The organism is Actinoplanes sp. NPDC089786 (assembly GCF_040684855.1).
In the GTDB taxonomy this organism is placed as follows: domain Bacteria; phylum Actinomycetota; class Actinomycetes; order Mycobacteriales; family Micromonosporaceae; genus Actinoplanes.
In genome coordinates this window covers 167,756-222,627 of the sequence record NZ_JBFBGU010000003.1, presented here as the reverse complement: position 1 = coordinate 222,627, position 54,872 = coordinate 167,756, and the positions used below count along the sequence as shown (strand labels likewise).

Sequence of the window (54,872 nt, the reverse complement as noted above, 5' to 3'; positions counted from 1 at the left end):
TCGGTGTACCGTTCGGGTCACCCCCCGTGCCTCCCGGGAGACGACGTGAGCAACGAACCGCCGGACGTTCCCTATCCCACAACCCCGGCCGCCGGTGGCTCGCCATGGGCACGACCCGACTCCACGGGCTACCAGCCCGGTTCGGCGTCCGTCCCGCCCTACCAGCCCCCGACGTCGCAGTTCCAGCCCGACTACGGGCCGCCGCCCGGGCCGCCCCCGCCGCCGCCACGGCCACCGCGCCGGAGCAACCTGCCCATCGTCGCGGTGATCCTCGCGGTCAGCCTGCTGCTCTGTGGCGGCGTGGCCACGGCCGGCGTGCTGATCTACCAGCAGGCGACCGACAAGGCCAAGGAGATCGTCGAGCCGATCACCAAGCCGACGCTGCCGGCCCTGCCGTCCAACCCGGTCGACATCCCCGACCTGCCGACCACCGTCCCGACGCTGCCCGACCTCCCCGGCTGGCCCGACTCGGGCAAGCAGGTCAAGGTGACCTACGAGGTCCGCGGCGACGGGCCGATCGACATCGTCTACTTCGCCAACATCAGCGACGGGCCCAAGACGATCAGCAAGCCGAAGCTGCCGTGGAAGTTCAGCACGACGATGGACGGCGCCGCCTTCGTCTCGGTGGTCGCGGTGCGGGGTTCCGGCGACGAGGGCGACATCAGCTGCCGGGCGCTGGTCGACGGCAAAGAGGTCGTGAAAAGCTCCAAGACCGGCGCGTTCGCCTCGGTCACCTGCACGAAGGCGCTCATCGGCGGGTAGCACCGTAGGCTTCCGGGCGTGACGGCGGATCAGCTGGTCGCGCGCATGCGGCCGTTCGGGACCACCATCTTCAGCGAGATGTCGGCGCTGGCGCTCAGCACCGGGTCGATCAACCTCGGGCAGGGCTTCCCCGACACCGACGGGCCGCCCGAGATGCTGGCGGCGGCGGCCGAGGCGCTGCGCGGCGGAGCGAACCAATACCCGCCGCTGGCCGGCATCCCGGCCCTGCGGCACGCGATCGCCGACCACGACCAGCGGTTCTGGGGGCTCGCGACCGACCCGGACACCGAGGTGGTGGTCACGGCGGGCGCCACCGAGGCGGTCGCGGCGAGCATCCTCGGGCTGTGCGAGACCGGCGACGAGGTGGTGTGCTTCGAGCCCTACTACGACTCGTACGCGGCGTCGATCACGCTCGCCGGAGCCGTGCGGCGGCCGGTCACGCTGCGGCCCGGACCGGACGGGCGGTATGCGTTCGACGAGGGTGAGCTGCGGGCGGCGTTCGGGCCGCGGACCCGCCTGGTGCTGCTGAACTCGCCGCACAACCCGACCGGCAAGGTCTTCACCCGCGACGAGCTCACCCTGATCGCGTCGCTGTGCCAGGAGCACGACGTGTACGCGGTGACCGACGAGGTGTACGAGCACCTGGTCTTCACCGACGCGTCCGGCCCGCACGTCCCGCTGGCCACGCTGCCCGGCATGCGTGAGCGCACGCTGCGCATCTCGTCGGCGGGCAAGACCTTCTCGTGCACCGGCTGGAAGATCGGCTGGGCCACCGGGCCGACCGCCCTGGTGTCCGCCGCGCAGCGGGTCAAGCAGTTCCTGACGTTCGTGAACGCGGCCCCGCTGCAACCCGCGGTGGCCGTGGCCCTGGGCCTGCCGGACGCCTACTTCACCGGCTTCCGGGACAGCCTCCAGTCCCGCCGGGACCGGCTGGTGGCCGGGCTGGCCGACGCCGGCTTCCGGGTGCTGCCGTCCGAGGGCACCTACTTCGTCACCGCCGACATCACGCCGCTGGGCGGGACCGACGGCGCCGACTTCTGCCGGTCGCTGCCCGCCCGGTGCGGCGTGGTGGCCGTGCCCACCCAGGTCTTCTACGACCACCAGGACGCCGGCCGCCACCTGATCCGATTCGCCTTCTGCAAGCGCGAGGACGTGATCGACGAGGCGGCGCGGCGGCTGCGGAAGGTCTAGGCGGGGCTGGCCGCGCGGACGTCCTCGGCGATCCGCTCGGCCACCGAGCGGGCCTGCTCCTCGGTGGCGGCCTCGACCATCACCCGGACGAGCGGCTCGGTGCCGGAGGGGCGCAGCAGCACCCGCCCGGTCTCGCCCAGCTCCTCCTCGGCCAGCGCCACGGCGGCCTGCACGGTCGGGGCGGCGGCGCCCGCGGCCCGGTCGGCGACCTTCACGTTGATCAGCACCTGCGGCAGCGTGTGCAGCACCGACGCCAGGTCGGCCAGCGACTTGCCGGACGAGGCGATCTGGGCCATCAGGTGCATCCCGGTCAGCACGCCGTCGCCGGTGGTGGCGAAGGCCGGCATCACGATGTGACCGCTCTGCTCGCCGCCCAGCGAGAACGAGCCGGCCGCCAGCTCCTCCAGCACGTACCGGTCGCCGACCTTGGCCTCGATCAGCCGGATGTTCTCCCGCTTCATGGCCAGGCGCAGGCCCAGGTTGCTCATCACGGTCGCGACCAGCGTGTTGTCGGCCAGCGTGCCGGCGTCGCGCATGGCCAGGGCCAGGATGGCCATGATCTGGTCGCCGTCGACGACCTCACCCGAGGCGGTCACGGCCAGGCAGCGGTCGGCGTCACCGTCGTGGGCGATGCCCAGGTCGGCGCCGTGCCGCACGACGGCCTCACTGACCGCCTCCAGGTGGGTCGCGCCGCACTCGTCGTTGATGTTCAGGCCGTCCGGCTCGGCGAAGATCTCGATCACCTCGGCGCCCGCCTCCCGGTAGGCGTCCGGGCCGACCTCGCTGGCCGCGCCGTTCGCGCAGTCGACCACGACCTTGATGCCCTCGAGCCGGTGCGGCAGCGACGACACCAGGTGCTTCACGTAGTGCTCGGCGCCGTCCAGCAGGTCGTGCACCCGGCCGATGTCGCCGCCGGTGGGCCGCCCGACCAGGCCGTGCCCGTCGGCGATGGCCGCCTCGATCCGCACCTCCAGGTCGTCCGGCAGCTTCTGCCCGCCGGCCGCGAACAGCTTGATGCCGTTGTCCGGCATCGGGTTGTGCGAGGCCGAGACCATCACACCCAGGTCGGCGTTGGCCTGCCCGACCAGGAAGGCGACCGCCGGCGTCGGCAGCACGCCGACCCGGACCACGTTCGCGCCGACGCTGGTCAGCCCGGCCACCACCGCCGCCTCCAGCATCTCGCCGCTGGCCCGCGGGTCACGGCCGACGATGGCCAGCGGCTGGTGGCTGGCGTCGCTCTCGACCAGCACCGTCCCGGCCGCGATGGCGACCGAGAGGGCGAGTTCGGGGGTGAGGTCGCCGTTCGCGAGTCCGCGTACGCCGTCGGTGCCGAAGAGACGCCCCATGGCGGCTTCCTTTGCGTCAGTGGTCAGGGTCGGAGAAAACACGAAACGGCCGGGCGCGTCCCCTGGCGAGAGGGGCCGCACCCGGCCGTTCGGTCAGCCGAGGCGCAAGATCAGCGCTTCGAGTACTGCGGAGCCTTACGGGCCTTCTTGAGGCCGTACTTCTTGCTCTCCTTGACCCGCGAGTCACGGGTGAGGAAGCCGGCCTTCTTCAGCGCGGGCCGGTCGTCGGGCTCGTTGGTGATCAGGGCCCGGGCGATGCCGAGGCGCAGCGCGCCGGCCTGCCCGGTGATGCCGCCGCCACGCAGGTTGGCGATGACGTCGAAGGTCTCGGCCTTCTCGGTGGTCACGAACGGCTCGCGGATCAGCTGCTGGTGCACCTTGCTCGGGAAGTACGCCTCGATATCACGGCCGTTGCAGGTGATCTTGCCGCTGCCGGGAACGAGTCGGACCCGGACGATGGCCTCCTTGCGGCGGCCGACGGTCTGGATGGGACGGTCACCGGGACGCGGGGCACGGACCGGGGCCGGCGCGGGCGTCTCGACCACGACGACCGTCTCGGCGACCGCCTCAGCGGGCGCCTCGACGGTCTCGACGACCTCGGGCTCGATAACGTCGGACATGCTGCTGCCTTCTCCCGCGCTCACTGCGCGACCTGGATGATTTCGAACGGCTTGGGCTGCTGGGCCGCATGCGGGTGCTCGGCGCCGGGGTAGACCTTCAGCTTCTTGATGATCTGTCGGGCCAGCTTGTTGTGCGGGAGCATGCCCTTCACGGCCAGCTCGATCGCCTTCTCGGGGCGCTTGCTCAGCAGCTCCTCGTAGCCGATCTGCTTGAGGCCGCCCGGGTAACCGGAGTGCCGGTAGGCAACCTTGGTCTGCCGCTTGTTGCCGGTCAGAGCCACCTTGCCCGCGTTGATGATCACCACGAAGTCGCCGGTGTCCATGTGGGGCGCGAAGGTCGGCTTGTGCTTCCCCCGCAAAAGGGTCGCGGTGTGGGTTGCCAGGCGGCCCAGGACGACGTCCGACGCGTCGATGATGTGCCACTGACGCTCGATCTCACCCGGCTTCGGGCTGTACGTACGCACAGAAATACCTTGTCTCGTCGTCGGTTCTGGGAAGCGCGCGCTGGTCGCAGCAAGCTCGACCATCAAGCGTACCCGCGGGTACGCCGGCAGCTGTCGCACAACAGCAGGCAACAATACCCGCCGGTGCGCGCCGCGGTCAAAACGGGCGGCCTTAGGGCGGGTGTGACGATGCCCTCGAACTCCGCCGCTAGGACCGGGAAAACAGACTTCTATAGCATAGCCGCAGGCCCAACACCGTCAGGCAGCGGGTCACCCGGGAGGGCCGGCCAGGGGTCGATGCGTCTTTGCATGCTCGAAACAAATGGGACGCGAAGCCGAAATTGACCGGCGGCACGCTCTCCGCATGGCACGTGATGCGGATGGCTCGACGACGCGGTGCGGCTCCGGCCCCACAGCCGTCGTGGGCAGCGGCATCACCCAGGAACCACCGTCAGGGTTGAGGACGGACCTGACGGTGAAGGCCGGGCTTCGGCCCGGTCTGGAGAAGCCGCGGCGTGTGCCGGTCGGAGGTACGGCGGAGAACGCAGGCGCGACATGGGAGCGGGTCGACGCTGAGGACGGCGATCTCCGAGCGTGCCCTTCGGTGGACCGTTCGGCCACGCCGCGGCTTTTCGAAATGCGTATGGGATGACGGAGCGCACGGGGGGATCCAGACGCGCCGTCATCGCCGCCTCGGCCCTGGCCGAGCCGACGGCGTCACTGTCCGGCTACACCGTCGGGGTGACCGCCGACCGCCGGCGTGACGAGCTGGCCGGGCTGCTGGAGAGTCGCGGCGCCCGGGTCGTGCTGGCCCCCGCGCTGCGCATCGTCCCGATCGCCGACGACGCCGAGCTGCGCGCCGCCACCCGGGCCTGCCTGGAGACCCCACCCGACGTGGTGCTGGTCAACACCGGCATCGGCATGCGCGGCTGGCTGGAGGCGGCCGAGGGCTGGGGCCTGGCCGACCCGCTGCGCGCGGCGCTGTCCCGGGCCTACCTGGTCGCCCGCGGCCCCAAGGCGAGGGCGGCGGTCCGCTCGGCCGGCCTGCAGGACCAGTGGGCCCCCGAGGGCGAGAGCTTCGACGAGATCCTCGACCACCTCGGCGGCCGTGGCCTGGCCGGCCTGACGATCGCCATCCAGCTGCACGGCGAGTCCCAGCCCGAATACACCGAGACCCTCCAGTCGGCCGGCGCCCGGGTGATCGAGGTCCCGGTCTACCGCTGGGCCCCGCCCACCGACCCGGCGCCGCTGCACCGACTGGTCGACCTGGTCTCGGCCCGCCTGGTCGACGCCGTGACCTTCACCTCGGCCCCCGCGGTGGGCGCCCTGCTGCGCGCCGCCGGCCCCGAGTGCGACAACATCCTCGCGGCCTTCCGCACCGACGTGCTGGCCGCCTGCGTGGGCCCGGTCACCGCCGCCCCGCTCCGCAGCCGCGACGTGCCGGTGGTCGCCCCGCCCAGGGCCCGGTTGAGCGCTCTGGTCCGCACCATCGTCGAGGAGCTGCCGAAACGCGCCCGCACGATCAAAATCTCGGGCCACTCGCTGACCCTCCGCGGCCACGCGGCCATCCTCGACGGCGAACTGCGCCCGTTGGCCCCCGCCCCGATGGCCGTCCTCCGGGCGCTGGCCGCCACCCCCGGCAAGGTCCTCTCCCGGGCCGCCCTGCTGCACATGCTCCCGCGAGGCGCCGACGAGCACGCGGTCGAGATGGCCGTGGCCCGCCTCCGTGCCGGCCTCGGCACCGCCGGCATCGTCCAGACGGTCGTCAAGCGCGGCTACCGCCTGGCCCCCTGACGCTCCCTCTTCAGATCAACCCGTCAGGATCAACCCATCAAGATCAACCCCGTAAGAGGGCGCGGGCGGCGAGTGCGCGACAGCGAGCGCAGCGAGCGTGGGGTTCAGTCCGCGCAGCGGACACAGCTCAGCCACTACGCACCTGGCAGGGAGCGCAGCGACCGGTCTCCGGCGGGAGCGACGGTCTGGTCCACGACGAACCCGGGACATCAAGATTGTGACCTTGATGTCCCGGAAGGTGGCGGATGTCAGCCGACCGGCGTGGGGAAGCCTCGGCCCTGTTCCTCGACCAGCGTGGCCATCGCGTGTTCGACGACGCCGACCAGGACCGCCTTGACCGAGTCGCGGTGGCGGGCGTCACACATGATCAGCGGCACGTGCGGCGCGATGGCGAGGGCCTCGCGGACCTCCTCCGGCTCGTACCGCGGCGCGCCGTCGAAGCAGTTCAGGGCGACCAGGTAGGGCAGGTGCCGGTTCTCGAAGTAGTCGAGCGGGGCGAACGCGTCCGAGATGCGGCGCGTGTCGACCAGCACCGCGGCGCCGACGGCACCCCGGATGAGCTCGTCCCACATGAACCAGAACCGGGTCTGGCCGGGCGTGCCGAACAGGTAGAGGATCAGGTCGTCGGCCATCGTGATGCGGCCGAAGTCCATGGCGACCGTGGTCGTCTCCTTGCCGGGCACCTTGGACGCGTCGTCGACGCCCGAGCTGGCCGACGTCATCACCGCCTCGGTGGTGAGCGGTTCGATCTCGGAGACCGCACCGACCAGAGTCGTCTTGCCGACGCCGAAGCCGCCGGCGATCACGATCTTCGCGGAGGTGATCTCCTTGGGTTGCGCCCCCGCCCGCTCAGAGCTTGCGAAGTCCACTCAACACCCTCTCCAGCAGATCCATCCGCTCCGCGAATCCTTGTCTGGGAGCGGCACTGTGCAACGCCAGCAGTCCGTCGGCGACCATGTCGGCGACGAGCACGCGGGCGACCCCCAGCGGTAGCCGGTGGTACGCCGCGATCTCGGCCAGGGATTGGGCCCTCGGCTCACACAGCAGCGCGATGCGATATTTGTCGTGCCCGGCGAACCGGGCTTCCTGCACGTTGGCCTGGCTGGCGACCAGGACAGCCTCGATGGGAATGTCCCGTTGCGGCTCGGTCCGGCCGCGGGTGACCGCGTAGGGACGGACCAAGTTTCCCCGCGGATCGTGCGATTGCCTGGGCTGCCCCATCGGTCACCTCCCTCGTCGATTGTGGGTGCGGGGGTCCGTCAGGCCTGGTGGCCGACGGTCTCGCGGGGCGCGGGCACGAGGGCGGCGCCGACCCGTTCGACCAGGAGGGCCATCTCGTAGCCGACCTGGCCGACGTCACAGCTGCGCGCGGCCAGAACGGCCATCGAGGAACCGTCGCTGATGGACATCAGGAACAGGTATCCGCTGTCCATCTCGATGATGGTCTGCTGGACCTCGCCGGCGCTGAACATGCGCGACGCGCCCTCGGTCAGGCTGACCACGCCGGAGGTGATCGCGGCGAGCTGGTCGGCGCGGTCGGTCGGCAGGTCGCGGGAGGAGGCGAGCAACAGCCCGTCCGCGGAAACGGCGACGACGTGTGCAATGCCGGCGACGCTGTCCGCGAAGTTGCTGAGCAGCCAGCCCATGTCCTGCATGGTGGGGGGCCTGGTCACTTGTCAGTTCTCCTTAGGAGCAGGGGCGCCCGTGCCGGCCTCGGCACCGCCGGCCGTACGCCCTCTTTGCACGCCACGGTGATATGCGGAGAGGAGGCCGCGCACTTCGTCCGGACTACGCCGGTTCTCCATACGTGGACCGCTCTGCACGCCACCAGGGACGAGTTGTGCCTGGGGTACCCGCTTCGGAAGACCGGAGCGGGTCTGGCCACCGTCGGTGGGTGCCGCCGCGGCCATCGCCCGCTGCCATCCTTCATCGGCGGCGGTACGCCACCTTTCCTCGCCCGGTTCATCCGGTCGAGTGTTCGCGGAGGATCCGCCGTGGTCGGTGCCGGCCGGCACCGATCGCGGTCCATTCTGCCCGGAACCGCTTCCGGGCACATCCCTCCGGGGCAGATCCGATCCGGGCATCTGCGCCGGGCGGGAAACCGGAGCGGGCGGCGTCTGCGCCGGGCGAGCAGCCGGGGCGGAAACGGGCGGCGTCTGCGCCGGGCGAGCAGCCGGAACAGGCGGAGTCGACAACGGCCGGGCAGCCGGAGCGGGCGGAGCGGAAGCGGGTGCGGCCGGCGGCGCGGAGATCGCGCCGGCCATCGCCGGGGCCGGCGAGGTGGCGCTGGGCGGTGGGGCGTACCCGGCGGTGGGCATGCCCCAGTCGTTCGGGTCGCCGGTGCCCTCGTGGGTGCGGAACCAGCTGGCCTGCATCTGCAGGAAGATCGGCGCCTCGGCCCGGTCGTCGGCCTCCGGCGGCGCGGGCGGCGGCGGCACGGCCGGCATCGCGGCCAGCGCGGCGCCCCACCCGGACGGGTTCGGGCTGGCCGGCCGGTCGGGCGGCGGGACCTTGCGGCCGTCGGGGGTGACAAAACCGACCGCGACCTGGATGTCCGGCGAGGCCGGCTGGACCGCCGGGAACGCCCGGGTCGGGTCGCTCCAGCTGTTCGGCGGGGCGGCCGGCACGTGCTTGGGTGCGGCGGGCGGGCCGGACGGCGCCGACCCGATCGGCTGGACCGTCCGGGTGGGCAGCGGCGGCCGGTCGGTGGTGGGCGACGCCGACGGCATCGGCGACCGGGACGGCATCGGCTCGGACGGCGGACGCTGCGACGGCATCTGCGGCAGCGCCGGGTGTGACGGCGACGGCAGCTCGGCCCGCCACGACGGCTCCTCCATCGGCGGCAGCGAGACCATCCCGGAGCGGCCGGGCAGCGAGGCGACGTTGCCCGGCATCCCGCGGTCGGCCGGGGGCATCTCGCGGTCGAACTGCGGCATGCCGCGGTCGAGCTGGGGCATGCCCCGGTCCATCGGGCCGTCGATCGACCGGTGCGGCAGCAGGACGATGGTGCTCGGCAGGGTGACCTGGGCGATGGTGCCGCCCTCGACGTTGGTGCGCAGCTCGACGCGGATGCCGTAGCGGCTGGCCAGGCGGCCGACGACGGCCAGGCCCATCAGCCGGAACGCGGCCACGTCGACGCTGGGCGGCTCGGCCAGCCGGGTGTTGAGCTGGCCCATCTGCTCGTCGGACATGCCCAGGCCGCGGTCTTCGACCTGGATCACCACGTAGTCGCGGATGCGCCGGCCGTCGGCGACCACGATGGTGTTCGGCGGCGAGAACCGGGTGGCGTTGTCGAGCAGTTCGGCGACCAGCCGGACCACGTCGTTGACGGCGATCGCGGCGATCGAGATGTCGGTGTCGACGGTGCCGAACTCGACGCGGTTGTACAGCTCCACCTCGGACTGCGCGGCGCGCAGCGCGTCGACCAGCAGGGCGTCCTCGCGGCGCGGCGCGCTGGAGTCGGCACCGGCCAGGACCAGCAGGTTCTCGTCGTTACGGCGCATCCGGGTGGCCAGGTGGTCGAGCTCGAACAGCTGGGCGAGGCGCTTGGGGTCCTCCTCGCTGCGCTCGATCGTGTCGAGCTCGCCGATCATCCGGTCGACCAGGCTCTGCGAGCGGCGGGCCAGGTTGAGGAACATCGCCGAGACACTGGTACGCAGGGCGGCCTGCTCGGCCGCGATCCGCACCGCCTCGCGGTGGACCGTGTTGAACGCGGTCGCGACCTCGCCGACCTCGTCGCGGTTGTGCAGCTGGATCGGGTCGCGCATCTGCTTGACGATGTCGTCGGCGCCGCCGTCGCCCAGGTTGCGGACGTCACGGAGCCGGGCCACGGCCTCCGGCAGGTCACGGTGGGCCACGCTGAGCGCGCCCTCACGGAGCCGGCGCAGCGAGAGGATCAGCGACCGGGCCAGCACGATGGCCAGCGCGATGGCGATCAGCAGCACGAGCAGGACCAGGCCACCCTCGACGGCGGCCCGGCGGCCGATGGTCGAGGTCTCGTCGGCGGCGCCGGCGATGGCCTGGCTCTCGAGCCGCCGCTCGGCCCAGCGCATCAGGTCGACGACGGCGCCGAAGGTCTGCAGGATCTCGGGGTATTGAACGGTGTCGCCGCGGGCCAGCCGGATCGCCACCGCGTCGGCCAGGTTGACGGCGTCACCGGTGACCGTGGAGTCGACCAGCGCCCGGTCGGCCGGTGAGGCCACCACCGAGAAGCTGAGCAGCGCTTCCTGCTGACTGGTCTGGGTGGCGATGAACGAGGCCTTCTGCTCGTCGCTGATGTCGCCCTGCACGCGGGCGGCGTACGCGATCGCCTCCTGCTCGGCGGTGCCGGCCTTGGCCTTGGCGAAGGAGTTCACCGCGCGCAGGTCGTCGCCGACCGCGCCGTCGCCGGCGAACTGGCCCAGCGCCTCGCCGTAGCCGACCAGGTCGGTGACGATCACGCCGTACCGCAGGACGGCCTCGGTGACCGAGATCTTGTCGCGTTCGGACACCCGGGTCCGGGTGATGTCCATCGTGCGCACGTCGTCGTCGATGCGGGTCAGCCGCTGTCCGACCGACGCCGGCACATTGTCCAGTTCGCGGCGATCGGCCTGGTACTGACGGATCCGGATGTCGCTCTGCGCGATCGCCGCGTTGTAATCGTCCTTGGGCGTCCGGGCCTCGGCGAGGTATTTGGCGGCGGCCATCCGCTCGTTGTGCAGAACGTGGGTCAGGTCGGACACATCGGCGGAAAGCCGGGTGAGATTCTCGACCTCACGGGCGTCGACGGCCTGGTTTCCGACGTCGTAGAGCCGGATCACGCCGAGGGTGAGCACGGCGGCCAGGGGGACGAAAAGGATCAGCGCCAGCTTCGTGCGGATCCGCGCGTCCCGAAGCCTCGGCAGACCCCGGCGCGGCCGCGCGGCCGGTGCCGGGGTGGTCGCAGGCTGGGTCGAAGAACCGGTGCTCACGACATCTCCTCGCAGGTCATCCCCACAGCTCTTCACCCACCCGACGCCGGTGGCCCGGGCCTTTCCGGCGGCTGTGGACAGCTACGTGCAACACGCGGCACGGCCGCGATTTCATCAGACGCGCAATGCGTTTGGGAAGTCCGGCGTCAGCCCGAAACATCCTACTGTGTGGAATGGCAAACATCCGCTCAGTGAACGAGTGCGCGAAACCGTCGCTTTGACGTGCACGAATATGACCTTGACAACGGTAAGTGCGCAAGCCGTAACGCATTAGTACCAAGATTCCAACCACTATGTGAGATCTTTGTCTCGCTCCCCGTGACCAGGCGGCTTGACCTAGGAAGCTTCACGTTGGCAAGGTTTCTCGCGATCGGACGGACGCCGTGTCCGTGCAGCCTGGTCCATTGCGGACACCGTCGCGATATGGACACATCCCCTTAGAGAGGCACCCGCAGTGAGGATCCCCCGTCGGGTCTCGGCCGTTCTCGCGGCCGCGGCACTGCTCACCACCGGGCTCGCCGGCTGTACGTCGGACGACCAGTCCACCGCGGCCACCGACGTGCTGATCGGCGCCGATCTGGCCACCAGCTCGCCGGCCGACGCCGCGTACGGCCGCGCCCTCCAGCTGCGGGTCGATCAGATCAACGCCTCGGGCGTGCTGGGTAACCGCAAGCTGCGCCTGTCGATCTTGGACAATCGGTCGGACGCCACCGTCTCACTCCGCAACATCAGCACGCTCGCCGACAACCCGGCCGTCGCCGCGGTGATCACCGGCCAGTGCAGCGAGTGCGTGCGGGGCGCGGCCAAGACGATCGACGCGAAGAAGGTGCCGACCATCGCGCTGGCGCCGGCCGACGAGGTCAGCCAGCCGATCGCCGAGCGCCGGTTCATCTTCAAGCTCGGCCCGAACTCGGGCGACAGCGCCGCCGCCCTCGCCACGGCGATGCGGAACACGAAGCCCGCCCCGATCACCCGGGTCGGTGTGCTGCACACCTCCGACCTCTACGGCAGCGGCGCCCAGAAGGCGTTCAGCGCCGAGGCGGGCAAGGCCGGCGTGCAGATCCCCAGCACGGTGGCCGTCAAGCCGACCGCCACCGACATCACCCAGGCGGTGGGCACGCTGGCCGACAGCGAACCGCAGGCGCTGGTCTTTTTCGTCGGCCCCGACCTGGCCGGGCCGGCCGCGAACAGCGCCAAGGCGGCCGGGTTCAAGGGCAAGATCTACTACGACGCCGCCGCCGCGGGCGACCTGTTCATCGCGTCCGACGCGAGCAAGGCCTCGGAGAACGCCACCATGGTGTTCACACAGGCGCTCGCGATCGACGACGTCATCGCCACCACCCCGGCCAAGGCCGCCCGCAAGCAGTGGTTCCGCGACTACACCTCGCGCTACGGCACCTACTCGGGCGTGGCCTCGCTGGCCGCCGACGCGGTCAACGTGCTGGCCGACGCGATCGAACGGGCCGGCACCGACCGGGTGGCGATCCGCGACGCGGTGGAGACCACCCAGATGGACGGCATGTCGGGCGCGATCCGGCTCACCCCCGACAACCACTCCGGACTGATGCCGCAGGCGCTTACCCTTCTGGTGGCGCGCAGCGGTCGCTGGCGCCTGGCCAGCTGAGCCGCCCGGAGCGCCACGATGATTCGTCTGTCCGGTGTGTCCCGTTCGTTCGTCACCAAGTCCGGCACCGTCGAGGCGTTGCGGGGGATCGACCTCGACGTGGGCGACGGCGAGTTCGTCGCGATCCTGGGCCGGTCGGGCTGCGGCAAGTCGACGATGCTGCGGATCATCGCGGGCCTGCTGCCGGCCGGCGGCGGCGCGGTGCACATCGGCGACGAAGCGGTGCAGCGGCCGCGACGGGACGTCTCGATGATGTTCCAGCGCCCGGCCCTGCTGCCGTGGAGCACGGTCCTCGACAACGTGCTGCTGCCCGTCAAGATCTTCGGCTGGCGCCCGTCCGACCACCGGGCCCGGGCCCACGAGCTGCTCGAGCTGACCGGGCTGACCGAATTCGAGCGGAAGATGCCACACGAGCTCTCCGGCGGCATGCAGCAGCGGGTCGCGCTCTGCCGGTCGCTGATCACCAACCCCAAGGTGATGCTGATGGACGAGCCGTTCTCCGCGCTGGACGCGCTCACCCGGGAGGAACTCGCCGGCGAGCTGCAGAAACTGCACATGGACAACCACGCCACCACGGTCTTCGTCACCCACTCGATCGACGAGGCGGTGCTGCTGGCCGATCGGGTGGTGGTGCTCAGCCCGCGCCCCGGGCGGATCCGCGAGATCCTCGAGATCAAGATCCCCAGGCCACGTACGCTCGGCCGCACCACGCACCTCGAAGAGGTCGCCCGGTGCAGTGCCGAGCTGCACGAACTACTGATGACGTGAAGGCTTTCCGGATCCTTAAGTAGCCACCCTCAACTGGCGATCGACCGGGGCCATTCCGTACCGTGCCCGCATGGCATTCCGGACCTGGGCCAAGCTGCTCGGCACGACCCTGGGCGTCGCCGCCCTGGCCGGTGCCAGTCAGCTCGGCCTGGCCTACGGCCTGGGCATCCTCCGCCTGACCAGGGTCGTCGAGGTGGCCGCGCGCGACCAGTGGACCGCGCAGCTGGCCTGGGTGGCCTGGTTCGCGATGTCCGCGGCGGTGCTCGGCGCCCTGGCCGGGCGGTGGCTGCGCGACCGGTGGCGGGCGCCCGCGACCCCGGGCACGTTCGTGGCGCTGTCGCTGGCCGCCGGGCTGGGCGCGGCGCTGGTCGTGCCGCTCACCATGCAACCGGCCCGGACGGCGCGCGTCGACGGGGTCCATCCGGTCTTCGTGATCGGCATCTGCGCCACACTCGGCGCGGCGGTGGGCGTGTTCGCCGCGTACGCCGCCCTCACCCAGCTGATCGCCCGCCGCAGCCTGACGGTCATCGGCATCGCGGTCTGGGTGCTGGCCCTGCTCTCGGTGGCGCCCTCGCTCGGCCCCGACGACCCGCTCCCCGCGGTACGCCTGGGCGTCTTCGACGCCGGCTACCTCTCCCCCGAGGTGACGCAACGGACCGCGCTCTTCACGATGCCGGCCCTGGCCCTGGTCACCGGCGCGATCCTCGGGTACGCGGCCCGGCGCCGCGACCTGCCGATCCTCACCATCGCGCTGGCCGGGCTGCCCGGTTCCGCGCTGCTGACGCTGTCCTACCTGATCGCCGGCCCCGGCGCGGGCGCCGACCGCTACCAGGTCGTGCCGTACTGGGCGGCGATGACCGCCACCGGGGCGGGCGTGCTCGGGTCGGTGCTGGCCGCGGTCATTCGCCGCGCCCCCGACGACCTCGGCGACGATGACGCGGCGGCTGCCTCCGGTCGCCGTTCTCGCCCGGACGACGGCGACGGTGACCGCGACGAGCCGGCCGCCGCCATCGGCACCGGCCGTCGCTCGCGTCCGGACGAGCCGACCTCTCCTCCTGGCTCCGGCCGCCCAGCCGGCGGGGACGACGACGAGCCGACCGGCCCGATTCCCGTGCAGCGGCCGGCCACTGACTCCCCGGGCCGCCACGGTACGCCGACCGACCCGAACGCCTACGCCGCCGCCGGGCCGCCCCCTCGCGCCGCCGCCGGACCATCCGGCCACGCCGCCGGGCCGCCCGCTCACGCCGCTGCCGGGCCGCCCGGCCACGCCGCGACCGGGTCGTTCGGTCAAGCCGCGGATGGGCCGTCGTTCGGTGGAGTCGCCGACGAGCCGCCCGCGGCGCCGAAGCGGCCCGCTCGCCGCGGTCGCGGCGCCCGCAAGCCCGCCCCACCCGACATTTCCGAAATGTCGCCCGGGGACTCGACCGAGGCCTTCGAGCCGAGCACCGCGGGCGGGCGGCCGGCCACCACGGGCCGAGGCATCCGCCGCGGCCGGCGCAACGCCCCGGCCGCCCCGAGCGAGCCGCCCTACGTCCCCGCCCCCGCGCTGCCCGAGATCCCGCCCGAGGCCCTGCAACCGCAGCGCCGCGCGGTCAACGCCGACGCCACCCCGGACCGGCTTCGGGGTGCTCCGCTCGTACCCGAGCCGCACGCGATCTCCGCACCCCTCGCCCAGCCGGAACCGACCAACCCACCTCCGCCGATGAGGCCGGCCCCCGAGAAGAAGTCGAAGCGGCAGGCCAAGGAGGAGGAGTACGTGGATTGGGTCAGCAAGCTGAGCAACGAGTAGCCCGACGTTCTACGAGCTCTGACCGCTCGCGATCTGATAGACCGCGCCCCCGGCGGCCCGGAACTCCTCGCTCTTGTCACGCATGCCCTGCTCGGCGTACGCCTTCAGGTCGTGACTGATCCGCATCGAGCAGAACTTGGGCCCGCACATCGAGCAGAAATGCGCGGTCTTGGCGGGCTCGGCGGGCAGTGTGGCGTCGTGGTAGCTCCGTGCCGTCTCCGGGTCGAGCGACAGGTTGAACTGGTCCTCCCAGCGGAACTCGAAGCGGGCCTTGGACAGCGCGTCGTCCCAGTCCTGTGCCCCCGGATGCCCCTTGGCCAGGTCGGCGGCGTGCGCGGCGATCTTGTACGCGATCACGCCGGCCTTCACGTCGTCCCGGTCCGGCAGCCCGAGGTGCTCCTTCGGCGTCACGTAGCAGAGCATCGCCGTGCCGAACATGCCGATCATCGCGGCGCCGATCGCCGAGGTGATGTGGTCGTAGGCCGGCGCGACATCCGTGGTCAGCGGCCCGAGCGTGTAGAACGGCGCCCCGTCGCTCAGCTCCTGCTGCAGGTCCACGTTCTCCTTGATCTTGTGCATGGGCACGTGACCCGGCCCCTCGACCATCACCTGCACGTCGTGCTCCCACGCGACATGGGTCAATTCCCCGAGGGTACGCAGCTCAGCGAACTGCGCCTCGTCGTTGGCGTCCGCGATCGACCCCGGGCGCAGGCCATCGCCCAGCGAGAAGGTGATGTCGTACCGGGCGAAGATCTCGCACAGCTCGGCGAAGTTCTCGTACAGGAAATTCTCCCGATGGTGCGCGAGACACCAGGCCGCCATGATCGACCCGCCGCGCGAGACGATCCCGGTGACCCGGCCCACCGACAGCGGCACGTAGGCCAGCCGCACCCCCGCGTGCACGGTCATGTAGTCGACGCCCTGCTCGGCCTGCTCGATCACGGTGTCCCGGAACATTTCCCAGGTCAGCTTGACCGGGTCCCCGCCGGCCTTCTCCAGCGCCTGGTAGAGCGGCACGGTCCCGATCGGCACCGGCGAGTTGCGCAGGATCGCCTCGCGCGTCTCGTGGATGCGCTTGCCGGTGGACAGGTCCATCACGGTGTCCGCACCCCAGCGGGTGGCCCAGGTCAGCTTGTCCACCTCCTCGGCCACCGACGAGCTGACCGCCGACGTCCCGATGTTGGCGTTGACCTTGACCAGGAACCGCGACCCGATGATCATCGGCTCGCTCTCCGGATGGTTGACGTTGGCCGGCAGCACCGCCCGCCCCGCCGCGATCTCGGCCCGCACCACCTCGGCGTCCATCGCCTCGCGAATAGCCACGAACTCCATCTCGGGCGTCACGATCCCGGCCCGCGCACACGCCAACTGCGTGACCTTCCCGCCGCCCGGTTGCTCGACCTTCCCGCCGCTGTGTTGCTCGACCTTCCCGCCGCGCGCCGCGATCCACTCGCGACGCAGCCCCGGCAGCCCTTCGGCCGGATCACTACCCGGCCCCGACGTGTCGTAGAGCCGCACCGGCGGGTTGTCCCCGCTCAGCTCGACCTCCGCGAACGGCACCCCGTGGACGTACACCTTCTTCCGCATCTTCCTCCCCTTTCCGTACAAAACGGTCGCCGATAGGCCGCCAAAACTCCACGATGGTGCCGACGGATCCCTACCTAGGCGAAGTGATCGAGCGGTCCCGGCCCAGCGCCGAGCTCCCAGTCCTTCCCACCACGCAGCGCAGTCGCCACGTAGGCCTTGGCCTCACGCACCGCAACCGGAACGGCGTCACCGAGCGCAAGCCGCGCCGCGATGGCCGACGAGAACGTGCACCCCGACCCGTGGTTGTTGACGGTGTCCACGGCCACCCCCTCCAGCCGGGTGGTCACTCCCTGGAAGTGCAGCGCGTCCACGGCCGTCTCGCTCCCGGTCACCACGACCGTGCCGACCCCACACCGGGCCAGCTCGGCCGCAACATGCCCCGCAATCCCCTCCCCACCTGGCGCGACTCCGGCTGCAACCTCATCCCCGCTCCGCCTCACCCCGGCTTCGAGGAGGGCCGCGGCTTCGTAGCGGTTCGGGGTCAAAATGCAGGGGTACGCCAGTAAAGGCTGGACAGAAGCAACAGCGGACAACCGGCTGCCGGAGGTGGCGACCAGCACCGGATCGACGACGAGATTCGGCAGCCGGTCGATCCGGGCCGCGATCACCTCGGCGACCTCCCGGTTCGGCACCATCCCCACCTTGACCGCCGCCACCGCGAAGTCATCGAGCACCGCGTCGAGCTGAGCCGCCACCATCACCGCCGGCACCGCATGCACCCCGGTCACCCCGAGCGTGTTCTGCGCCGTGATGGCGGTGATGACCGACGTCCCATAGACCCCGAGCGCCGCGAACGTCTTCAGATCAGCCTGGATCCCGGCCCCGCCGCCCGAGTCCGACCCCGCGATCGTCAACACCACCGGCGGTGTCATCGCCCCTCCCCCAGCGGTAGCCCAGCGCGCTGGTCCGCCCCCACATACCGCTCTCCGCTACCACTCGACGAAGCAGCCGCCAGAGGAACGGCCGCGGCGGGCGAGGCGGACAAGGATGCGGCGGGCACGGACGCGGGCGCGGCGGACGCCGGCGCGGACGCGGCGGACGCGGGCGCGGCGGCGGCGGACAGTTCGGCGGCCACGGCGGCCGGGTCGCGGGCGGTCATGATCGCGCCCATCACGGCCACGCCTTCCGCCCCCGCGGCCAGGCACTCGCGAACCTGAGCGGCCGTCGTGACGCCGCCCAGCGCCAGCCACCTCAGCCCACCACCGAGGCGCCCCGCGGCCGATGGCGTGAGCGCCGGCCCGTACCCCGGCTTGGAAGCCGTCGAATACACCGGCGACAACGTCACGTAGTCCTCGGTGGACAGTCGCCGGATCTCGGACAGCGAATGACACGACCGGCCCACCAGGCGGATGCCGTTCGGCGGCTGGGGATCGCGCGGCGCCAGCCGGAACCCCGGCGTGGGCAGCAGGTCGGCGGCCGCCAGATGGACCGCGTCACCGCCGAGCGGGTCCGGGCCGGCGACGATCAACCGGCCGGGCGGCAGCAACGCTCGAAGGTCGTCGGCGAGGGCGCGGCGTTCCGCGTACCCGAGATCGCGCTCCCGCAGGACCACCCACCCGGCGCCACCCTCGACGGCGCGCGCCACCACCGTGGCGAGCGGGCCGGCGGCGGACCGCCGGTCGGTGAGCACGACGAGCCCCGACGGTGTCACCACGACGGCTTCCCGGCGTCAGGGGTGGAGGCCAGCGCGTGGAACCGCTGCGGGATCCGTCCGGCGCCGTACGCCAGCTGCCCCGCCTCGACCGCGTGCCGCATCGCCGCCGCCATCCGCGCGGGGTCCTCGGCCCGGGTGATCGCGCTGGCGATCAGCACACCGTCGCAGCCGAGTTCCATGGCCAGCGCCGCGTCCGAGGCGGTGCCGATGCCCGCGTCGAGGATCACCGGCACCTCGACCATCTGCCGGATCAACCGGATGTGGTGCGGGTTGGAGATGCCCAGCCCGGAGCCGATCGGCGAACCGGCCGGCATCACCGCCGCGCATCCGGCCGCCTCCAGCCGGCGGGCCAGGATCGGGTCGTCGTTGGTGTACGGCAACACCGTGAACCCGTCCGCGACCAGCGTCTCCGCCGCCCGCAGCAACTCCACCGAGTCGGGCAGCAGGGTCCGGTCGTCGCCGATCACCTCCAGCTTGACCAGGTCGGTCTCGAACGCCGCCCGCGCCAGCCGCGCCGTCTTCACCGCGTCGGCGGCGGTGTAGCACCCGGCCGTGTTCGGCAGCACCCGCACCTTGCAGCGGTCCAGCATCGGCAGCAGCCCCGGCCCCGCCGCGTCGATCCGGCGCAGCGCCACGGTCACCAGATCGGTGCCGGAAGCCTCGATGGCCGTCTCCAGTTCGCTGAGGCTGCGCGCCCCACCGGTGCCGAGGATCAGCCGTGACGACTTGAAGATCTCCATGTCAGCCTCCCTGCGCCGCGGTGAGCACTTCGATCCGGTCGCCGTCGGTCAGCTCCGTGGCCGCCCACGCCGACCGTGGCACCACCTCACCGTTGAGCGCGACCGCCACCCCCCGCTCGGCCCTGGTGAGCTCGCCGACCAGCGCGGCCACCGTCGCCTCCGGTGGGATGGCCTTCCGGTCGCCGTTCACAACGATGGTCACGCGAACCTCCCGGGTGCGAAGGGAACGATCAGCGGGTCAGGCTCCCCGGTCACGACCAGGCCGGCGATCAGATCGGCCGTCACGGGTGCGAGGAGTACGCCGTTCCGGTGGTGACCCACGGCCACCACGGTGCGCTTGTCAAGCCGCCCGAGCAGCGGCGCATTGTCCGGTGTGGAGGGCCGATGCCCCACCAACGTCTCGGTGATCGCACAGTCGGCCAGCGCCGGCACCAGGTCAACGGCAGCGCGCAACAGATCCAGCACCGCTCCCGCCGTGACCGCGTCATCAGCGCGCTCTTCCTGAGTCGCCCCCACCACGATCTCGCCGTCCTCCCGCGGCACCAGATAGACCCGCCGTCCATCCGCATATCCACTGACCACATGCCGCAACAGCCCCGGCTCCCCCCGCAGCCGCAGCACCTCCCCCTTGACCGGCCGAACAGGCAACCCGGTCAGCGCCCCCGTCCCCACCCCCGCCGCGACCACAACCTGATCCGCGTCAATCCCCCCAAGATCCACAACCCGCCCGGGTACGACGGACACCCGCTCCCGCAACGCAGCCACCACTTTCCGCGGATCAACCTGCCAATCCCCCGGCAGATAACATCCCGCCCGCACCCGCGGCGACAACGCCGGCTCCAGCTCCCGCAGCCCCGAAGGCCCCAACCGCCGCCCCCCGGGTTCCGCCACCAGGGCCGCACTCGCCTGCCCAAACTCACCCGGCCGCCCTGCCGCGCCCACCCGCTCGCCCGCGCCAAGCCGCTCGGTCCCGCCCAACCGCGCGGATTCGTCCGTCTGCCGGGCCCACTCCCGTTCCGCCTCCGCGACGTCATCCGCGGTGAGGGCGACGACAAGCGTCCCGTCCTCCGGCAACCGCACGCCCAGCTCAGCCGCGAATCCAGGCCACCGCCGAGCCGACTCCACCATCAACGCGCCAAGCTCCGCCGACTCCCACGTCGACTCGTTCCCCGCCGCCAACATCCCCGCCGCGACAAACCAGGCCCCCGGCCGCTCCCCGGCTTGCTTGCTCTGAGCACCTACAGGCATCACCGAGCCCGAGGAGGAGCCGGAGGCGGATGCGACGGAAGGCGAAGCCCAGGGAGGCGGGGCGAGCGCGGGCGAGGCAGCGGCCCACGCGTCATAGACCAGGACCTCAACGCCGCGAGAGGCGAGGCGCGACGCGATCGACAGCCCGATGATCCCGCCCCCGACCACCGCGCACCTCATGACAGCGCCTTCAAGAACTGCTCGGTGGCCCCCACCGGATCGCGAGCGATGGCCCCCACCGCCGCCACCCCGTAGGCCCCCACCGCCAGCAACGAAGCCACCCGCGACGGCGTCACCCCCGCGATAGCGATGACGGGAACATGCGAAGCATCAGCCACCGCCCCCACCCCGGCCACCCCGATGGGCGGAGGCAGACCGTCCTTGGTGGACGTCTCGAAGGCCGGCCCGACCCCGAAGTACGAAGCCGACGGCACATCAGCCGGCGCCCGCAACGTCACCCCGAGCACCGCCGCCCGCCCGAGCACCTTCCGCGCCGCGGCCGGCGGCAGATCATCAGCGCCGACGTGAGCCCCATCGGCCCCGGCCGCCAAGGCAATGTCGACGCGATCGTTGACCAGGCACATCGCCCCGCGGGCCCGGCACCGTGACAGCACCTCGACGGTCAGCGCGTAGGCGTCTCGATCGGTGACGTCATCGGCGACGCGGACCTGGATCGCCACCTGCGACGAGACCGAGAGCACCGCCTCCACAATGGGCAACGAAGCCGTCACCACATGTAGACGGGGGAAGATAGGCTCCACCATCGCTCCTCCCTGCGCCGGCATGATCCGGATCAGGTTCGACGGTCGGGGGCCGCGACAGCCCCCCTCTCAGCCCGGTGCACCGGACTCCCGTGGGGTTGGTTCTACGGCCGACGATAGCCCTCGAACCCAGCGATGGCTAGCGCGTCGTTCGCAACCCATCGATGGCAGGCTTTGACACCGGTGCGATACTGGTCTCTGTGCTGCGCCGTTACTCCGACGCCTGGTTCGCTGCGGCGGCACGCCGCAAAGCCGGGCACAGTGAGGCGCGATTCCCGCGCCGGCGCAGAGGATTGATGCCGATTCGCTGGTACCACGGCATCTTCCAGTTGACCGGCCGAAACCTGCGGCTACCCGCCGCACGCGGCCGCCCGCCCCTTGTCGTACGCCTGGATCGAACCGTGCCATACCCGGCGGAAGCCATTCGAGCGGTCACGTTGCTCTACGCCGATGGCCGACTTCACATCGACGTGACCGCAGAGCTACCCGTCGCCACTCATCCGCACGGCGGTCGGCCTGACTCCGGCCGGGTCGCCGGTGTCGACCTGGGAATCATTCATCCTTTCGCCGCCGCCACTACCGACGGGCACCACAGCACTGCTGGTGTCTGGGCGTGCAATCCGCGCCGAACACCGGCTTCACCTGGCCGACACCAAAGCTCGACGCCGCGCCACCGCGCGCCGAGCGCCCAGCAAAGGACAACGCGGTTCACGCAGGTGGCGTAAAGCCCGCCGCCGGGCCCGGCTGGTCGAGGGCCGCTCCACCAGCACGGCTACAGGTGGGGAGTCGCTCGCCCACGCTCGTGGACGAGGATCCACATTGTCACCGAACCGGTTGACATTGGTGGACACCGCACTAGCGCACGTCCCACACCGGCGCGGGGGTCTCGACGACCTCGCCGTCGGCCTGGAAGAGGATGAAACGGTCGAAGCCCCTGGTGAACCAGCGGTCGTGGGTGACCGCGATGACCGTGCCCTCGAAGGCTGACAGGCCCTCCTCGAGCGCCTCGGCCGAGGCCAGGTCGAGGTTGTCGGTCGGCTCGTCGAGCAGCAGCACCGTGGCGCCGGACAGTTCCAGGAGCAGCACCAGGAACCGGGCCTGCTGGCCGCCGGAGAGGGTCCCGAACCGCTGGTCGCCCTGGCCGGACAGCTCGTACCGGTTCAGCGCCTTCATCGCGCCGGCCCGGTCCATGCCGGAGCGGTGGTCGTCGCCGCGCCAGAGGATCTCGACCAGCGTACGGTCGAGCAGTTCCGGCCGGTCGTGGGTCTGTGAGAAGTGGCCGGGCCGCACCCGGGCGCCGAGCCGGGCCACACCGGAGTGGGCGACGTGCGCGAGCGGCGCCCCGTCGACCGGCTTGTTGTCCGCGTCGGGCGAGGAGCCGCCGGCCGCCAGCAGCCGCAGGAAGTGTGACTTGCCGGTGCCGTTGGCGCCGAGCACCGCGACCCGGTCGCCGTACCAGATCTCCAGGTCGAACGGGAACGTCAGGTTCTCCAGTTCCAGCGACTCGCACATGACAGCCCGCTTACCGGTACGCCCGCCGCGCAGGTTCATCCGCAGCGACTGCTCCTTGGGCGGCGGCGGCGGCGGTCCCGCCTCCTCGAACTTGCGCAGCCGGGTCTGCGCCGCCTGGTAGCGCGACGCCAGCCCGTCGTTGAACGTGGCCTTCTGCTTGAGCGTGAAGACGAGTTCGCGCAGCTTCTCGTGTTCCTCGTCCCAGCGCCGGCGCGATTCGAGCAGCCGGTCGTGCCGGTCGGCGCGGGCCTCGTGCCAGGAGGCGAACCCGCCCGGGTGGGTCCATGAACTGCCGCCCTCGACCGCGACGACCCGGCCGGCGGTCTGGTTGAGCAGCTCACGATCGTGCGAGACGTAGAGCACCGACTTGGGCGACTCCTTCAGCCGCGCCTCCAGCCACCGTTTGCCGGGCACGTCCAGGAAGTTGTCCGGCTCGTCGAGCAGCAGCACCTCGTCGCGGCCGCGGAGCAGCAGGTCGAGGGCGAAGCGTTTCTGCTGGCCGCCGGAGAGGGTGCGGACGGGCCGGTCGCGCACCTCGTCCCACGGCTTGTGGAGGATCGCCACGGCGACGGTGTCGAAGAGCACCTCGGCGTCGTACCCGCCGGCCTCACCCCAGTGCGCGAGCGCGTTCGCGTACGCCAATTGGGATTTCTCCGACTCGCCAAGCGCCGCCGCGGCGGCCGCGAGTCTCTCTCCGGCCTCGCGCAGGGGTGGTTCGACCAGCGAAAGAGCAAGATCATGCAGGGTACGGTCGTCGCCGATCATGCCGATGAACTGGCGCATCACGCCCAGCCCGCCGGAGCGCGCGACGACGCCGGTCTGGGTCGGCAGGTCACCGGCCACCATCCGGAGCAACGTGGTCTTGCCGGCGCCGTTGGGCCCGACGAGCGCGATCTTGGCGCCCTCGCCCACCCGGAACGACACGTCGGAGAACAGCTCGCGCCCGTCCGGCAGCACGAAGCCCACCCCGGCGACATCCACGTAACCCATGCCCGGCATCCTCCCTGGTCGCGGCGGTTCGGTCAGGTGGTTTTCCGGGTCACGCGTAGCACTCGGAAGCCCTTCTGGCTGGCCTTACGCTCGACCGCCCAGCCGCCGTCGACGAGCCAGGTGTGCAGCGAGTCACCACCGAGGTGTCGGTTGATCACCAGCCAGGCCACGCCGTCGGGGGCGAGCCGGGGCAGCCAGCGCTCCAGGATGGCGTGCAGCTCGGCCTTGCCAACGTGGGTGGGCGGATTGCTCCAGATCTGCGCGAACGTCACGTCGGCCGGGAGGTCGTCCGGACCGCCGACGGTGACGCGCAGTTCGAGCCGCTCGGCGTTGGCCTTGGTCAGGTCGCGGGCGCGGGCGTTGACGTCGACCGCGTACACGTCGGCCGCCGGCGCCTCGCCGGCCAGCACGCACGCGATCGGCCCGTAGCCGCACCCCAGGTCGAGAAGGGCGCCGGTGGTCGCCGCGGTGGGCAGGTCACTCTTCTTCAGGAGTACGGACGTGCCGGCGTCGAGCCGTGTGGCGGAGAACACTCCGCTCGCCGAGGTGAGGCGGTAGGAGCGTCCCTTGATCGCGAACTCGACCTCGATCGGCCGGGCCGGCGCGCTCGGGTCGGCGGTGAAGTAGTGCTCGGTGCTCACGCCTTGCATCATCCTCCCGCGAACGGGCGTCAGGCTGCCGGGGTGGCGCACAGCCAGTGCGTTCATCGATTTCCGTGCGCTTCTAGCCTCACCTGCATGCTGCACGCATCCGCGTCCCGGGCCACCCACCGCCGGATGGCCACCCCGGGCGGCCTGACCGTGCTGGTCCGCTCGGTGGTCGCACCGACGCCGGGCCTGCACCGGCAACCGTCCGTGCGGCCGTGGGCGCTGCGCGAGCCGCAACGGGCGATGCACCTGCTGATGACCGGCCTGGGCGCCCTGATCATGCTGAGCATCTGCGGGCTGAGCAGCTTCTTCGTGATCGCCGACGAGCGCCGCGGGCTGGGCGCCGCGGACACCGGCACGATGGCGGCCGAGTCGCCGTACTCGATCAGCTCCCGCAACCTCGACCCGGAGCCGCTGAGCATGGCCGAGGTCTTCTCCGGCAGCACCGTGCAGATGAAGGCCGGCGACGCGCCCTACCGGGTGGAGATGACGCACATCGACAACGTCTGTGAGACCGCGACAACCGGTGCGGTCGGCCGGCTGATCCATGACGCGGGCTGCACCCAGGTGGTACGCGCGTCGCTGACCGCGCCCTACGGCGGCTACCAGGTGACGGCCGGCGTCTTCAACCTGACCGACGCCACGTCGGCCGCCCGCACCGCCGATCAGGTCCGCGCCCTGGTCGAGTCGGGCGACGGCAGCTTCGCCGCGCTGGCCGCCGGCGCCGCGCCCGGCAGCGATCCGCGGGCCCGCCCCGACTCACAGGTCGGCTGGCACGACCGCGGCCACTACCTGGTCTATTGCGTGATCTCCCGCCCCGACAACACCCCGATCGCCCCGGACGACCGGTACGCCGGCCAGATCACCGCCGACCTCCTGGAGACCTACCTGGCCGGCGAGGTGATCGGCGCCCGGGCCCTCAACCTGTGACGCGTATAGGTGCGCAGAGGTGCTCTGCGCACCTATACGCAACAGCCCAGCGTGTGGTGGGTGGGCGGCGCCTCGCGGGCTCGGCGTGAGCGCGGCGTGTCGCGGATCGGGCGCCGCAACGGCGTGTCGCCGGTCAGGCGCGGAGGCGGCGGGTCGCGTCGGCGCGCGCGGCGTAGTCGGTCTCGGCGGGGTAGCCGACGTCGACCAGCGTGAGCCCATGGGCCGGGGCCACGGTCACCGAGCTCGACCGTTCCCGCAACGTCAGCAGCGACCCCGGCCAGTCCGGCTCGCGGCGCCCGTCGCCCACGCTGAGCATCGCGCCGACCAGGCTGCGCACCATCGCCTGGCAGAACGCGTCGGCCTGCACGGTCGCCACGGCCACCCCGTCCGCGGCGCGGTGCCAGTCGAGGTGGGTGATCGCGCGGATGGTGGTCGCGTTCTCCTTGCGTTTGCAGTACGCCGCGAAGTCGTGCTCGCCGACCAGCCAGGCCGCCGCCTCCCGCAGCCGGTCCAGGTCGAGCGGCCGCCCCCAGCCGAGCGTGTCCCGCCGCCGCAGCGGTTCCGCCCCCCACACCCGATCAGCGACCCGATACTCGTACCGCCGATAGGTGGCCGAGAACCGGGCGTCGAAGGTGGACGGCACCGGCGTCACGGCCCGCACCCGCGCATCCGGCGGCATCAACGCCGCGAGGCGCCGCAGCAGCGATGCCTCGAGTTCCGAGAAGGTCGCGGCGGGCAGCTCGATGTGACACACCTGCCCGGTGGCGTGCACGCCGGCATCGGTCCGCCCGGCCACCGTAAGACCCAAAGGGCTATCCACGCCAACCAAGGTCTCGAGCGCGGTGACGAGGACGCCGGCAACTGTCCGCTGCGACGGTTGAACCGCCCACCCCGAAAAATCGGTGCCGTCGTACGAAACGTCCAGCCGAAGCCGGACCACATCGTCCGACCCGGCTGGTTGAGTTACGGCCTCGACCACGACGAACCTCTCCACTGAGCCAGTGCACTTCCGGGGCGCGCGTACCCACAAAGAAGTAAGCCCGGCACCCCCACCAACAGTGAGCGCGCCGGGCTTAAATCTCAGAAAAACTACTTGGCGGTTTCGTCTTCGCCTTCGGCCTTGTCGCCGGGGCCCTCGGCACCCTTGTCGCCGGAAGCGTTCACCGGCGGCTCCGAGTCCTGGTCGGACGACACGGCAGGAGCGTCATCCTCGCGGGCCAGGGCCTCGACCTTGTCCTGCTGCGCGGCCTTGCGGGCCGCCGTCTTCTTGGCCGGCGCGGTGGTGGCCGCCACCGCGAGCTCCTCGACCAGCTCGATGACGGCCATCGGAGCGGCGTCACCCTTACGGATCCCGGTCTTGGTGATGCGGGTGTACCCACCCGGCCGGTTGCCGTACCGCGGAGCGATCTGCTCGAACAGCTGGTAGACGACGTCCTTGTCCTTCACCACGGTCAGGACGCGGCGGCGGGCGTGCAGGTCGCCGCGCTTGGCCTTGGTGATGAGCTGCTCGGCCAGCGGACGCAGGCGCCTGGCCTTCGTCTCGGTGGTCTTGATCTTCCCGTGCCGGAAGAGCTCCGTGGCCAGGTTCGCCAGCAGCCGCTTCTCGTGCGCCGGGCTACCGCCGAGGCGGGGACCCTTGGTGGGCGTGGGCATTTCTGATGCTCCTTGGTAGGTGCCGCGCAGCTGGGATTAGAGCTGCTCGGTCTCGCGGTAGTCGTCGGTGTCGTAGTCCACGTCGCCGAACGAGTCCACGACGTGCGCGGGGTCGAAGGACGGCGCGCTGTCCTTGAGGCCCAGGCCCATGCCGGCGAGCTTCATCTTGACCTCGTCGATGCTCTTCTGACCGAAATTCCTTATATCCAGAAGGTCGGCCTCCGTACGCCCTATCAACTCGCCCACCGTGTTGATGCCCTCGCGCTTGAGGCAGTTGTACGACCGGACGGTGAGGTCCAGCTCCTCAATGGGCAGGGCCAGGTCGGCGGCCAGCTGAGCATCCTGCGGGGACGGGCCGATGTCGATGCCCTCGGCGGTCTCGTCCAGCTCACGGCACAGGCCGAAGAGCTCGACCAGGGTGGAGCCGGCCGAGGCCAGCGCGGTCCGCGGCGAGATCGACGCCTTCGACTCGACGTCGATGATCAGGCGGTCGAAGTCGGTGCGCTGCTCGACCCGGGTCGCCTCGACGCGGTAGGTCACCTTCATGACCGGCGAGTAGATCGAGTCGACCGGGATCCGGCCGATCTCGGCGCCCGCGTTCTTGTTCTGCGCCGCCGTGACGTAGCCACGTCCACGCTCGACGGTCAGCTCCATGTCGAGCCGGCCCTTGCTGTTCAGCGTGGCCAGCTTCAGGTCCGGGTTGTGCACCGAGACACCGGCCGGGGGCTGGATGTCGCCCGCGGTGACGTCGCCCGGGCCCTGCTTGCGCAGGTACATGCTGACCGGCTCGTCGTGCTCGGAGCTGACGGTGAGGTCCTTGACGTTCATGACCAGCTCGACCACGTCCTCCTTGACACCGGGGATCGTGGTGAACTCGTGCAGGACGCCGTCGATCTTGATGCTGGTCACGGCCGCGCCCGGGATGGACGACAGCAGGGTGCGACGCAGCGAGTTGCCGAGGGTGTAGCCGAAGCCCGGCTCGAGGGGCTCGATGGTGAACCGGGAGCGGGTCTCGCTGAGCGACTCTTCCGAGAGGCTCGGACGCTGGCTGATGAGCACGCGTTTCTTCTTTCTGTCAGGGCATCCGCTATATGACGCCCGTCTTCTCATGAAGGGATGCCGGCCGTGTGGCCGGCATCCCCGGGAGCGCTACTTGGAGTAGAGCTCGACGATCAGCTGCTCCTGGACCTGCGTGTCGATGACAGCGCGGGCCGGGAGCGAGTGGATCAGGATCTTCATCTCGCTCGGGATGGGCTCGAGCCACGCCGGCGTCGGGCGGGAACCCGCCTGCGCCTGCGCGACCACGAACGGCGTCATGGCACGGGACTTCTCCCGGACCTGGACGATGTCGTGGTCCTTCACCCGGTACGACGGGATGTCGACCTTGTGCCCGTTGACCACGATGTGGCCGTGCTTGACCAGCTGGCGGGCCATGTCGCGGGACGCGGCGTAGCCGGCCCGGTAGACCACGTTGTCGAGACGGGACTCGAGGATCTGGAGCAGCACCTCACCGGTCTTGCCGGGCTTGGTGACAGCCTCCTCGTAGTAGCCGCGGAACTGCTTCTCCAGCACGCCGTAGGTGCGGCGGGCCTTCTGCTTCTCGCGGTGCTGCAGGAGGTACTCGGTCTCCTTCGTACGACCACGGCCGTGCTGGCCGGGCGGGAAGGGACGCGACTCGAACGGGCACTTCGGCCCGTCGCACTTGCTGCCCTTGAGGAACAGCTTCATCTTTTCGCGGCGGCAGCGCTTGCAGTCCGCACCTGTGTAACGAGCCATCTTCTCTCTCTATCCCTCAGACCCGGCGACGCTTCGGCGGACGGCATCCGTTGTGCGGCTGCGGCGTGACGTCGGCGATCTGACCGACCTCGAGGCCGGCGGCCTGCAGCGAACGGATCGCGGTCTCCCGGCCGGAGCCGGGTCCCTTGACGAACACGTCGACCTTGCGCATGCCGTGCTCCATGGCGCGGCGCGCGGCAGCCTCCGCGGCGAGCTGCGCCGCGAACGGGGTCGACTTGCGGGAGCCCTTGAAGCCCACCTGGCCCGAGGAGGCCCAGGAGATGACCGCACCGGTCGGGTCGGTGATCGACACGATGGTGTTGTTGAAGGTGCTCTTGATGTGCGCCTGCCCGTGGGCGACGTTCTTGCGTTCCTTGCGCCGGACCTTCTTGACGGCGGCCCCAGCGCGTGCCTTCGGTGGCATAAGTCTTTTGCGCTCCTACTGAGTACTGGGAGATGGGCCGAGTCACGCGGACCGTGCCCACCAATTCCGATTTAGGCCTTACTTCCGACCGGGCTTCTTCTTACCGGCAACCGTGCGCTTCGGGCCCTTGCGCGTGCGCGCGTTGGTCCGGGTGCGCTGACCGCGAACGGGGAGACCCCGGCGGTGGCGGATGCCGGCGTAGCAGCCGATCTCGACCTTGCGGCGGATGTCCGCGGCGACCTCGCGGCGCAGGTCGCCCTCAACCTTGAAGTTGGCCTCGATGTAGTCGCGGAGCTGGACCAGCTCCTCTTCCGTGAGGTCCTTGGCACGCTTGTTCACGTCGATGCCGGTCGCGGTCAGTGCCTCGACCGAGCGGGTCCGGCCGACCCCGAAGATGTAGGTGAGCGCGATCTCCATCCGCTTTTCGCGGGGAAGATCGACGCCGACGAGTCTTGCCATGTGCGGGCGAGCTCCTCAGATGTCTCGGAGGTCTGTGCCCGATCCATCCCGCCTGCCCGGGCGGGCCCCGGCCTCCGACCGAGGGTGTAGCCGCACATCATCGCCGTAACTCATGACGACCGCGGCTGGAACGAGCTTGTTCAGGTGGTAGGCGTCAGCCCTGGCGCTGCTTGTGGCGCGGGTCGTCGCAAATGACCATGACCCGGCCGTGCCGGCGGATGACCCGGCACTTGTTGCAGATCCGCTTGACGCTCGGCTTGACCTTCACGGTTTGCCTTGTCTTTCAGACGGGTGGTGTCACTTGTAGCGGTAGACGATGCGCCCACGGGTGAGGTCGTACGGCGAGAGCTCGACGACAACCCTGTCCTCGGGAAGGATGCGAATGTAGTGCTGCCGCATCTTGCCGGAGATGTGTGCCAGTACCTTGTGACCGTTCGCCAGCTCAACGCGGAACATGGCGTTGGGCAGGGGCTCGATCACGCGGCCCTCGATCTCGATGGCTCCGTCTTTCTTTGGCATGTCCTCCGCTACCTGACATCAGATTTCCTGGACTAGCTCGCAGTGCCACCCGACCGTAGGGAGAGTTCCCGAAGATCGGCCCAGCCGCGGCTCCCGCGATCCTCGAAGCGCTGAGGACATGCAAGAGTGGACGCTGCGCGCCAGCTAGCCAGTGTACGCGCGCCCATGCATCGACACCAAACCGAGGTCCCCCACACCCGGGGTCGGGTGTGTCGCCGCGCCGCAAAAGCGACAAACCTACTCGTCGAGCTCCTTGCGCTCGCGCTTCTGCTCCTTCTTGAGCTTCTTGCGCTCGTTCTTGGCGTGCCACTTCCGCGGCTCGTCGTTGCTCAGGCCGGAAATGGTCTGCCACACCAGGATGACGCCCCACGGCCCGGCCACCCAGAGCGGCCAGAAGAAGCCCCAGTCGCCGTCGACGCCCGCCACCGCATCACGGTCGCCGTCGCCGGCCCGCATCTCCGCTCGATCCATGACCGTCAGCATGCTCCCCGGACGAGAGATCGGCCAGACCGGTGTCCCTAGCCGGTCAGGGCGGGCTGGCGAGCGGTTACCAGCTCGCCCAGGCGGGCCCGGCCGCCGTCGACCGCGGTGGTCACCCACACGCCGTCGTCGCAGAGCGCCATCGTGTGTTCCACGTGCGCCGCGACCGAGGTGTCCCGGGTCACCACGGTCCAGCCGTCGGCCAGTTCCAGGGTTCGCGGCGAGCCCATCGTGATCATCGGCTCGATGGCGAGGGCCATGCCGACCACCAGCCGCGGGCCCTTGCCCGGCTTGCCGTGGTTGAGCACGTGTGGATCCATGTGCATCTCGGTGCCGATGCCGTGGCCGCCGTAGCCGTCGACGATGCCGTACCGACCGGCCTTTCTGATCGACCTCTCGATGTTGAACGAGATGTCGGTCAGCCGGCCCCGGCCGTTGGCCACACCGCGCGCCGCGGCGGCGATGCCCGCCCACATGGCGTCTTCGGCCACCTCGGCCAGCTTGAGCAGCTTGGGGTCGGTCTCGCCCACGCCCACGGTGATCGCCGAGTCGCCGTGCCACCCGTGCAGGATCGCGCCGCAGTCCAGCGAGAGCAGGTCGCCCTCCTTGAGCACCTGCCCGGCGGACGGGATGCCGTGCACCACCTGCTCGTTCACCGACGCGCAGATGGAGGCCGGGAAGCCGTGGTAGCCCTTGAACGACGGGATCGCCCCGGCGTCCCGGATCACCTGCTCGGCGATCGCGTCGAGCTCGCCCGTGGACACACCGGGCCGCACCGCCTCGCGCATCGCGGCCAGCGCGGCGGCGACCACCAGGCCGGCGCCGCGCATCAACTCGATCTGCTCAGGGGTCTTCAGCTGGATGTCCAGCTGCTGGCGGGGCATTGCTCAGCCTCCGTACGACCGAAGCGCCTCGATGGCGCGCACTGTCACGTCCTCCACCGGCCCGGTGGCGTCTATCCCGACCAGCTTGCCCTGCGCGCCGAAGAAGTCGACCAGCGGCGCCGTCTTGTCGGTGTATTCCACCAGGCGCGCGGCGATCGTGTCGGCCTTGTCGTCATCGCGCTGGAACAGCTCGGAGCCGCACCGGTCGCAGATGTTGTCCTTGCTGGTCGGGTCGAACTCGACGTGCCAGATCTTGCCGCAGCCACGGCAGGTGCGCCGGCCGGAAAGGCGCCGGATCACCTCGTCGTCGTCGACCACGAGCTCCATCACCAGGTCGAGCGCGGTGCCGAGGTCGGCGAGCAGCTTGTCCAGCGCGGAGGCCTGCGGAACCGTGCGGGGGAAGCCGTCGAGCAGGAAGCCGTCGCCCGCGTCGGGCTCGGCCAGGCGGTCGCGGACCATGTTGATGGTCACCTCGTCGGGAACGAGGTGACCCGCGTCCATGTAACGCTTGGCCTCCACGCCGAGCGGCGTGCCCTGCGAGACGTTGGCCCGGAAGATGTCCCCGGTCGAGATCTTCGGTACGGCGAGATGGGCGGCGATGAACTCAGCCTGGGTCCCCTTGCCGGCCCCGGGAGGGCCCACCAGTACCAGCCGCACCTACATCGCCTCGCTTCGGTGAGAACCGACCGACCCCGCGAGAGCCCCCCGGCTCCGCGCCCCCACTACCGGAGGAACCCTTCGTAGTTTCGCTGCATCAGCTGGCTCTCGATCTGCTTCACGGTCTCCAGGCCCACACCAACCATGATCAGCACTGCGGTACCACCGAACGGGAAGTTCTGGTACTGCGACTGATTGAGCCAGATGAAGAAGAAGTTCGGCAGCACCGAGATCAGACCCAGGTACAGGGCGCCCGGGAGGGTGATCCGGCTGAGGATGAAGTCGAGGTAGTCGGCGGTCGGCTTGCCCGGGCGGATACCCGGGACGAAACCACCGTACTTCTTCATGTTCTCCGCGACCTCGGTCGGGTTGAACGTGATCGACACGTAGAAGTACGTGAAGAAGATGATCATGAGGAAGTAGACGGCGATGTACAGCCAGCTCGTCGGGTCGGCCAGCCAGTTCTGGATCCACTGCTGGTAACCCTTGAGGTTGTTCGGGTCGAAGAACTGCAGGTACAGCTGCGGCAGGTAGAGCAGCGAGGAAGCGAAGATCACCGGGACCACACCGGCCTGGTTGACCTTGAGGGGGATGTAGGTCGAGGTGCCGCCGTACATCCGGCGGCCGATCATGCGCTTCGCGTACTGCACCGGGATGCGGCGCTGAGCCTGCTCGATGAAGACGACCGCGGTGATGACGATCAGCACCAGGGCGATGACCAGCAGGAACTTGGCGACGCCGTTGCTCTCCTTGATCGTCCAGCCCTCGCCGGGGAGGCGGGCGGCGATCGAGGTGAAGATCAGGACGGACATGCCGTTGCCGACGCCACGGTCGGTGATGAGCTCGCCGAGCCACATGACCACACCGGTGCCGGCGGTCATCGTGAGCACCAGGACGGCCAGCGTGAGCCACGTCGGGATGCCGGTGTTCTCGGGGATGATCTGGAAGTTCGCCTGGTCCTGCGGGCACTGGTTGGCGAACAGCTGGCCGGTGCGGGCCAGGGCCACGAAGGCCGAGGACTGCAGGATGGCCAGGCCCAGGGTCAGGTACCGGGTGTACTGCGTGATCTTGGCCTGACCGGACTGGCCTTCCTTGCGCAGCTGCTCGAGCCGCGGGATGACCACCGTCAACAGCTGCAGGATGATCGACGCGGTGATGTACGGCATGATGCCGAGCGCGAAGACCGAGAGCTGGAGAAGGGCGCCGCCGGAGAAGAGGTTGAGCAGCGTGAGCACGCCGCCGGCCTCGCCGGACTGGTCGAGGGTGTCCAGACAGTTCCGGACGTTCGTGTAGGAGACGCCGGGGCTGGGCAGGGTCGCACCGAGCCGGTACACCGCAATGATCGCTACTGTGAACAGCAGTTTCTTGCGCAGGTCAGGCGTACGGAACGCACTGGCAAAGGCGGAGAGCAACTTCTTCCTCCTGCGCGAGGTCACCGCCGGTCTGGCGGACGAGGTGGTTCGGTCCGGACGACCGATGTTCTTAGCTGGGATCGGACTCTAACAGTCGTGAACGCCTGCGGTCAGTCACGGTGGCCTCATCGGCCCCGAGGTGCATCAGACGTCACAAAGGGGATGCTGCCCGGGCGCCACTCTCGGCGCCCGGGCGAGCACCCCCACAAGCTTCACAGCTCGGTGGTGGACCCGCCGGCGGCTGCGATCTTCTCCTTGGCCGACTCGCTGAAGGCGTGCGCCTTCACGGTCAGCTTGACGCCGTTGAGGTCGCCGGAGCCCAGCACCTTGACCGGCTGGTTCTTGCGAACCGCGCCGGCCTCGGTCAGCTCGGCCGGGCCGATCTCGCCGCCGTTGGGGAACAGTTCGGCGAGCCGGTCCAGGTTGACGACCTGGAAGACGACCTTGTTCAGGGGCTTGTTCTTGAGCCCCTTCATCTTCGGCAGGCGCATGTGGATGGGCATCTGCCCACCCTCGAACGCCGCGGAGACGTTCTTCCGCGCGCCGGTGCCCTTGGTACCGCGACCGGCGGTCTTGCCCTTGGAGCCCTCACCACGACCGACACGGGTCTTGGCGGTCTTGGCGCCGGGCGCGGGGCGCAGGTGGTGGACCTTGATCGGCATTACTCGACCTCCTCGACGTTCACCAGGTGGCTCACGGCGAAGATCATGCCCCGGATCTCGGGCCGGTCCTCCTGGACCACTACATCGTTGATCCGCTTCAGGCCGAGCGACCGCAGGGAGTCCCGCTGGTTCTGCTTACGCCCGATGGCGGACCGGGTCTGGGTGACCTTCAAACGGGCCATCAGCGCACCGCCGCTTCCGCCCGCGACGCGAGCATGGCCGCCGGGGCGACGTCCTCGACCGGCAGGCCACGGCGAGCCGCGACCATCTCCGGCGATTCCAGGCCCTTGAGCGCGGTCACCGTCGCGTGCACGATGTTGATCGGGTTCGACGACCCCAGGCTCTTGCTGAGGACGTCGTGGATGCCCGCGCACTCCAGCACGGCACGCACCGGGCCACCGGCGATGACGCCGGTACCGGCGGACGCCGGCTTGAGGAGCACGACACCCGCGGCGGCCTCGCCGGTGATCGGGTGCGGGATCGTGGCGCCGATCCGGGGCACCTTGAAGAAGTGCTTCTTGGCCTCCTCGACACCCTTGGCGATCGCCGCGGGCACCTCCTTGGCCTTGCCGTATCCGATGCCGACGGTGCCGTCTCCGTCACCGACGATCACCAGGGCGGTGAAGCTGAAGCGACGACCACCCTTCACGACCTTCGCGACACGGTTGATCGCGACCACCCGCTCGAGGTGGGGAGTCTTCTCGGCGGGCGCGTTGCCGCGACCGCCCTCACGGCGGTTGTCCCGGCGGCCGCCACCTTCGTTGTTGCCGCCGGACCCGCCGCCACGGCGCTGCTGACCAGGCATTGGTATTCCTTCCTAGAACTCGAGTCCGGCTTCGCGGGCAGCGTCGGCCAGCGCGGCGATTCGCCCCGCGTACCGGTTGCCACCGCGGTCGAAGACGACCTTGGACAGTCCAGCGGCCTTGGCCCGCTCGCCGAGAAGAGCGCCGACCTTGCCGGCCAGGGCGCTCTTGTCGCCCTCGGTGCCCCGCAGGGAGGCGTCGAGGGTCGAGGCGGAGACCAGCGTGTGGCCCTGAAGATCGTCGATGATCTGCGCGGTGATGTGCCGCGAGGAACGGGTGACGACCAGGCGCGGGCGCTCGGCGGTGCCGCGGACGTTCTTGCGGACCCGGAAGTGCCGGCGCGCCTTCCCGACGATCCGCTTCGCGGCGGCTCCGCCACCGTTGCGGCGCTTGAGGAGCGTGGCGGTCACTTCTTACCTGCCTTTCCAGCCTTGCGGCGGATGACCTCGCCCTGGTACTTGACGCCCTTGCCCTTGTAGGGCTCCGGCGGGCGGATCTTCCGGATGTTCGCGGCGACCTCGCCGACCAGCTGCTTGTCGATGCCCGAGACGGTGAACTGCGTCGGCCGCTCCACCGAGAAGGTGATGCCGGCCGGCGCGGGCACCGGGACCGGGTGCGAGAAGCCCAGGGCGAACTCAAGGTCCTTGCCCTTGGCGGTCACGCGGTAACCGGTGCCGTTGATCTCCAGCGTCTTCTTGTAGCCCTCGGTGACGCCGACGATCATGTTGGCGACCAGGGTACGCGACAGGCCGTGCAGTTCCTTGGCCCGGCGCTCGTCGTTCGGGCGGTTGACGTGCAGCTCACCGTCCGCCTGCTCGACCGTGATCGGCTCGGCGACGGTGTGCGAGAGCTCGCCCTTGGGGCCCTTGACCTTGACGGTCCGGCCCGTGATCGTGATGTCGACGCCGGAAGGGACCGGGATCGACTTGCGTCCGATTCGCGACATGTCAGGTTCTCCCGTTACCAGACGTAGGCGAGGACTTCCCCGCCAACGCTCCGCTTGCGGGCCTGCCGGTCGGTCAGCAGCCCCTGTGACGTCGAGATGATCGCGACGCCCAGGCCACCGAGCACCCGGGGGAGCTCGTCGGACTTCGCGTACACCCGGAGGCCGGGCTTGGACACTCGCTTGATGCCGGCGAGGCTGCGCTCACGGCTCTGGCCGTACTTCAGCTCAACGACCAGGCGCTTGCCGACTGCGCCTTCCTCGGGGTCCTCCGACGACCAGGAGGCGATGTAACCCTCGGCCTTGAGGACCTCGGCGATGTTCGCCTTGATCTTCGAGAAGGGCATCGTCACCTTGTCGTGGTACGCCTGGTTGGCGTTACGCAGACGCGTGAGCATGTCTGCGATCGGGTCCGTCATCGTCATGGGTATTCGTCAACCTTTCTCGCCGGGGTTCCCCGTGGGTTCAGGGCCTACGGCGAAGCGGTATTGCTCTTGGTTACCAGGAAGCCTTCGACACGCCGGGGAGCTCACCGCGGTGGGCCATGTCCCGCACGCAAACCCGGCACAGGCCGAACTTGCGGTAGACCGAGTGCGGGCGACCGCACTTCTGGCACCGGGTGTATGCCCGCACGGCGAACTTCGGCTTCGCGGCCGCCTTGATGATCAGCGCCTTCTTAGCCATGCTCAGTTCTCCTTGAACGGGAAGCCCAGGAGCTTGAGCAGCGCCCGGCCCTCGTCGTCGGTCGTGGCGGTGGTTACCACGGTGATGTCCATGCCCCGGGTGCGATCGATCTTGTCCTGGTCGATCTCGTGGAACACCGACTGCTCGGTCAGGCCGAACGTGTAGTTGCCGTGCCCGTCGAGCTTGCGCCCGTCCAGGCCGCGGAAGTCACGGATACGCGGCAGCGCGATCGACAGCAGCCGGTCCAGGAACTCCCACATTCGGTCGTTGCGAAGGGTGACCTTCGCGCCGATCGGCATGCCCTCGCGGAGCTTGAACTGCGCGATGGACTTGGTGGCCCGGCGGATCAGCGGCTTCTGACCGGTGATCGTGGTCAGGTCACGGACCGCGCCGTCGATCAGCTTGGCGTCCCGGGCAGCCTCGCCGACACCCATGTTCACCACGACCTTGACCAGGCCGGGGATCTGCATCGGGTTGCCGTACTTGAACTGCTCCTGCAACGAGGAGATGACCTCGCTGCGGTACTTCTGCTTGAGCCGGGGCAGGGTCTTGGTCTCGGTGGCTGCGGTCATCACAGGTCCTTACCGTTGCTACGCGCGATACGGACCTTCTGGCCGTTGTCGTCGACGCGGTAACCGACGCGGGTCGGCTTGCCGTCCGAGTCCAGGATCTGCACGTTCGAGATGTGGATCGCGGCTTCCTGCGTGACGATGCCGCCCGTCTTGGCGCCGCGCTGCGTCGTGCGGATGCGCTCGTGCTTCTTGATGCGGTTCACGCCCTCGACCAGGACCTTGTCACGCGTCGGGTAGGCCGCGATGACCTTGCCCTTGGCGCCCTTGTCCTTGCCGGCGATGACGACGACCGTGTCGCCCTTCTTGATCTTCACGGTCAGAGCACCTCCGGCGCCAGGCTGATGATCTTCATGAACCGCTTGTCGCGCAGCTCACGGCCGACCGGGCCGAAGATGCGCGTACCGCGGGGGTCCCCGCCGTCCTTGATGATGACGGCGGCGTTCTCGTCGAAGCGGATGTACGAGCCATCCGGACGGCGCTTCTCCTTGGCGGTGCGGACGATGACCGCCTTGACGACGTCACCCTTCTTTACACCCGCGCCCGGGATGGCGTCCTTGACCGTGGCCACGATCACATCGCCGATGCTCGCGTAGCGGCGACCGGAGCCACCGAGCACGCGGATGCACAGGATCTCCCTGGCACCCGTGTTGTCAGCGACGCGGAGTCGCGACTCCTGCTGAATCACGTCTGTCTCCTATGTCTGCCAGTTCTCCGACGCCGGAGCGGTCGGAGCTTGGCGGAACGATGGTCCGCCGGGCCGGTGGAGCCGGCCCGGCGTACTCACTTGGCCTTTTCGAGGATCTCCACGATCCGCCAGCGCTTGGTGGCGGACAGCGGACGCGTCTCCATGATCGAGACCCGGTCGCCGGTGCCGCACGCGTTCTGCTCGTCGTGCACCTTCAGCTTGCGGGTCCGACGGAGCACCTTGCCGTAGAGGGCGTGCTTGACGCGGTCCTCAACCTCGACGATGACGGTCTTGTCCATCTTGTCGCTGACCACGAGCCCCTCGCGCACCTTGCGCCGGGGCCGCGCGGTAGCGGTGGTGTTGTCACTCATGCGGTCACCTCATCCGGCGCGACCGAGAGGCCCAGCTCCCGCTCACGCATGATCGTGTAGATCCGGGCGATGTCCTTGCGGACCACCTGGAGCCGGCGGTGGTTGTCCATCTGGCCGGTAGCGCCCTGCACACGGAGATTGAACAGCTCCGCCTTGGCCTCCCGCAGCTTCGTGACCAGCTCCTCGTCGGAGAGGTCGCGCAGCTCGGCTGCCTTAACGCCCGCTGCCATCAGCTCTCCACTCCTTCGCGTGTCACGATGCGGCACTTCATCGGAAGCTTGTGGATCGCGCGGCGCATCGCCTCGCGGGCCACAGTCTCGTTCGGGAACGACATCTCGAACAGGATCCGGCCCGGCTTGACGTTGGCCACCCACCACTCGGGCGAGCCCTTACCGGAACCCATCCGGGTCTCGGCGGGCTTCTTGGTCAGCGCCTGGTCGGGGAAGATCGAGATCCAGACCTTGCCACCACGCTTGATGTGGCGGGTCATCGCGATACGAGCCGACTCGATCTGCCGGTTGGTCACGTAGGCCGGCTCCAGCGCCTGGATACCGAACTCGCCGAAGACCACCCGATTGCCGCCCTTGGACGCGCCGTGGCGGTCCGGGTGGTGCGGCTTGCGGAAGCCCTTCGGGGGCTTGCGCGGCATCAGCATGTGTCAGCCCTCCTTCGGCTGCGGGTCGGCGACGGCCGGCGCCGCAGCGACGGCCGCGTCAGAGGTCGACTCACCGGTCGGGGTGTCGCCACCGCGAGACTGAGCGGCGGCGCGGCCGGCCTCGGTGCCGCCCGCGGTCGTGCCGGACGAACCGGAACGGCCACGACGGGCGGGACGCTCGGCGCGGTCCCGGCGCGGACGGGCGGGCGCCTCCTGCACGGCCTCGCGGCCGGCGACGGCGTCGCCCTTGTAGATCCACACCTTCACGCCGATGCGACCGAACGTGGTACGGGCCTCGAAGAAGCCGTACTCGATGTTCGCGCGCAGCGTGTGCAGCGGGACGCGACCCTCACGGTAGAACTCCGTGCGGCTCATCTCCGCGCCGCCGAGACGGCCGGAGACCTGCACCCGGATGCCCTTGCAGATCGGGTTCTTCATGGCCGACTGCATGGCCTTGCGCATCGCGCGGCGGAAGCTGACCCGGCTGGACAGCTGCTCGGCCACCGCCTGGGCGACCAGCTGCGCGTCCGACTCCGGGTACTTGACCTCGAGGATGTTCAGCTGGACCTGCTTGCCGGTCAGCTTCTCGAGCTCGCCGCGGATACGGTCGGCCTCCGCGCCCTTACGGCCGATGACGATGCCCGGCCGGGCGGTGTGGATGTCGACGCGAACCCGGTCCCGGGTCCGCTCGATGTCCACCTTGGAGATGCCGGCGCGCTCCAGGCCCTTGGACATCATCCGGCGGATCTTGACGTCCTCGCCGATGTAGTCCTTGTAGAGCTTGTCCGCGAACCAGCGGCTCTTCCAGTCGGTGGAGATGCCGAGGCGGAATCCGGTGGGGTGAACTTTCTGACCCATTACTCGGTGTCCTCCGTGGTCTCGGCCTTCTGCGGCTCGACGGCCGGCTCGGCCTTCTTGGCCGGTGCGGCCTTCTTGGCCGGACGGGCCACTTGGACCGCCTCGACCGCGATGGTGATGTGGCAGGTGCGCTTGCGGATCCGGTACGCCCGGCCCTGCGCCCGCGGCCGGAACCGCTTGAGCGTCGGACCCTCGTCGACGAACGCCTCACTCACCAGGAGCGCGTCCGGGTCGAGTCGCTCGTTGTTCTCCGCGTTCGCAATCGCGCTGGCCAGCACCTTGTAGACCTGCTCGCTCGCAGCCTGGGGCGCGAACTGCAGGACGGTGAGAGCCTCCTTCGCGGGCAGACCGCGGACGAGGTTGACCACCCGGCGCGCCTTGTTCGGCGAGATGCGCACGTGCCGCGCAACCGCCCGCGCGCCCGGAAGCACCGGAGCGTCGCCCTTGACTGGCATCGCTGTAGCTCCTAAATCCTCTTTATCCGTGAATCTGCGTTAGCGGCGACGGCTCTTGCGGTCGTCCTTCTCGTGACCCTTGAACGTACGGGTCAGAGCGAACTCGCCGAGCTTGTGGCCGACCATGGCCTCGGTGACGAACACCGGGACGTGCTTACGTCCGTCGTGCACGGCGATCGTGTGCCCGAGCATGTCGGGAATGATCGTCGAGCGTCGCGACCAGGTCTTGATGACGTTCTTCGAGTTCTTCTCGTTCTGGACTTCCACCTTCTTGAGGAGGTGGTCGTCGATGAACGGGCCCTTCTTCAGGCTGCGAGGCATCTTCTACTCCCGTTACCCGCGCTTGCGGGTGGCGTAGCGGCGGCGAACGATCAGCTTGTCGCTCGGCTGGCCCTTGCGACGGGTACGGCCCTCAGGCTTACCCCCCGGGTTCACCGGGTGACGACCACCCGAGGTCTTACCCTCACCACCACCGTGCGGGTGGTCGATCGGGTTCATGGCGACACCACGGACGGTCGGGCGCTTGCCCTTCCACCGCATGCGGCCGGCCTTGCCCCAGTTGATGTTCGACTGGTCGGCGTTACCGATCTCGCCGACGGTGGCGCGGCAGCGCACGTCGACGCGACGGATCTCGCCGGAGGGCATACGCAGCGTGGCGTAGACACCCTCGCGACCGAGCAGCTGGATGCCGACGCCGGCCGAACGGGCCAGCTTGGCGCCACCGCCGGGACGAAGCTCCACGTTGTGGACCGTCGTACCGACCGGGATGTTGCGGAGCGGCAGGTTGTTACCCGGCTTGATGTCCGCGCCCACGCCGGACTCGACCGGGTCACCCTGCTTGAGGTCCTTCGGCGCGATGATGTAGCGCTTCTCGCCGTCGATGTAGTGCAGCAGAGCGATGCGGGCGGTCCGGTTCGGGTCGTACTCGATGTGCGCGACCTTGGCCGGCACGCCGTCCTTGTCGTTGCGGCGGAAGTCGATCAGCCGGTACTGCCGCTTGTGGCCACCGCCCTGGTGCCGCGTGGTGATGCGACCGTGGACGTTGCGGCCACCCTTCTTGGGCAGCGGAGCCAGCAGGCTCTTCTCCGGCGTGGACCGGGTGATCTCGGCGAAGTCCGAGACGCTCGAGCCACGACGACCGGGAGTCGTCGGCTTGTACTTACGGATAGGCATGAGTCATAACCCCTTAGCTGACCGGTCCGCCGAAGGCGTCGATCCGGTCGCCTTCCGCCAGCTTGACCATCGCGCGCTTGGTGGCCTTGCGCTGCCCGAAGCCGGTCCGGGTGCGCTTGCGCTTGCCCTCGCGGTTCGCCGTGTTCACGGTCAGCACGCGGACGTCGAAGATCTGCTGGATCGCGATCTTGATCTGCGTCTTGTTGGCGTTCGGGTCGACCAGGAACGTGTACCAGTTCTGGTCGAGAACGCTGTAGCTCTTCTCCGAGATCACGGGCGCGAAGATGATGTCCCGCGGGTCGGCGATCGTGGTCACTTGTCCCCCTCCCCGGAGGTCTCGGTCCGGCCGAGGAACTCGTCGAGAGCCGCCTTGGTGAAGACGACCTCGTCGGCGACCAGCACGTCGTACGTGTTCAGCTGACCCGCCTCGAGCAGGTGCACGCCGGCGTCGTTGCGGAGCGAGTACCACGCGACGTGGTCCTCGGAGTCCAGGACGACGAGCACCTTGACGCTCTGGGTCGCCTTGCGCAGCACGGCGACGGCGGTCTTGGTGGACGGGGTGTCGCCGTCGATGAACGACTCGACCACGTGCACCCGACCCTCACGGGCCCGGTCGGAGAGGGCGCCACGCAGGGCGGCGGCCTTCATCTTCTTGGGCGTCCGCTGGCTGTAGTCGCGGGGCAGCGGGCCGTGCACCACGCCACCGCCGGCGAACTGCGGTGCGCGGATCGAGCCCTGGCGGGCACGACCGGTGCCCTTCTGCTTGTACGGCTTCTTGCCGCCGCCGGCGACCTCGCCGCGCGTCTTGGCCTTGTGCGTGCCCTGCCGGGCGGCCGCGAGCTGGGCCACCACGACCTGGTGCATCAGCGGGATGTTGGCCTGCACGTCGAAGACGCTGTCGGGCAGATCGACCGAACCGGTCTTCTCGCCCTTGGCGTTGATCACGTCGACCGAGCTCATTCCGCACCGCCCTTCTTGGCCGCGGTGCGGACCAGGATCAGCGCGCCCTTGGGGCCGGGAACGGCGCCCTTGACGAGGATGATGTTGTTCTCGGTGTCGACCGCCTGCACCGTGAGGTTCTGCACGGTGAAGCGCCGGCCACCCATCCGACCGGCCATCCGCACGCCCTTGAAGACGCGACCCGGGGTCGCGCAGGCGCCGATGGAGCCGGGCGAGCGGTGCTTGCGCTCGACACCGTGGCTGGCCTTCAGACCGTGGAAGCCGTGCCGCTTGATGACACCGGCGTAGCCCTTGCCCTTGGTCTTGCCGGTGACGTCGATCGGCGTGCCGACCGGGAACGTCTCGACCGTGACCTCCTGGCCGAGCTCGTACTCACCGGCGTCGGTGGTACGCAGCTCGACGACGTGCCGCCGCGGCGACACGTTGGCCTTCGCGAAGTGGCCGCTCTTCGGCTTGCTCACCTTGCGCGGGTCGATGGCGCCGTACGCCAGCTGGACCGCGGCGTAGCCGTCGGCCTCGGGGGTGCGGACCTGGGTCACCACGCATGGGCCGGCCTGCACCACAGTGACCGGGACAACCTTGTTGTTGTCCCAGACCTGGGTCATGCCGAGCTTGGCGCCCAGAATGCCCTTCACTTGCCTGTCCATGATCGCGATCCCTACAGCTTGATCTCGATGTCGACGCCAGCCGGCAGGTCGAGACGCATGAGCGAGTCGACCGTCTTCGGAGTCGGGTCGATGATGTCGATCAGACGCTTGTGCGTGCGCATCTCGAAGTGCTCGCGCGAGTCCTTGTACTTGTGCGGCGAACGGATCACGCAGAAACGGTTGATCTCCGTGGGCAGCGGCACCGGGCCAGCAACCTGAGCACCGGTACGCGTCACCGTCTCGACGATCTTCCGCGCCGAGGAGTCGACTACCTCGTGGTCATAGGCCTTGAGCCGGATGCGGATCTTCTGTCCCGCCATGGTGGCTTCTGTTTCCTTCTCTCGATGCCGCTACGTGCGAAGGCCATCCTTCGCCTGTTTGTCCGACCCCCGCGGTCGGGCGTGTCGCAATTACCGACGTACTACAGCGACTTCCCAAAACCCTTGGAGCGGGGGATCGGGGTGCCGGTGGCCATAGAACACACCGGACACCCGGCGAGGGTGACCAGTTGCCTGAGGCATCTGGCCACCCCGCGCGGACGCAACCTGACTAGTATGCCGTATCGAGCGCGGCGATGCTAATCGGGGTCACCTTCGAGAGTTATTCACGACCTACCGGGAGTCCCGATCGGCCTTGGCGAGGGCACTTGGCCTTCACCGGCGTGAATAATTCTCGATCAGACGTTGATCTTCGTGACCGTGCCGGCGCCGACGGTGCGGCCACCCTCGCGGATCGCGAACTTCAGGCCCTGGTCCATGGCGATCGGCTGGATCAGCTTGACCGACATGCTGGTGGAGTCGCCCGGCATGACCATCTCGGTGCCCTCGGGCAGCGTGACGACGCCGGTGACGTCCGTGGTGCGGAAGTAGAACTGCGGGCGGTAGTTCTGGAAGAACGGGGTGTGCCGGCCGCCCTCCTCCTTGGAGAGGATGTAGACCTGGCCCTCGAACTCCGTGTGCGGGGTCGCCGAGCCGGGCTTGACCACGACCATGCCGCGCTCGACGTCCTCGCGCTTGATGCCGCGGAGCAGGAGACCGACGTTCTCACCCGCGCGGGCCTCGTCGAGCAGCTTGCGGAACATCTCGATGCCGGTGCAGACGGTCTTCGTCGACTTCTCGCGGATGCCGACGATCTCGACCTCCTCGTTCGGCTTCAGGATGCCGCGCTCGGCGCGACCCGTCACCACGGTGCCACGACCGGTGATCGTGAAGACGTCCTCGATGGGCATGAGGAACGGCTTCTCGGTGTCACGCTCGGGCTGCGGGATCGCGGTGTCGACCGCGTTCATCAGCTCCATGAGCTTCCCGGTCCACTCGGCGTCGCCCTCGAGCGCCTTGAGCGCCGAGACGCGCACGACCGGCAGGTCGTCGCCCGGGAACTCGTAGGTGCTGAGCAGCTCGCGAACCTCGAGCTCGACGAGCTCCAGGAGCTCCTCGTCGTCCACCATGTCGCTCTTGTTCAGGGCGACGACGATGTACGGAACGCCGACCTGGCGGGCCAGGAGCACGTGCTCCTTGGTCTGCGGCATCGGGCCGTCGGTGGCGGCGACCACCAGGATCGCGCCGTCCATCTGCGCGGCACCGGTGATCATGTTCTTGATGTAGTCGGCGTGGCCGGGGCAGTCCACGTGCGCGTAGTGGCGCGACGCGGTCTGGTACTCGACGTGTGCGATCGAGATCGTGATGCCGCGGGCCTTCTCCTCCGGCGCCTTGTCGATCTCGTCGAACGGGGTGTACGGGTTCAGGTCCGGGTATTCGTCGTGCAGGACCTTAGTGATGGCCGCAGTCAGCGTCGTCTTACCGTGGTCGATGTGACCAATGGTGCCGATGTTGACGTGCGGCTTAGTCCGCTCGAACTTAGCCTTCGCCACTGGTGTCCTCCTGTGGACTTGGTTTCTTCTCGCCCGGCACGCCCGGTCAGGCGATGGGGACTCTGTCGACTGCTCGTGCGCGTGCGGCCCTCGACGGACCGCACGCGCCTCACCGCATCAGGCGCCAGTGGCCTTCGCGATGATCTCCTTCGCCACGTTCGCGGGAACCTCGGCGTAGGAGTCGAACTGCATGCTGTAGCTCGCCCGGCCCTGAGTCTTCGACCGCAGGTCGCCGACGTAGCCGAACATCTCCGACAGCGGTACCGAAGCCTTGACGACGCGAGCGCCGGAGCGCTCCTCCATCGACTGGATCAGACCACGGCGGGAGTTCAGGTCGCCGATCACGTCGCCCATGTTGTCCTCGGGCGTCGTCACCTCGACCGCCATCATCGGCTCGAGCAGCGCGGGGTCGGCCTTGCGGGCCGCCTCCTTCATCACCATCGAGCCGGCGATCTTGAACGCCATCTCGGACGAGTCGACCTCGTGGTACTGGCCGTCCACCAGGGTCAGCTTGACGCCGACCAGCGGGTAGCCGGCCAGCACGCCGTACTGCAGGGCGTCCTGGGCGCCCGCGTCCACCGAGGGGATGAACTCCTTGGGGATGCGGCCACCGCTGACGGCGTTGACGAACTCGTAGGTCGGGCCGTCGGCCTCGAGCGGCAGCGGCTCGACCGTGACGACGACCTTCGCGTACTGGCCCGAGCCACCGGTCTGCTTCTTGTGCACGAACGTGAGCTTCTCGACCGTGCCGCGAATGGTCTCGCGGTACGCGACCTGAGGCTTACCGATGTTCGCCTCGACGTTGAACTCGCGCCGCATGCGGTCGACGAGGATGTCGAGGTGGAGCTCGCCCATGCCGGCGATGACGGTCTGACCGGTCTCCTCGTCGTTCCAGACGCGGAAGGTCGGGTCCTCCTCGGCCAGCCGCTGGATCGCGACACCGAGCTTCTCCTGGTCGGACTTGGTCTTCGGCTCGATGGCGACCTGGATGACCGGCTCCGGGAACGTCATCGACTCCAGGACGACCGGGTTCTGCGGGTCGCAGAGCGTGTCGCCGGTGGTGGTCTGCTTCAGACCCTGCACCGCGATGATGTCGCCGGCCTGCGCCGACGAGCGCTCCTCACGCTTGTTCGCGTGCATCTGGTAGATCTTGCCGATCCGCTCCTTGCGGTCCTTGGTGGAGTTGACCACCTGGGACCCGGTCTCCACCGTTCCGGAGTAGACCCGGAAGTAGGTGAGCTTACCGAGGTGCTTGTCGGTCTGGATCTTGAAGGCCAGGCCGGAGAACGGCTCCGAGTTCGACGGCTTGCGCAGCAGCGGCGTCTCGCCGTCGGTCGCGAGGCCCTCGATGGCCGGGATGTCCAGCGGCGACGGCAGGAACTCGACCACCGCGTCGAGCATGGGCTGAACGCCCTTGTTCTTGAACGCCGAACCGCACAGCACGGGGTTGGCCTTGCTGGCGATCGTGGAACGCCGGATGGCGGCCCTGATCTCGGCCTCGCTGAGCGTCACACCGTCGAGGTACTTGACCATGACCTCGTCGTCGACGTCGGCCAGGGTCTCGATCAGCTTCTCGCGCCACTCGGTCGCGGAGTCGACCAGCTCGGCCGGGATCTCCTCGATCGCGTAGTCGTCACCCTTCTGGGTCTCCCCACGCCAGGTGAGCGCGCGCATGCCGATCAGGTCGACGACGCCGATGTGGTCGCCCTCGAGGCCGATCGGGATCTGCAGCACGAGCGGCGTCGCGTTCAGCCGGTCGATCATCATCTGCACGCAGCGGAAGAAGTCCGCGCCGGTGCGGTCCAGCTTGTTGACGAAGCACATGCGCGGGACGTTGTACTTGTCGGCCTGCCGCCAGACGTTCTCGGTCTGCGGCTCGACGCCGGCCACACCGTCGTACACCGCGACGGCACCATCCAGAACACGAAGCGACCGCTCCACCTCGACCGTGAAGTCGACGTGGCCCGGCGTGTCGATGATCTGGATCGTGTGACCCTTCCACTCGCACTTGGTGGCGGCGGAGGTGATCGTGATCCCGCGTTCCTGCTCCTGCTCCATCCAGTCCATGACGGCAGCGCCCTCGTGGACCTCACCGATCTTGTACGTGATGCCGGTGTAGAACAGGATGCGCTCGGTCGTCGTGGTCTTACCAGCGTCGATGTGCGCCATGATGCCGATGTTGCGTACGTTGGCGAGCGCGTCTGCGGCGGCCACTTCAATCCCTCTTCGTCTTCGTCGTCGTCAGGTGGTGGTTGACTACCACCGGTAGTGCGCGAAGGCCTTGTTGGACTCCGCCATCTTGTGGGTGTCCTCGCGACGCTTCACCGCGGCGCCGAGGCCATTGCTGGCGTCCAGCAGCTCGTTCTGCAGCCGCTCGATCATGGTCTTCTCGCGGCGGGCCTTGGAGTACTGAACCAGCCAGCGCAGGCCCAGGGTGGTCTGCCGAGGGGTACGAACCTCGACCGGCACCTGGTAGGTCGCGCCACCGACGCGGCGGCTGCGGACCTCGAGGGTCGGCTTGACGTTGTCCATGGCGCGCTTGAGCGTCACCACGGGGTCGGTGCCGTTCTTCTCCCGGCAGCCCTCGAGAGCGCCGTAGACGATGCGCTCGGCGAGCGCACGCTTGCCGGCGACCAGGATCTTGTTCACCAGCTGGGTGACCAACGGCGAGTTGTACACCGGGTCAGCGACCACCGGGTGGCGCGGAGCGGGGCCCTTACGAGGCATGTCAGCTCTTCTCCTTCTTCGCGCCGTAACGGCTGCGGGCCTGCTTGCGGTTGCGGACACCCTGGGTGTCCAGCGAACCACGGACGATCTTGTAGCGGACGCCCGGGAGGTCCTTCACACGACCGCCACGCACGAGCACGATCGAGTGCTCCTGCAGGTTGTGGCCGACGCCCGGGATGTACGCCGTCACCTCGATCTGGCTGCTCAGCTTCACACGAGCGACCTTGCGCAGCGCAGAGTTGGGCTTCTTGGGGGTGGTGGTGTAGACGCGCGTGCACACGCCGCGCCGCTGAGGGCTCCCCTTCAGCGCCGGCGTCTTGGTCTTGCTCGTCTTAGCCTGGCGGCCCTTTCGGACCAGCTGCTGGATCGTGGGCACCGGGTTTCTCCGCTCCCTTCGGCCGCATTCCTCACGGCCGCACCGTCTTCGTATGCGTTATGTGTCGAACGACCCGGGGGGATCGTCCGACACCCGCGGTCGGGCGTGTCGTCCGGCTCACGGTCCCGCCGCGCGTTGCGATAACGCGCGGCGAGTCTTGTTCTTGTTCGGGCGCCTGGCCCGAGCCGTGCTGCTGCCCCGGTCTTGCCTACGACTCTGGGCGCACGCACGACTTGCCCGGGCAAGCCCAGGCACGAGGAGGAAGATTACCCACCTCAGGCTCAGCGGTCAAAACGAACCCCGCCAGCCATGATGGATATCTCCGCACGGTCAAGTGTACCGGGTGTCCTGATTCCGCGAGCGGGCACCGTCAGGAGACTTGCACCAAGAGGGAGAACCCCAGGGCGAGCAGGGCTATTCCCACGCCCGTGGCGCCACAGGAAATGCCCGCGATGGCCTGGCCGCGGCCGGTGAAACGAAGCATGCCATCGCGCCCTGACCTGCGGATCTGTCGGCTGGCGACCAGCCCGACGGCCACCGCGCCGCCGCCGATCAGCACGGCCAGCAGGGTGAACGCCCCGGCCACCAGCCCGCCCCAGCCCGCGGACGCGCCGGCCGAGCCGAAGCAGAAGACCAGCAGCGAGACGACGATCGAACCGATGCCGGCGATCATCGCGCCGGTCGCCTGTCCGGAGACCACCGGGGGCACCTGGATCTGAACCAGTCCGTACTCGGTGCCGCCGACCGGATCGATGCGGGCCGGCTGCCAGCGACCGTCCTCAGGCGGAGGCGGCGGGCCCGGCGGCCCCTGCGGCGGCCCAGCTTGAGGGTAAGGATGGCCCGGGTACGTCATACCCCAAGCTTGTCACCCGAACGTGAGAGGGCGCAGCCCGCCTCAGTCGGTCGTGGTGTCGAAGTCTTGCCCGCCCGGACCGGCCAGGTGGAGCAGGCCGACGATGACCGCCACGACCAGGGCCGTGAGGGCCAGCACGATGCCCGCCCAGGCCAGTCCGCGGCCGCGGCGCACCCACTTGTTGCCGGTCAGGTAGCCCGCCGCGGCGAACTGCTGGCGATGCGTCTGCCGGGCCATCACGAGCGCGATCGTGGCCGGGATCACCCCACCGACCAGCGGACCGGTGATCAGCGCGGTCAGGCCGAGCGCGAAGACCGCGCGGGCCTTGGTGGACGACGCCGGTTCCGGGTCCATCGGGTGCCGGGTGGGCACGGCGGCGGGAAGTGTCACGTACCCATTAAAGCCCGGAGGGCGGCCACGCTCACACGTGGCCGCCCTCCGGTATCGATCAGACCTAGCGGTACGACCCGAAATCGAAGTCGTCCAGCGGCACAGCCTGCCCGCTGGCCGGCCCGAAGCCGTAGTCGGTCTCCGGGTACCCGGTCATCGAGTACACCTTGGCCTTGGCCTCCTCGGTCGGCTCGACCCGGATGTTGCGGTACTTGCTGATGCCCGTACCGGCCGGGATGAGCTTGCCGATGATGACGTTCTCCTTGAGGCCCACCAGCGAGTCGCTGCGCGAGTTGATCGCAGCGTCGGTGAGCACCCGGGTGGTCTCCTGGAAGGAGGCCGCCGAGAGCCAGGAGTCGGTCGCCAACGAGGCCTTGGTGATACCCATGAGCACCGGACGACCGGCGGCGGGCTCGCCACCCTCGCCGACGATCCGGCGGTTCTCCGACTCGAAGAGCGCCCGGTCGACCAGGATGCCCGGCAGGAACTCCGCGGCGCCCGAGTCGATGACCGTGACCCGCTTGAGCATCTGGCGGATGATGATCTCGATGTGCTTGTCGTGGATGAGCACACCCTGCGAGCGGTAGACCTCCTGGACCTCCTGGGTCAGGTGGACCTGGACCGCCCGCGGACCCATGATCCGCAGAAGCTCGTGCGGGTCGATGGTGCCCTCGGTCAGCTTCTCGCCGACGCCGACGTGCTCGCCGTCGTGGTACCGCAGCTTGACGCGCTTCGAGATCTTGTCGTACACGATCTCTTCGCTGCCGTCGTCCGGGACAACCACGATCTTGCGGGACCGCTCGCCGTCCTCGATCCGCACGCGGCCCGGGGTGTCGGCGATGGGCGCCTTGCCCTTGGGCACACGGGCCTCGAAGATCTCCTGGACCCGCGGCAGACCCTGGGTGATGTCCTCACCCGCGACACCACCGGTGTGGAAGGTACGCATCGTCAGCTGCGTGCCCGGCTCACCGATGGACTGGGCCGCGATGATGCCGACCGCCTCGCCGATGTCGACCGCCTTGCCGGTCGGCAGCGAACGGCCGTAGCAGGCCGCGCAGACGCCCAGCTTGGACTCGCAGGTCAGGACGCTGCGTACCCGCACCGTCTCGGTACCCACCGCCACCAGCTTGTCGACCAGGATCGAGTTGAGATCCTCGCCCCGGGCGACCACCACGTTGCCGTCGGCATCGGTGATGTCGTCGGCGATGGTCCGCGCGTGGATGCCGGTCTCGGCGTGCGTGTCGAGCTCGAGCTCGCCCGCCTGGTTCCGGCTCAGCACCGTCATCGGGATCGCCCGGTCGGTGCCGCAGTCCTCCTCGCGGATGATGACGTCCTGCGACACGTCCACCAGACGCCGGGTCAGGTAACCCGAGTCAGCGGTACGCAGCGCGGTGTCGGCCAGACCCTTCCGTGCGCCGTGCGTGGAGATGAAGTACTCCAGCACGGTCAGACCCTCGCGGTACGACGACGTGATCGGCCGCGGGATGATCTCGCCCTTGGGGTTGGCCACCAGACCACGGATCGCGGCGATCTGCCGGAGCTGGAGGAGGTTACCGCGGGCGCCGGAGTTGATCATCACCCAGAGCGGGTTCTCCTGCGGCAGCGCGGTCTCCATCTCCTTGGAGATCTCGTTGGTCGCCTTGGTCCAGATCTCGATGAGCTCGCCGCGACGCTCCTCGGCGGTCATCAGGCCACGCTGGTACTGCTTGTCGATCCGGTCGGCCTCGGTCTGGTACTTGGCCAGGATCTCCGGCTTGCGCGGGGGCCCGATGACGTCGCCCATGCCGATCGTCACGCCGGACCAGGTGGCCCAGTGGAAGCCGGCCTCCTTGAGCGCGTCCAGGGTCGCGGCCAGCGCGACCTTGGGGAAGCGCTCGGCGAGGTCGTTGACGATCGCCGACAGCTGACCCTTGCGGATCTCGTAGTTGACGTACCGGTAGCCCGGCGGCAGGGTCTCGTTGAAGATCACCCGGCCCAGCGTGGTCTCGACCAGCACCTGGTCGCCCGGCTGCCAGCCTTCCGGCTGCTCCCAGGCGGCGCCCTTGCCGTTGTCGACGCCGGCGACCTCCTGAAGGCGGATCTTCACCGGGGCCTGCAGGTGGAGCTCGCCGTTGTCGAACGCCATCCGCGCCTCGGCGTCCGAGCTGAACACCCGGCCCTCGCCCACGCCGCCCGGCGTGAGGTGGGTCAGGTAGTACAGCCCGATGATCATGTCCTGGGTGGGCATGGTCACCGGCTTGCCGTCGGCCGGCTTGAGGATGTTGTTCGACGAGAGCATCAGGATCCGGGCCTCGGCCTGCGCCTCGGCGGACAGCGGCACGTGCACCGCCATCTGGTCGCCGTCGAAGTCCGCGTTGAACGCGGTGCAGACCAGCGGGTGGATCTGGATCGCCTTGCCCTCGACCAGCTGCGGCTCGAAGGCCTGGATGCCCAGGCGGTGCAGGGTCGGCGCGCGGTTCAGCAGCACCGGGTGCTCGCTGATGACCTCTTCGAGGACGTCCCACACGACCGGACGCTGGCGCTCCACCATCCGCTTGGCCGACTTGATGTTCTGCGCGTGGTTCAGGTCGACCAGGCGCTTCATCACGAACGGCTTGAACAGCTCCAGGGCCATCTGCTTGGGCAGACCGCACTGGTGCAGCTTGAGCCGCGGGCCGACGACGATGACCGAACGGCCGGAGTAGTCGACGCGCTTGCCCAGCAGGTTCTGCCGGAACCGGCCCTGCTTGCCCTTGAGCATGTCGGACAGCGACTTCAGCGGACGGTTACCCGGGCCGGTGACCGGCCGGCCGCGGCGGCCGTTGTCGAACAGCGCGTCGACGGCCTCCTGCAGCATCCGCTTCTCGTTGTTCACGATGATCTCGGGCGCGCCCAGGTCGATCAGGCGCTTGAGCCGGTTGTTCCGGTTGATCACCCGGCGGTACAGGTCGTTCAGGTCGCTGGTCGCGAAGCGGCCACCGTCGAGCTGCACCATCGGGCGCAGGTCCGGCGGGATGACCGGGACGCAGTCGAGCACCATGCCCAGCGGCGAGTTGCGGGTGTTCAGGAACGCGGCGACGACCTTGAGCCGCTTCAGCGCACGGATCTTGCGCTGGCCCTTGCCGGTGCGGATGGTCTCCCGCAGCGACTCGGCCTCGGCGTCCAGGTCCATGTTCTGCAGCAGCGCCTTGATCGCCTCGGCGCCCATGCCGCCCTCGAAGTACTCGCCGAAGCGGTCCCGGAGCTCGCGGTAGAGCAGCTCGTCGGTGACCAGCTGCTTGGCGTCGAGCTTGCGGAAGGTGTCGAGCACCTCGTCGAGCCGGTCGATCTCACGCTGCGCCTTGTCACGGATCTGGCGCATCTCCCGCTCGCCGGCCTCCTTGACCTTGCGGCGGACGTCGGCCTTGGCGCCTTCGGCCTCCAGCTCGGACAGGTCCTGCTCGAGCTTGGCGGCGCGACCCTCGATCGTCGAGTCGCGGCTGTTCTCGGACTGCCGCTTCTCGGCGAAGATCTCGTTCTCGATCGTCGACAGATCGCGGTGACGCGCCTCGGCATCGACCTTGGTGACCACGTACGACGCGAAGTAGATGATCTTCTCGAGGTCCTTGGGCGCCAGGTCGAGCAGGTAGCCCAGCCGGCTCGGCACACCCTTGAAGTACCAGATGTGCGTGACCGACGCGGCCAGCTCGATGTGACCCATGCGCTCACGGCGGACCTTGGACCGGGTCACCTCGACGCCGCAGCGCTCACAGATGATGCCCTTGAACCGGACCCGCTTGTACTTGCCGCAGTAGCACTCCCAGTCCCGCTGCGGACCGAAGATCTTCTCGCAGAAGAGTCCGTCCTTCTCGGGCTTGAGCGTGCGGTAGTTGATCGTCTCGGGCTTCTTGACCTCGCCGTGCGACCACTGGCGGATGTCGTCAGCGGTAGCAAGGCCGATGCGCAACTCGTCGAAGAAGTTGACGTCGAGCACTTGGACTATCCCTCGTGTTTCGTTGCTCGGATAAATTCCAGGCCGGCGGGGCGGCGTCCGGCGGCCTCAGGCCACCGGACGCCGCACTCCGTCAGATCTCTTCGACGCTGCTGACGCCCTCGTTCGGGCGGCGGGACAGGTCGATGCCGAGTTCCTCCGCGGCCCGGAAGACCTCGTCGTCGGTCTCGCGCATCTCCAGGGCAACACCGTCGCTGGACAGCACCTCGACGTTGAGGCACAGCGACTGCAGCTCCTTGAGCAGCACCTTGAACGACTCCGGGATTCCCGGCTCCGGGATGTTCTCGCCCTTGACGATGGCCTCGTAGACCTTCACGCGGCCGAGCACGTCATCGGACTTGATGGTGAGCAGTTCCTGAAGCGCGTACGCCGCGCCGTAGGCCTGCATCGCCCAGCACTCCATCTCGCCGAACCGCTGTCCACCGAACTGCGCCTTACCACCCAGCGGCTGCTGCGTGATCATCGAGTACGGGCCGGTCGAGCGAGCGTGGATCTTGTCGTCGACCAGGTGGTTCAGCTTCAGGATGTACACGTAGCCGACCGCGATCGGGTCGGGCAGCGGCTCGCCGGAACGACCGTCGAACAGCTGCGCCTTGCCGTCGCCGTTGACCAGCCGCTTACCGTCGCGGTTGACCAGGGTCGACTCGAGGAGACCCTTGATCTCCTCCTCCTGGGCGCCGTCGAAGACCGGGGTGGCGACATTGCTGTCCTTCGGCGACTCGTGGGCCTCGATGGCCCGGAGCTGCCGCTTCCACTCCTCGTCCTCGCCCTCGACCGACCAGCCGGTCTTGGCGATCCACCCGAGGTGGGTCTCCAGGACCTGGCCGATGTTCATCCGGCTCGGCACGCCGAGCGGGTTGAGCACGATGTCGACCGGGGTGCCGTCCTCGAGGAACGGCATGTCCTCGACCGGCAGGATCTTCGAGATGACGCCCTTGTTGCCGTGGCGGCCGGCGAGCTTGTCGCCGTCCTGGATCTTGCGCTTCTGGGCCACGTAGACGCGGACCAGCTCGTTCACGCCCGGGGGCAGCTCGTCGCCGTCCTCGCGGGAGAACGTGCGGACGCCGATCACCGTGCCGGTCTCGCCGTGCGGAACCTTCAGCGAGGTGTCCCGGACCTCCCGGGCCTTCTCACCGAAGATGGCGCGCAGCAGCCGCTCCTCCGGGGTCAGCTCGGTCTCGCCCTTGGGCGTGACCTTGCCGACCAGGATGTCGCCGGGCACGACCTCGGCGCCGATCCGGATGATGCCGCGCTCGTCCAGGTCGGCGAGCATCTCCTCGCTGACGTTGGGGATGTCGCGGGTGATCTCCTCCGGACCCAGCTTGGTGTCGCGGGCGTCGACCTCGTGCTCCTCGATGTGGATCGAGGTGAGCACGTCCTGCTGCACGAGGCGCTGCGACAGGATGATCGCGTCCTCGTAGTTGTGGCCCTCCCAGCACATGAACGCGACGAGCAGGTTGCGGCCGAGGGCCATCTCCCCCTCGTCGGTGCACGGTCCGTCGGCGACGACCTGGCCGGCCTCGACCCGGTCACCCTCGAACACGACCGGCTTCTGGTTGACGCAGGAGCCGGCGTTGCTGCGGCGGAACTTGTGCAGCA

At 69.3% G+C, this 54,872-nt stretch carries 64 protein-coding genes and 1 riboswitch (1 of these 65 cut by a window edge); of the genes, 7 read left to right on the top strand and 57 right to left on the bottom strand.

What is annotated here, in order from left to right; translation table 11 throughout:
* The first annotated feature begins 45 nt into the window (after positions 1 to 45).
* Both AB0O15_RS15045 and AB0O15_RS15040 read left to right on the top strand, forming a co-directional pair.
* Positions 46 to 762: an MmpS family transport accessory protein gene (locus AB0O15_RS15045; protein WP_364318541.1), complete on the top strand. Its 717-nt coding sequence runs from the start codon at positions 46 to 48 to the stop codon at positions 760 to 762.
* Between the two features lie 18 nt (positions 763 to 780).
* Positions 781 to 1,953, top strand: coding sequence for a pyridoxal phosphate-dependent aminotransferase (locus tag AB0O15_RS15040; RefSeq protein WP_364318539.1), 1,173 nt, complete (start codon positions 781 to 783; stop codon positions 1,951 to 1,953).
* Here the strand turns inward: AB0O15_RS15040 and glmM are convergent.
* From glmM to rplM, 3 genes are all read right to left on the bottom strand, one after another.
* Positions 1,950 to 3,299, bottom strand: coding sequence for a phosphoglucosamine mutase (glmM, locus tag AB0O15_RS15035; RefSeq protein WP_364318537.1), 1,350 nt, complete (start codon positions 3,297 to 3,299; stop codon positions 1,950 to 1,952). The genes AB0O15_RS15040 and glmM overlap by 4 nt on opposite strands.
* Positions 3,300 to 3,409: 110 nt before the next feature.
* On the bottom strand, positions 3,410 to 3,919 hold the full coding sequence (rpsI, locus tag AB0O15_RS15030; protein ID WP_364318535.1) for a 30S ribosomal protein S9: 510 nt from the start codon (positions 3,917 to 3,919) through the stop codon (positions 3,410 to 3,412).
* Positions 3,920 to 3,939: 20 nt separating this feature from the next.
* The gene (rplM, locus tag AB0O15_RS15025; protein ID WP_364318533.1) at positions 3,940 to 4,383 is read right to left on the bottom strand and encodes a 50S ribosomal protein L13; all 444 of its coding nucleotides are present in this window, start codon (positions 4,381 to 4,383) and stop codon (positions 3,940 to 3,942) included.
* A gap of 627 nt (positions 4,384 to 5,010) precedes the next feature.
* Here rplM and AB0O15_RS15020 point away from each other — a divergent pair.
* Positions 5,011 to 6,156 carry a uroporphyrinogen-III synthase gene (locus AB0O15_RS15020; RefSeq protein ID WP_364318531.1) on the top strand — a complete coding sequence of 382 codons (1,146 nt, stop codon included), beginning with the start codon at positions 5,011 to 5,013 and terminating at the stop codon, positions 6,154 to 6,156.
* A 248-nt stretch (positions 6,157 to 6,404) separates the two neighbouring features.
* Here the strand turns inward: AB0O15_RS15020 and AB0O15_RS15015 are convergent, their stop codons facing one another.
* The 4 genes from AB0O15_RS15015 to AB0O15_RS15000 are packed head-to-tail and all read right to left on the bottom strand — an operon-like array spanning position 6,405 to position 11,105.
* Complete coding sequence (locus AB0O15_RS15015) at positions 6,405 to 7,025, bottom strand: ATP/GTP-binding protein (protein ID WP_364318530.1); 621 nt, start codon at positions 7,023 to 7,025, stop codon at positions 6,405 to 6,407.
* Positions 7,006 to 7,377: a DUF742 domain-containing protein gene (locus tag AB0O15_RS15010; RefSeq protein ID WP_364318528.1), complete on the bottom strand. Its 372-nt coding sequence runs from the start codon at positions 7,375 to 7,377 to the stop codon at positions 7,006 to 7,008. Before AB0O15_RS15010 ends, AB0O15_RS15015 begins: the two co-directional genes overlap by 20 nt.
* Positions 7,378 to 7,415: 38 nt before the next feature.
* Positions 7,416 to 7,829: a roadblock/LC7 domain-containing protein gene (locus AB0O15_RS15005; RefSeq protein WP_364318527.1), complete on the bottom strand. Its 414-nt coding sequence runs from the start codon at positions 7,827 to 7,829 to the stop codon at positions 7,416 to 7,418.
* A gap of 3 nt (positions 7,830 to 7,832) precedes the next feature.
* Positions 7,833 to 11,105 (bottom strand): nitrate- and nitrite sensing domain-containing protein, encoded by a 3,273-nt coding sequence (locus AB0O15_RS15000; RefSeq protein WP_364318525.1) that lies wholly within the window; start codon positions 11,103 to 11,105, stop codon positions 7,833 to 7,835.
* Positions 11,106 to 11,559: 454 nt separating this feature from the next.
* On the opposite strand from AB0O15_RS15000, the gene AB0O15_RS14995 reads away from it, so the two are divergent.
* The 3 genes from AB0O15_RS14995 (at position 11,560) to AB0O15_RS14985 (ending at position 15,286) form a co-directional block, all read left to right on the top strand.
* Positions 11,560 to 12,729, top strand: coding sequence for an ABC transporter substrate-binding protein (locus AB0O15_RS14995; RefSeq protein WP_364318523.1), 1,170 nt, complete (start codon positions 11,560 to 11,562; stop codon positions 12,727 to 12,729).
* Positions 12,730 to 12,747: 18 nt separating this feature from the next.
* Positions 12,748 to 13,497, top strand: a complete 750-nt coding sequence (locus tag AB0O15_RS14990) for an ABC transporter ATP-binding protein (protein WP_364318521.1) — start codon at positions 12,748 to 12,750, stop codon at positions 13,495 to 13,497.
* Between the two features lie 70 nt (positions 13,498 to 13,567).
* Positions 13,568 to 15,286, top strand: coding sequence for a hypothetical protein (locus tag AB0O15_RS14985; RefSeq protein WP_364318520.1), 1,719 nt, complete (start codon positions 13,568 to 13,570; stop codon positions 15,284 to 15,286).
* Between the two features lie 9 nt (positions 15,287 to 15,295).
* Here the strand turns inward: AB0O15_RS14985 and thiC are convergent, their stop codons facing one another.
* From thiC to AB0O15_RS14940, 9 genes are all read right to left on the bottom strand, one after another.
* Positions 15,296 to 16,873 carry a phosphomethylpyrimidine synthase ThiC gene (thiC, locus tag AB0O15_RS14980; protein WP_364318518.1) on the bottom strand — a complete coding sequence of 526 codons (1,578 nt, stop codon included), beginning with the start codon at positions 16,871 to 16,873 and terminating at the stop codon, positions 15,296 to 15,298.
* A 74-nt stretch (positions 16,874 to 16,947) separates the two neighbouring features.
* On the bottom strand, positions 16,948 to 17,745 hold the full coding sequence (gene thiD / locus AB0O15_RS14975) for a bifunctional hydroxymethylpyrimidine kinase/phosphomethylpyrimidine kinase (protein WP_364318516.1): 798 nt from the start codon (positions 17,743 to 17,745) through the stop codon (positions 16,948 to 16,950).
* Entirely contained in the window at positions 17,742 to 18,527 is a 786-nt protein-coding gene (locus AB0O15_RS14970; RefSeq protein WP_364318514.1) for a thiamine phosphate synthase, read from the bottom strand. The genes thiD and AB0O15_RS14970 overlap by 4 nt, the downstream gene beginning before the upstream one ends.
* The gene (locus tag AB0O15_RS14965) at positions 18,521 to 19,267 is read right to left on the bottom strand and encodes a thiazole synthase (protein WP_364318512.1); all 747 of its coding nucleotides are present in this window, start codon (positions 19,265 to 19,267) and stop codon (positions 18,521 to 18,523) included. The genes AB0O15_RS14970 and AB0O15_RS14965 overlap by 7 nt, the downstream gene beginning before the upstream one ends.
* Position 19,268: 1 nt before the next feature.
* Positions 19,269 to 19,469 carry a sulfur carrier protein ThiS gene (thiS, locus tag AB0O15_RS14960; protein ID WP_364318510.1) on the bottom strand — a complete coding sequence of 67 codons (201 nt, stop codon included), beginning with the start codon at positions 19,467 to 19,469 and terminating at the stop codon, positions 19,269 to 19,271.
* Positions 19,466 to 20,695: an FAD-dependent oxidoreductase gene (locus AB0O15_RS14955; RefSeq protein ID WP_364318508.1), complete on the bottom strand. Its 1,230-nt coding sequence runs from the start codon at positions 20,693 to 20,695 to the stop codon at positions 19,466 to 19,468. The genes thiS and AB0O15_RS14955 overlap by 4 nt, the downstream gene beginning before the upstream one ends.
* Entirely contained in the window at positions 20,692 to 21,300 is a 609-nt protein-coding gene (locus AB0O15_RS14950) for a thiamine phosphate synthase (protein ID WP_364318506.1), read from the bottom strand. The genes AB0O15_RS14955 and AB0O15_RS14950 overlap by 4 nt, the downstream gene beginning before the upstream one ends.
* Positions 21,269 to 21,380: riboswitch (TPP riboswitch) on the bottom strand. Its footprint overlaps the gene before it by 32 nt.
* 751 nt (positions 21,381 to 22,131) lie before the next feature.
* Positions 22,132 to 23,778 (bottom strand): ATP-binding cassette domain-containing protein, encoded by a 1,647-nt coding sequence (locus tag AB0O15_RS14945; RefSeq protein WP_364318505.1) that lies wholly within the window; start codon positions 23,776 to 23,778, stop codon positions 22,132 to 22,134.
* Between the two features lie 32 nt (positions 23,779 to 23,810).
* A complete protein-coding gene (locus tag AB0O15_RS14940) occupies positions 23,811 to 24,419 on the bottom strand; it encodes a methyltransferase (protein ID WP_364318503.1) in 609 nt (202 codons plus the stop codon).
* A gap of 96 nt (positions 24,420 to 24,515) precedes the next feature.
* Here AB0O15_RS14940 and AB0O15_RS14935 point away from each other — a divergent pair, with 96 nt between their 5' ends.
* The gene (locus tag AB0O15_RS14935) at positions 24,516 to 25,355 is read left to right on the top strand and encodes a hypothetical protein (RefSeq protein WP_364318502.1); all 840 of its coding nucleotides are present in this window, start codon (positions 24,516 to 24,518) and stop codon (positions 25,353 to 25,355) included.
* 133 nt (positions 25,356 to 25,488) lie between these two features.
* Here the strand turns inward: AB0O15_RS14935 and truA are convergent, their stop codons facing one another.
* The 41 genes from truA to AB0O15_RS14730 all read right to left on the bottom strand — a co-directional run.
* Positions 25,489 to 26,295 (bottom strand): tRNA pseudouridine(38-40) synthase TruA, encoded by an 807-nt coding sequence (gene truA / locus AB0O15_RS14930; RefSeq protein ID WP_364319033.1) that lies wholly within the window; start codon positions 26,293 to 26,295, stop codon positions 25,489 to 25,491.
* A 149-nt stretch (positions 26,296 to 26,444) separates the two neighbouring features.
* Positions 26,445 to 27,008 (bottom strand): 50S ribosomal protein L17, encoded by a 564-nt coding sequence (gene rplQ / locus AB0O15_RS14925; RefSeq protein ID WP_364318500.1) that lies wholly within the window; start codon positions 27,006 to 27,008, stop codon positions 26,445 to 26,447.
* Between the two features lie 36 nt (positions 27,009 to 27,044).
* Positions 27,045 to 28,067, bottom strand: a complete 1,023-nt coding sequence (locus AB0O15_RS14920) for a DNA-directed RNA polymerase subunit alpha (RefSeq protein WP_189079649.1) — start codon at positions 28,065 to 28,067, stop codon at positions 27,045 to 27,047.
* A 90-nt stretch (positions 28,068 to 28,157) separates the two neighbouring features.
* Positions 28,158 to 28,784: a 30S ribosomal protein S4 gene (gene rpsD / locus AB0O15_RS14915; RefSeq protein WP_364318498.1), complete on the bottom strand. Its 627-nt coding sequence runs from the start codon at positions 28,782 to 28,784 to the stop codon at positions 28,158 to 28,160.
* Positions 28,785 to 28,800: 16 nt separating this feature from the next.
* Entirely contained in the window at positions 28,801 to 29,208 is a 408-nt protein-coding gene (gene rpsK / locus AB0O15_RS14910) for a 30S ribosomal protein S11 (RefSeq protein WP_020513613.1), read from the bottom strand.
* A 78-nt stretch (positions 29,209 to 29,286) separates the two neighbouring features.
* The gene (gene rpsM, locus AB0O15_RS14905; RefSeq protein WP_364318496.1) at positions 29,287 to 29,667 is read right to left on the bottom strand and encodes a 30S ribosomal protein S13; all 381 of its coding nucleotides are present in this window, start codon (positions 29,665 to 29,667) and stop codon (positions 29,287 to 29,289) included.
* 154 nt (positions 29,668 to 29,821) lie between these two features.
* Positions 29,822 to 29,935 carry a 50S ribosomal protein L36 gene (gene rpmJ / locus AB0O15_RS14900; protein WP_023358216.1) on the bottom strand — a complete coding sequence of 38 codons (114 nt, stop codon included), beginning with the start codon at positions 29,933 to 29,935 and terminating at the stop codon, positions 29,822 to 29,824.
* A 29-nt stretch (positions 29,936 to 29,964) separates the two neighbouring features.
* Positions 29,965 to 30,186 (bottom strand): translation initiation factor IF-1, encoded by a 222-nt coding sequence (gene infA, locus AB0O15_RS14895; RefSeq protein ID WP_007073013.1) that lies wholly within the window; start codon positions 30,184 to 30,186, stop codon positions 29,965 to 29,967.
* Between the two features lie 237 nt (positions 30,187 to 30,423).
* Entirely contained in the window at positions 30,424 to 30,657 is a 234-nt protein-coding gene (locus AB0O15_RS14890; RefSeq protein ID WP_364318494.1) for a hypothetical protein, read from the bottom strand.
* A 47-nt stretch (positions 30,658 to 30,704) separates the two neighbouring features.
* Positions 30,705 to 31,550 carry a type I methionyl aminopeptidase gene (gene map / locus AB0O15_RS14885; protein ID WP_364318492.1) on the bottom strand — a complete coding sequence of 282 codons (846 nt, stop codon included), beginning with the start codon at positions 31,548 to 31,550 and terminating at the stop codon, positions 30,705 to 30,707.
* A gap of 3 nt (positions 31,551 to 31,553) precedes the next feature.
* Positions 31,554 to 32,207 carry an adenylate kinase gene (locus AB0O15_RS14880; RefSeq protein ID WP_364318490.1) on the bottom strand — a complete coding sequence of 218 codons (654 nt, stop codon included), beginning with the start codon at positions 32,205 to 32,207 and terminating at the stop codon, positions 31,554 to 31,556.
* Positions 32,208 to 32,272: 65 nt separating this feature from the next.
* The gene (gene secY, locus AB0O15_RS14875) at positions 32,273 to 33,619 is read right to left on the bottom strand and encodes a preprotein translocase subunit SecY (protein WP_364318488.1); all 1,347 of its coding nucleotides are present in this window, start codon (positions 33,617 to 33,619) and stop codon (positions 32,273 to 32,275) included.
* A 212-nt stretch (positions 33,620 to 33,831) separates the two neighbouring features.
* Entirely contained in the window at positions 33,832 to 34,281 is a 450-nt protein-coding gene (gene rplO, locus AB0O15_RS14870; RefSeq protein ID WP_364318486.1) for a 50S ribosomal protein L15, read from the bottom strand.
* Positions 34,281 to 34,463 (bottom strand): 50S ribosomal protein L30, encoded by a 183-nt coding sequence (gene rpmD, locus AB0O15_RS14865; RefSeq protein WP_364318484.1) that lies wholly within the window; start codon positions 34,461 to 34,463, stop codon positions 34,281 to 34,283. Before rpmD ends, rplO begins: the two co-directional genes overlap by 1 nt.
* Entirely contained in the window at positions 34,463 to 35,086 is a 624-nt protein-coding gene (rpsE, locus tag AB0O15_RS14860) for a 30S ribosomal protein S5 (protein WP_364318482.1), read from the bottom strand. Before rpsE ends, rpmD begins: the two co-directional genes overlap by 1 nt.
* A gap of 12 nt (positions 35,087 to 35,098) precedes the next feature.
* On the bottom strand, positions 35,099 to 35,440 hold the full coding sequence (gene rplR / locus AB0O15_RS14855) for a 50S ribosomal protein L18 (protein ID WP_364319031.1): 342 nt from the start codon (positions 35,438 to 35,440) through the stop codon (positions 35,099 to 35,101).
* Positions 35,441 to 35,490: 50 nt separating this feature from the next.
* Positions 35,491 to 36,030, bottom strand: a complete 540-nt coding sequence (rplF, locus tag AB0O15_RS14850) for a 50S ribosomal protein L6 (protein ID WP_364318480.1) — start codon at positions 36,028 to 36,030, stop codon at positions 35,491 to 35,493.
* A 14-nt stretch (positions 36,031 to 36,044) separates the two neighbouring features.
* Complete coding sequence (gene rpsH, locus AB0O15_RS14845; protein WP_364318478.1) at positions 36,045 to 36,452, bottom strand: 30S ribosomal protein S8; 408 nt, start codon at positions 36,450 to 36,452, stop codon at positions 36,045 to 36,047.
* A 73-nt stretch (positions 36,453 to 36,525) separates the two neighbouring features.
* Positions 36,526 to 36,711: a type Z 30S ribosomal protein S14 gene (locus AB0O15_RS14840; RefSeq protein WP_014440734.1), complete on the bottom strand. Its 186-nt coding sequence runs from the start codon at positions 36,709 to 36,711 to the stop codon at positions 36,526 to 36,528.
* Between the two features lie 2 nt (positions 36,712 to 36,713).
* Positions 36,714 to 37,283 (bottom strand): 50S ribosomal protein L5, encoded by a 570-nt coding sequence (gene rplE, locus AB0O15_RS14835; protein ID WP_364318476.1) that lies wholly within the window; start codon positions 37,281 to 37,283, stop codon positions 36,714 to 36,716.
* A complete protein-coding gene (gene rplX / locus AB0O15_RS14830; RefSeq protein ID WP_364319029.1) occupies positions 37,283 to 37,603 on the bottom strand; it encodes a 50S ribosomal protein L24 in 321 nt (106 codons plus the stop codon). Before rplX ends, rplE begins: the two co-directional genes overlap by 1 nt.
* Positions 37,600 to 37,968 (bottom strand): 50S ribosomal protein L14, encoded by a 369-nt coding sequence (gene rplN, locus AB0O15_RS14825; protein WP_015619002.1) that lies wholly within the window; start codon positions 37,966 to 37,968, stop codon positions 37,600 to 37,602. The genes rplX and rplN overlap by 4 nt, the downstream gene beginning before the upstream one ends.
* A 95-nt stretch (positions 37,969 to 38,063) precedes the next feature.
* Entirely contained in the window at positions 38,064 to 38,339 is a 276-nt protein-coding gene (gene rpsQ, locus AB0O15_RS14820; RefSeq protein ID WP_364318474.1) for a 30S ribosomal protein S17, read from the bottom strand.
* The gene (gene rpmC, locus AB0O15_RS14815; protein ID WP_364318472.1) at positions 38,336 to 38,569 is read right to left on the bottom strand and encodes a 50S ribosomal protein L29; all 234 of its coding nucleotides are present in this window, start codon (positions 38,567 to 38,569) and stop codon (positions 38,336 to 38,338) included. Before rpmC ends, rpsQ begins: the two co-directional genes overlap by 4 nt.
* Positions 38,569 to 38,994: a 50S ribosomal protein L16 gene (rplP, locus tag AB0O15_RS14810; RefSeq protein ID WP_285685166.1), complete on the bottom strand. Its 426-nt coding sequence runs from the start codon at positions 38,992 to 38,994 to the stop codon at positions 38,569 to 38,571. Before rplP ends, rpmC begins: the two co-directional genes overlap by 1 nt.
* 3 nt (positions 38,995 to 38,997) lie before the next feature.
* Positions 38,998 to 39,852, bottom strand: a complete 855-nt coding sequence (gene rpsC, locus AB0O15_RS14805) for a 30S ribosomal protein S3 (protein ID WP_285685165.1) — start codon at positions 39,850 to 39,852, stop codon at positions 38,998 to 39,000.
* On the bottom strand, positions 39,852 to 40,307 hold the full coding sequence (gene rplV, locus AB0O15_RS14800; protein ID WP_364318470.1) for a 50S ribosomal protein L22: 456 nt from the start codon (positions 40,305 to 40,307) through the stop codon (positions 39,852 to 39,854). Before rplV ends, rpsC begins: the two co-directional genes overlap by 1 nt.
* Before the next feature lie 39 nt (positions 40,308 to 40,346).
* Positions 40,347 to 40,628: a 30S ribosomal protein S19 gene (gene rpsS / locus AB0O15_RS14795; RefSeq protein WP_045745036.1), complete on the bottom strand. Its 282-nt coding sequence runs from the start codon at positions 40,626 to 40,628 to the stop codon at positions 40,347 to 40,349.
* Between the two features lie 12 nt (positions 40,629 to 40,640).
* On the bottom strand, positions 40,641 to 41,480 hold the full coding sequence (gene rplB, locus AB0O15_RS14790; RefSeq protein ID WP_364318467.1) for a 50S ribosomal protein L2: 840 nt from the start codon (positions 41,478 to 41,480) through the stop codon (positions 40,641 to 40,643).
* A 13-nt stretch (positions 41,481 to 41,493) separates the two neighbouring features.
* Positions 41,494 to 41,796 carry a 50S ribosomal protein L23 gene (rplW, locus tag AB0O15_RS14785; RefSeq protein ID WP_364318466.1) on the bottom strand — a complete coding sequence of 101 codons (303 nt, stop codon included), beginning with the start codon at positions 41,794 to 41,796 and terminating at the stop codon, positions 41,494 to 41,496.
* Complete coding sequence (rplD, locus tag AB0O15_RS14780) at positions 41,793 to 42,440, bottom strand: 50S ribosomal protein L4 (RefSeq protein ID WP_364318464.1); 648 nt, start codon at positions 42,438 to 42,440, stop codon at positions 41,793 to 41,795. The genes rplW and rplD overlap by 4 nt, the downstream gene beginning before the upstream one ends.
* A complete protein-coding gene (gene rplC, locus AB0O15_RS14775; RefSeq protein WP_364318462.1) occupies positions 42,437 to 43,087 on the bottom strand; it encodes a 50S ribosomal protein L3 in 651 nt (216 codons plus the stop codon). Before rplC ends, rplD begins: the two co-directional genes overlap by 4 nt.
* 11 nt (positions 43,088 to 43,098) lie before the next feature.
* Positions 43,099 to 43,407, bottom strand: a complete 309-nt coding sequence (gene rpsJ, locus AB0O15_RS14770; protein WP_007073037.1) for a 30S ribosomal protein S10 — start codon at positions 43,405 to 43,407, stop codon at positions 43,099 to 43,101.
* Between the two features lie 356 nt (positions 43,408 to 43,763).
* Positions 43,764 to 44,957 (bottom strand): elongation factor Tu, encoded by a 1,194-nt coding sequence (gene tuf / locus AB0O15_RS14765; RefSeq protein ID WP_364318460.1) that lies wholly within the window; start codon positions 44,955 to 44,957, stop codon positions 43,764 to 43,766.
* Between the two features lie 117 nt (positions 44,958 to 45,074).
* On the bottom strand, positions 45,075 to 47,171 hold the full coding sequence (gene fusA / locus AB0O15_RS14760; protein WP_364318458.1) for an elongation factor G: 2,097 nt from the start codon (positions 47,169 to 47,171) through the stop codon (positions 45,075 to 45,077).
* Between the two features lie 42 nt (positions 47,172 to 47,213).
* Positions 47,214 to 47,684 (bottom strand): 30S ribosomal protein S7, encoded by a 471-nt coding sequence (gene rpsG / locus AB0O15_RS14755; protein ID WP_364318456.1) that lies wholly within the window; start codon positions 47,682 to 47,684, stop codon positions 47,214 to 47,216.
* Position 47,685: 1 nt separating this feature from the next.
* Positions 47,686 to 48,060, bottom strand: coding sequence for a 30S ribosomal protein S12 (gene rpsL / locus AB0O15_RS14750; protein ID WP_014440718.1), 375 nt, complete (start codon positions 48,058 to 48,060; stop codon positions 47,686 to 47,688).
* 370 nt (positions 48,061 to 48,430) lie between these two features.
* Positions 48,431 to 48,913 (bottom strand): hypothetical protein, encoded by a 483-nt coding sequence (locus tag AB0O15_RS14745; RefSeq protein WP_364318454.1) that lies wholly within the window; start codon positions 48,911 to 48,913, stop codon positions 48,431 to 48,433.
* Between the two features lie 42 nt (positions 48,914 to 48,955).
* Positions 48,956 to 49,267, bottom strand: a complete 312-nt coding sequence (locus tag AB0O15_RS14740) for a hypothetical protein (protein WP_364319027.1) — start codon at positions 49,265 to 49,267, stop codon at positions 48,956 to 48,958.
* A gap of 100 nt (positions 49,268 to 49,367) precedes the next feature.
* On the bottom strand, positions 49,368 to 53,255 hold the full coding sequence (locus tag AB0O15_RS14735) for a DNA-directed RNA polymerase subunit beta' (RefSeq protein WP_364318452.1): 3,888 nt from the start codon (positions 53,253 to 53,255) through the stop codon (positions 49,368 to 49,370).
* Positions 53,256 to 53,346: 91 nt separating this feature from the next.
* Positions 53,347 to 54,872, bottom strand: partial view of a DNA-directed RNA polymerase subunit beta gene (locus AB0O15_RS14730; protein ID WP_364318450.1) — the 3' end only. Its footprint extends 1,915 nt past the window's final position; the window shows 1,526 of its 3,441 coding nt (coding positions 1,916–3,441); its start codon lies off the right edge, out of view — the gene reads right to left on this strand; the stop codon is at positions 53,347 to 53,349.

Bases quoted from the DNA above. Each gene is read 5' to 3' on its own strand.
- glmM (WP_364318537.1), bottom strand. From the start codon at position 3,299: ATGGGGCGTCTCTTCGGCACCGACGGCGTACGCGGACTCGCGAACGGC.
- rpsI (WP_364318535.1), bottom strand. From the start codon at position 3,919: ATGTCCGACGTTATCGAGCCCGAGGTCGTCGAGACCGTCGAGGCGCCC.
- AB0O15_RS15020 (WP_364318531.1), top strand. From the start codon at position 5,011: ATGACGGAGCGCACGGGGGGATCCAGACGCGCCGTCATCGCCGCCTCG.
- AB0O15_RS15010 (WP_364318528.1), bottom strand. From the start codon at position 7,377: ATGGGGCAGCCCAGGCAATCGCACGATCCGCGGGGAAACTTGGTCCGT.
- AB0O15_RS14990 (WP_364318521.1), top strand. From the start codon at position 12,748: ATGATTCGTCTGTCCGGTGTGTCCCGTTCGTTCGTCACCAAGTCCGGC.
- AB0O15_RS14985 (WP_364318520.1), top strand. From the start codon at position 13,568: ATGGCATTCCGGACCTGGGCCAAGCTGCTCGGCACGACCCTGGGCGTC.
- thiC (WP_364318518.1), bottom strand. From the start codon at position 16,873: ATGCGGAAGAAGGTGTACGTCCACGGGGTGCCGTTCGCGGAGGTCGAG.
- thiD (WP_364318516.1), bottom strand. From the start codon at position 17,745: ATGACACCGCCGGTGGTGTTGACGATCGCGGGGTCGGACTCGGGCGGC.
- AB0O15_RS14965 (WP_364318512.1), bottom strand. From the start codon at position 19,267: ATGGAGATCTTCAAGTCGTCACGGCTGATCCTCGGCACCGGTGGGGCG.
- AB0O15_RS14955 (WP_364318508.1), bottom strand. From the start codon at position 20,695: ATGAGGTGCGCGGTGGTCGGGGGCGGGATCATCGGGCTGTCGATCGCG.
- AB0O15_RS14950 (WP_364318506.1), bottom strand. From the start codon at position 21,300: ATGCCGGCGCAGGGAGGAGCGATGGTGGAGCCTATCTTCCCCCGTCTA.
- AB0O15_RS14945 (WP_364318505.1), bottom strand. From the start codon at position 23,778: ATGGGTTACGTGGATGTCGCCGGGGTGGGCTTCGTGCTGCCGGACGGG.
- AB0O15_RS14935 (WP_364318502.1), top strand. From the start codon at position 24,516: ATGCTGCACGCATCCGCGTCCCGGGCCACCCACCGCCGGATGGCCACC.
- rplQ (WP_364318500.1), bottom strand. From the start codon at position 27,008: ATGCCCACGCCCACCAAGGGTCCCCGCCTCGGCGGTAGCCCGGCGCAC.
- rpsD (WP_364318498.1), bottom strand. From the start codon at position 28,784: ATGGCTCGTTACACAGGTGCGGACTGCAAGCGCTGCCGCCGCGAAAAG.
- rpsK (WP_020513613.1), bottom strand. From the start codon at position 29,208: ATGCCACCGAAGGCACGCGCTGGGGCCGCCGTCAAGAAGGTCCGGCGC.
- rpsM (WP_364318496.1), bottom strand. From the start codon at position 29,667: ATGGCAAGACTCGTCGGCGTCGATCTTCCCCGCGAAAAGCGGATGGAG.
- infA (WP_007073013.1), bottom strand. From the start codon at position 30,186: ATGCCAAAGAAAGACGGAGCCATCGAGATCGAGGGCCGCGTGATCGAG.
- AB0O15_RS14890 (WP_364318494.1), bottom strand. From the start codon at position 30,657: ATGGATCGAGCGGAGATGCGGGCCGGCGACGGCGACCGTGATGCGGTG.
- map (WP_364318492.1), bottom strand. From the start codon at position 31,550: ATGCCCCGCCAGCAGCTGGACATCCAGCTGAAGACCCCTGAGCAGATC.
- rplO (WP_364318486.1), bottom strand. From the start codon at position 34,281: ATGCCGATCAAGGTCCACCACCTGCGCCCCGCGCCCGGCGCCAAGACC.
- rpmD (WP_364318484.1), bottom strand. From the start codon at position 34,463: ATGGCCCGTTTGAAGGTCACCCAGACCCGGTCCGCCATCGGGCGTAAG.
- rpsE (WP_364318482.1), bottom strand. From the start codon at position 35,086: ATGCCTGGTCAGCAGCGCCGTGGCGGCGGGTCCGGCGGCAACAACGAA.
- rplF (WP_364318480.1), bottom strand. From the start codon at position 36,030: ATGTCGCGAATCGGACGCAAGTCGATCCCGGTCCCTTCCGGCGTCGAC.
- rpsH (WP_364318478.1), bottom strand. From the start codon at position 36,452: ATGACGATGACGGACCCGATCGCAGACATGCTCACGCGTCTGCGTAAC.
- AB0O15_RS14840 (WP_014440734.1), bottom strand. From the start codon at position 36,711: ATGGCTAAGAAGGCGCTGATCATCAAGGCGGCCGCGAAGCCGAAGTTC.
- rplE (WP_364318476.1), bottom strand. From the start codon at position 37,283: ATGACCGCAGCCACCGAGACCAAGACCCTGCCCCGGCTCAAGCAGAAG.
- rpsQ (WP_364318474.1), bottom strand. From the start codon at position 38,339: ATGAGTGACAACACCACCGCTACCGCGCGGCCCCGGCGCAAGGTGCGC.
- rpmC (WP_364318472.1), bottom strand. From the start codon at position 38,569: ATGGCAGCGGGCGTTAAGGCAGCCGAGCTGCGCGACCTCTCCGACGAG.
- rplP (WP_285685166.1), bottom strand. From the start codon at position 38,994: ATGCTGATGCCGCGCAAGCCCCCGAAGGGCTTCCGCAAGCCGCACCAC.
- rpsC (WP_285685165.1), bottom strand. From the start codon at position 39,852: ATGGGTCAGAAAGTTCACCCCACCGGATTCCGCCTCGGCATCTCCACC.
- rplV (WP_364318470.1), bottom strand. From the start codon at position 40,307: ATGCCAGTCAAGGGCGACGCTCCGGTGCTTCCGGGCGCGCGGGCGGTT.
- rpsS (WP_045745036.1), bottom strand. From the start codon at position 40,628: ATGCCTCGCAGCCTGAAGAAGGGCCCGTTCATCGACGACCACCTCCTC.
- rplB (WP_364318467.1), bottom strand. From the start codon at position 41,480: ATGCCTATCCGTAAGTACAAGCCGACGACTCCCGGTCGTCGTGGCTCG.
- rplD (WP_364318464.1), bottom strand. From the start codon at position 42,440: ATGAGCTCGGTCGACGTGATCAACGCCAAGGGCGAGAAGACCGGTTCG.
- rplC (WP_364318462.1), bottom strand. From the start codon at position 43,087: ATGGACAGGCAAGTGAAGGGCATTCTGGGCGCCAAGCTCGGCATGACC.
- rpsJ (WP_007073037.1), bottom strand. From the start codon at position 43,407: ATGGCGGGACAGAAGATCCGCATCCGGCTCAAGGCCTATGACCACGAG.
- rpsG (WP_364318456.1), bottom strand. From the start codon at position 47,684: ATGCCTCGTAAGGGCCCCGCTCCGCGCCACCCGGTGGTCGCTGACCCG.
- AB0O15_RS14745 (WP_364318454.1), bottom strand. From the start codon at position 48,913: ATGACGTACCCGGGCCATCCTTACCCTCAAGCTGGGCCGCCGCAGGGG.
- AB0O15_RS14740 (WP_364319027.1), bottom strand. From the start codon at position 49,267: ATGGACCCGGAACCGGCGTCGTCCACCAAGGCCCGCGCGGTCTTCGCG.